Origin of the sequence: Mycobacterium fragae (assembly GCF_002102185.1) — a bacterium.
Taxonomy (GTDB): Bacteria; Actinomycetota; Actinomycetes; order Mycobacteriales; family Mycobacteriaceae; genus Mycobacterium; species Mycobacterium fragae.
In genome coordinates, this window is record NZ_LQOW01000016.1 from 165,753 (window position 1) to 220,859 (window position 55,107).

General features: G+C 67.0%; 62 protein-coding genes and 1 pseudogene (2 of these 63 running past the window's edge). 17 read left to right on the forward strand and 46 right to left on the reverse strand.

Features of this window, described 5'->3' with window-relative positions; translation table 11 throughout:
• The 8 genes in view from AWC06_RS08795 to AWC06_RS23950 are tightly spaced (at most 31 nt apart) and all read left to right on the forward strand, a layout consistent with a single transcriptional unit that may run on beyond the window.
• Positions 1-1,160 carry the 3' portion of a hypothetical protein gene (locus AWC06_RS08795; RefSeq protein WP_085196432.1) on the forward strand. It extends 169 nt beyond the left edge of the window, so the window shows 1,160 of its 1,329 coding nt (coding positions 170-1,329); the start codon falls outside the window, past its left edge; it ends in the stop codon at positions 1,158-1,160.
• 22 nt (positions 1,161-1,182) lie between these two features.
• Positions 1,183-1,728 (forward strand): hemerythrin domain-containing protein, encoded by a 546-nt coding sequence (locus tag AWC06_RS08800; protein ID WP_085196434.1) that lies wholly within the window; start codon positions 1,183-1,185, stop codon positions 1,726-1,728.
• A gap of 24 nt (positions 1,729-1,752) precedes the next feature.
• The gene (locus tag AWC06_RS08805) at positions 1,753-2,814 is read left to right on the forward strand and encodes an NADH-quinone oxidoreductase subunit B family protein (RefSeq protein WP_085196436.1); all 1,062 of its coding nucleotides are present in this window, start codon (positions 1,753-1,755) and stop codon (positions 2,812-2,814) included.
• A gap of 26 nt (positions 2,815-2,840) precedes the next feature.
• The gene (locus tag AWC06_RS08810; protein WP_085196438.1) at positions 2,841-4,637 is read left to right on the forward strand and encodes a nickel-dependent hydrogenase large subunit; all 1,797 of its coding nucleotides are present in this window, start codon (positions 2,841-2,843) and stop codon (positions 4,635-4,637) included.
• Positions 4,634-5,191 carry a hypothetical protein gene (locus AWC06_RS08815; protein ID WP_085196439.1) on the forward strand — a complete coding sequence of 186 codons (558 nt, stop codon included), beginning with the start codon at positions 4,634-4,636 and terminating at the stop codon, positions 5,189-5,191. Before AWC06_RS08810 ends, AWC06_RS08815 begins: the two co-directional genes overlap by 4 nt.
• Positions 5,188-5,790, forward strand: coding sequence for a DUF5947 family protein (locus AWC06_RS08820; protein WP_085196441.1), 603 nt, complete (start codon positions 5,188-5,190; stop codon positions 5,788-5,790). Before AWC06_RS08815 ends, AWC06_RS08820 begins: the two co-directional genes overlap by 4 nt.
• Before the next feature lie 27 nt (positions 5,791-5,817).
• Positions 5,818-6,024, forward strand: coding sequence for a hypothetical protein (locus AWC06_RS08825; RefSeq protein ID WP_085196443.1), 207 nt, complete (start codon positions 5,818-5,820; stop codon positions 6,022-6,024).
• A 31-nt stretch (positions 6,025-6,055) separates the two neighbouring features.
• Positions 6,056-6,163: a DUF6893 family small protein gene (locus AWC06_RS23950; RefSeq protein ID WP_425320176.1), complete on the forward strand. Its 108-nt coding sequence runs from the start codon at positions 6,056-6,058 to the stop codon at positions 6,161-6,163.
• A gap of 34 nt (positions 6,164-6,197) precedes the next feature.
• On the opposite strand, the gene AWC06_RS08830 is transcribed toward AWC06_RS23950, so the two are convergent.
• From AWC06_RS08830 to AWC06_RS08875, 10 genes are all read right to left on the reverse strand, one after another.
• Positions 6,198-8,312 (reverse strand): catalase, encoded by a 2,115-nt coding sequence (locus AWC06_RS08830; protein ID WP_085196445.1) that lies wholly within the window; start codon positions 8,310-8,312, stop codon positions 6,198-6,200.
• A gap of 65 nt (positions 8,313-8,377) precedes the next feature.
• Positions 8,378-10,198, reverse strand: coding sequence for a complex I subunit 5 family protein (locus AWC06_RS08835; RefSeq protein WP_139819974.1), 1,821 nt, complete (start codon positions 10,196-10,198; stop codon positions 8,378-8,380).
• 7 nt (positions 10,199-10,205) lie between these two features.
• Entirely contained in the window at positions 10,206-10,556 is a 351-nt protein-coding gene (locus tag AWC06_RS08840) for a sodium:proton antiporter (RefSeq protein ID WP_085196447.1), read from the reverse strand.
• Entirely contained in the window at positions 10,553-11,296 is a 744-nt protein-coding gene (locus AWC06_RS08845; RefSeq protein ID WP_169715325.1) for an MnhB domain-containing protein, read from the reverse strand. Before AWC06_RS08845 ends, AWC06_RS08840 begins: the two co-directional genes overlap by 4 nt.
• A complete protein-coding gene (locus tag AWC06_RS08850; protein WP_085196449.1) occupies positions 11,293-11,556 on the reverse strand; it encodes a DUF4040 domain-containing protein in 264 nt (87 codons plus the stop codon). The genes AWC06_RS08845 and AWC06_RS08850 overlap by 4 nt, the downstream gene beginning before the upstream one ends.
• A complete protein-coding gene (locus AWC06_RS08855; RefSeq protein WP_085196451.1) occupies positions 11,553-11,846 on the reverse strand; it encodes a monovalent cation/H(+) antiporter subunit G in 294 nt (97 codons plus the stop codon). The genes AWC06_RS08850 and AWC06_RS08855 overlap by 4 nt, the downstream gene beginning before the upstream one ends.
• The gene (locus AWC06_RS08860) at positions 11,843-12,097 is read right to left on the reverse strand and encodes a monovalent cation/H+ antiporter complex subunit F (protein WP_085196453.1); all 255 of its coding nucleotides are present in this window, start codon (positions 12,095-12,097) and stop codon (positions 11,843-11,845) included. Before AWC06_RS08860 ends, AWC06_RS08855 begins: the two co-directional genes overlap by 4 nt.
• Positions 12,094-12,618 carry a hypothetical protein gene (locus AWC06_RS08865; protein ID WP_085196454.1) on the reverse strand — a complete coding sequence of 175 codons (525 nt, stop codon included), beginning with the start codon at positions 12,616-12,618 and terminating at the stop codon, positions 12,094-12,096. The genes AWC06_RS08860 and AWC06_RS08865 overlap by 4 nt, the downstream gene beginning before the upstream one ends.
• Positions 12,602-13,015 carry a ChaB family protein gene (locus AWC06_RS08870; protein WP_085196456.1) on the reverse strand — a complete coding sequence of 138 codons (414 nt, stop codon included), beginning with the start codon at positions 13,013-13,015 and terminating at the stop codon, positions 12,602-12,604. The genes AWC06_RS08865 and AWC06_RS08870 overlap by 17 nt, the downstream gene beginning before the upstream one ends.
• 26 nt (positions 13,016-13,041) lie before the next feature.
• Complete coding sequence (locus tag AWC06_RS08875; protein WP_139819984.1) at positions 13,042-13,548, reverse strand: DUF1360 domain-containing protein; 507 nt, start codon at positions 13,546-13,548, stop codon at positions 13,042-13,044.
• Between the two features lie 160 nt (positions 13,549-13,708).
• Here AWC06_RS08875 and AWC06_RS08880 point away from each other — a divergent pair, with 160 nt between their 5' ends.
• A complete protein-coding gene (locus AWC06_RS08880) occupies positions 13,709-14,422 on the forward strand; it encodes an HAD family hydrolase (protein ID WP_085196460.1) in 714 nt (237 codons plus the stop codon).
• A 14-nt stretch (positions 14,423-14,436) separates the two neighbouring features.
• Here the strand turns inward: AWC06_RS08880 and AWC06_RS08885 are convergent, their stop codons facing one another.
• On the reverse strand, positions 14,437-15,120 hold the full coding sequence (locus AWC06_RS08885) for a class I SAM-dependent methyltransferase (RefSeq protein ID WP_085196462.1): 684 nt from the start codon (positions 15,118-15,120) through the stop codon (positions 14,437-14,439).
• A gap of 46 nt (positions 15,121-15,166) precedes the next feature.
• Between AWC06_RS08885 and AWC06_RS08890 the strand changes: the two genes are divergently transcribed.
• Positions 15,167-15,592 carry a MarR family winged helix-turn-helix transcriptional regulator gene (locus tag AWC06_RS08890; RefSeq protein ID WP_085196464.1) on the forward strand — a complete coding sequence of 142 codons (426 nt, stop codon included), beginning with the start codon at positions 15,167-15,169 and terminating at the stop codon, positions 15,590-15,592.
• On the opposite strand, the gene AWC06_RS08895 is transcribed toward AWC06_RS08890, so the two are convergent.
• Genes AWC06_RS08895 through rpsB form a run of 3 tightly spaced genes read right to left on the reverse strand, consistent with a single transcriptional unit; the run spans position 15,583 to position 18,683 of the window.
• A complete protein-coding gene (locus AWC06_RS08895; RefSeq protein WP_085196465.1) occupies positions 15,583-17,001 on the reverse strand; it encodes an amidase in 1,419 nt (472 codons plus the stop codon). The genes AWC06_RS08890 and AWC06_RS08895 overlap by 10 nt on opposite strands.
• A gap of 10 nt (positions 17,002-17,011) precedes the next feature.
• A complete protein-coding gene (gene tsf / locus AWC06_RS08900; protein WP_085196467.1) occupies positions 17,012-17,842 on the reverse strand; it encodes a translation elongation factor Ts in 831 nt (276 codons plus the stop codon).
• 13 nt (positions 17,843-17,855) lie between these two features.
• Positions 17,856-18,683: a 30S ribosomal protein S2 gene (rpsB, locus tag AWC06_RS08905; protein ID WP_085196469.1), complete on the reverse strand. Its 828-nt coding sequence runs from the start codon at positions 18,681-18,683 to the stop codon at positions 17,856-17,858.
• A gap of 236 nt (positions 18,684-18,919) precedes the next feature.
• Between rpsB and AWC06_RS08910 the strand changes: the two are divergent.
• Positions 18,920-19,402 (forward strand): annotated as a pseudogene (locus AWC06_RS08910) (M23 family metallopeptidase); the annotation flags it as partial.
• A 14-nt stretch (positions 19,403-19,416) separates the two neighbouring features.
• Here AWC06_RS08910 and AWC06_RS08915 read toward each other — a convergent pair.
• The 6 genes from AWC06_RS08915 to AWC06_RS08940 are packed head-to-tail and all read right to left on the reverse strand — an operon-like array spanning position 19,417 to position 25,423.
• Positions 19,417-20,316 carry a tyrosine recombinase XerC gene (locus AWC06_RS08915; protein WP_085196472.1) on the reverse strand — a complete coding sequence of 300 codons (900 nt, stop codon included), beginning with the start codon at positions 20,314-20,316 and terminating at the stop codon, positions 19,417-19,419.
• A gap of 32 nt (positions 20,317-20,348) precedes the next feature.
• On the reverse strand, positions 20,349-21,509 hold the full coding sequence (locus AWC06_RS08920) for an alpha-hydroxy-acid oxidizing protein (RefSeq protein WP_085196474.1): 1,161 nt from the start codon (positions 21,507-21,509) through the stop codon (positions 20,349-20,351).
• 23 nt (positions 21,510-21,532) lie between these two features.
• On the reverse strand, positions 21,533-22,387 hold the full coding sequence (locus AWC06_RS08925) for a siderophore-interacting protein (RefSeq protein ID WP_085196476.1): 855 nt from the start codon (positions 22,385-22,387) through the stop codon (positions 21,533-21,535).
• A gap of 8 nt (positions 22,388-22,395) precedes the next feature.
• Positions 22,396-23,547 (reverse strand): DNA-processing protein DprA, encoded by a 1,152-nt coding sequence (dprA, locus tag AWC06_RS08930; RefSeq protein WP_085196478.1) that lies wholly within the window; start codon positions 23,545-23,547, stop codon positions 22,396-22,398.
• Positions 23,544-25,055: a YifB family Mg chelatase-like AAA ATPase gene (locus AWC06_RS08935; RefSeq protein ID WP_085196480.1), complete on the reverse strand. Its 1,512-nt coding sequence runs from the start codon at positions 25,053-25,055 to the stop codon at positions 23,544-23,546. Before AWC06_RS08935 ends, dprA begins: the two co-directional genes overlap by 4 nt.
• Positions 25,055-25,423, reverse strand: coding sequence for a YraN family protein (locus tag AWC06_RS08940; protein ID WP_085196482.1), 369 nt, complete (start codon positions 25,421-25,423; stop codon positions 25,055-25,057). Before AWC06_RS08940 ends, AWC06_RS08935 begins: the two co-directional genes overlap by 1 nt.
• A 218-nt stretch (positions 25,424-25,641) precedes the next feature.
• Here AWC06_RS08940 and AWC06_RS08945 point away from each other — a divergent pair, with 218 nt between their 5' ends.
• The gene (locus tag AWC06_RS08945; protein WP_085196484.1) at positions 25,642-26,397 is read left to right on the forward strand and encodes a GAF and ANTAR domain-containing protein; all 756 of its coding nucleotides are present in this window, start codon (positions 25,642-25,644) and stop codon (positions 26,395-26,397) included.
• 7 nt (positions 26,398-26,404) lie between these two features.
• Here the strand turns inward: AWC06_RS08945 and AWC06_RS08950 are convergent, their stop codons facing one another.
• From AWC06_RS08950 to rplS, 4 genes are read right to left on the reverse strand one after another with little or no spacing between them, the layout of a single operon-like run.
• On the reverse strand, positions 26,405-26,710 hold the full coding sequence (locus AWC06_RS08950) for a DUF2469 domain-containing protein (RefSeq protein ID WP_085196486.1): 306 nt from the start codon (positions 26,708-26,710) through the stop codon (positions 26,405-26,407).
• A gap of 15 nt (positions 26,711-26,725) precedes the next feature.
• Positions 26,726-27,481 carry a ribonuclease HII gene (locus AWC06_RS08955; RefSeq protein ID WP_085196488.1) on the reverse strand — a complete coding sequence of 252 codons (756 nt, stop codon included), beginning with the start codon at positions 27,479-27,481 and terminating at the stop codon, positions 26,726-26,728.
• A gap of 2 nt (positions 27,482-27,483) precedes the next feature.
• Entirely contained in the window at positions 27,484-28,344 is an 861-nt protein-coding gene (lepB, locus tag AWC06_RS08960; RefSeq protein WP_139819976.1) for a signal peptidase I, read from the reverse strand.
• 37 nt (positions 28,345-28,381) lie between these two features.
• Positions 28,382-28,723 carry a 50S ribosomal protein L19 gene (gene rplS / locus AWC06_RS08965; RefSeq protein WP_085196492.1) on the reverse strand — a complete coding sequence of 114 codons (342 nt, stop codon included), beginning with the start codon at positions 28,721-28,723 and terminating at the stop codon, positions 28,382-28,384.
• A gap of 233 nt (positions 28,724-28,956) precedes the next feature.
• Between rplS and AWC06_RS08970 the strand changes: the two genes are divergently transcribed.
• A complete protein-coding gene (locus tag AWC06_RS08970; RefSeq protein WP_085196493.1) occupies positions 28,957-29,844 on the forward strand; it encodes a serine hydrolase in 888 nt (295 codons plus the stop codon).
• Between the two features lie 7 nt (positions 29,845-29,851).
• On the opposite strand, the gene trmD is transcribed toward AWC06_RS08970, so the two are convergent.
• The 5 genes from trmD to AWC06_RS08995 form a co-directional block, all read right to left on the reverse strand.
• Positions 29,852-30,550: a tRNA (guanosine(37)-N1)-methyltransferase TrmD gene (trmD, locus tag AWC06_RS08975; RefSeq protein WP_085196495.1), complete on the reverse strand. Its 699-nt coding sequence runs from the start codon at positions 30,548-30,550 to the stop codon at positions 29,852-29,854.
• Between the two features lie 10 nt (positions 30,551-30,560).
• Positions 30,561-31,082 carry a ribosome maturation factor RimM gene (gene rimM, locus AWC06_RS08980; RefSeq protein WP_085196497.1) on the reverse strand — a complete coding sequence of 174 codons (522 nt, stop codon included), beginning with the start codon at positions 31,080-31,082 and terminating at the stop codon, positions 30,561-30,563.
• Between the two features lie 12 nt (positions 31,083-31,094).
• On the reverse strand, positions 31,095-31,337 hold the full coding sequence (locus AWC06_RS08985; protein ID WP_003881089.1) for an RNA-binding protein: 243 nt from the start codon (positions 31,335-31,337) through the stop codon (positions 31,095-31,097).
• 8 nt (positions 31,338-31,345) lie between these two features.
• Positions 31,346-31,861, reverse strand: a complete 516-nt coding sequence (gene rpsP / locus AWC06_RS08990; protein ID WP_085196499.1) for a 30S ribosomal protein S16 — start codon at positions 31,859-31,861, stop codon at positions 31,346-31,348.
• Positions 31,862-32,007: 146 nt separating this feature from the next.
• The gene (locus AWC06_RS08995) at positions 32,008-32,427 is read right to left on the reverse strand and encodes a nuclear transport factor 2 family protein (RefSeq protein WP_085196501.1); all 420 of its coding nucleotides are present in this window, start codon (positions 32,425-32,427) and stop codon (positions 32,008-32,010) included.
• A gap of 57 nt (positions 32,428-32,484) precedes the next feature.
• On the opposite strand from AWC06_RS08995, the gene AWC06_RS09000 reads away from it, so the two are divergent.
• Both AWC06_RS09000 and AWC06_RS09005 read left to right on the forward strand, forming a co-directional pair.
• The gene (locus AWC06_RS09000; protein ID WP_085196503.1) at positions 32,485-33,357 is read left to right on the forward strand and encodes a D-alanyl-D-alanine carboxypeptidase family protein; all 873 of its coding nucleotides are present in this window, start codon (positions 32,485-32,487) and stop codon (positions 33,355-33,357) included.
• Positions 33,358-33,557: 200 nt separating this feature from the next.
• Positions 33,558-33,953 carry an STAS domain-containing protein gene (locus tag AWC06_RS09005; protein WP_085196505.1) on the forward strand — a complete coding sequence of 132 codons (396 nt, stop codon included), beginning with the start codon at positions 33,558-33,560 and terminating at the stop codon, positions 33,951-33,953.
• Between the two features lie 9 nt (positions 33,954-33,962).
• On the opposite strand, the gene AWC06_RS09010 is transcribed toward AWC06_RS09005, so the two are convergent.
• The 4 genes from AWC06_RS09010 to ffh are packed head-to-tail and all read right to left on the reverse strand — an operon-like array spanning position 33,963 to position 39,083.
• Positions 33,963-34,565 carry a TetR/AcrR family transcriptional regulator gene (locus AWC06_RS09010; protein WP_085196507.1) on the reverse strand — a complete coding sequence of 201 codons (603 nt, stop codon included), beginning with the start codon at positions 34,563-34,565 and terminating at the stop codon, positions 33,963-33,965.
• Position 34,566: 1 nt separating this feature from the next.
• Positions 34,567-36,393: an N-acyl-D-amino-acid deacylase family protein gene (locus tag AWC06_RS09015; protein ID WP_139819977.1), complete on the reverse strand. Its 1,827-nt coding sequence runs from the start codon at positions 36,391-36,393 to the stop codon at positions 34,567-34,569.
• A gap of 46 nt (positions 36,394-36,439) precedes the next feature.
• The gene (locus tag AWC06_RS09020; protein WP_085196511.1) at positions 36,440-37,507 is read right to left on the reverse strand and encodes a metal-dependent hydrolase family protein; all 1,068 of its coding nucleotides are present in this window, start codon (positions 37,505-37,507) and stop codon (positions 36,440-36,442) included.
• A gap of 7 nt (positions 37,508-37,514) precedes the next feature.
• Positions 37,515-39,083: a signal recognition particle protein gene (ffh, locus tag AWC06_RS09025; RefSeq protein WP_085196513.1), complete on the reverse strand. Its 1,569-nt coding sequence runs from the start codon at positions 39,081-39,083 to the stop codon at positions 37,515-37,517.
• A 98-nt stretch (positions 39,084-39,181) separates the two neighbouring features.
• On the opposite strand from ffh, the gene AWC06_RS09030 reads away from it, so the two are divergent.
• Positions 39,182-39,988 carry an alpha/beta hydrolase gene (locus AWC06_RS09030; protein ID WP_085196514.1) on the forward strand — a complete coding sequence of 269 codons (807 nt, stop codon included), beginning with the start codon at positions 39,182-39,184 and terminating at the stop codon, positions 39,986-39,988.
• Here AWC06_RS09030 and AWC06_RS09035 read toward each other — a convergent pair.
• From AWC06_RS09035 to sepIVA, 12 genes are all read right to left on the reverse strand, one after another.
• Positions 39,956-42,403, reverse strand: a complete 2,448-nt coding sequence (locus AWC06_RS09035; protein WP_085196516.1) for a [protein-PII] uridylyltransferase — start codon at positions 42,401-42,403, stop codon at positions 39,956-39,958. The genes AWC06_RS09030 and AWC06_RS09035 overlap by 33 nt on opposite strands.
• A 35-nt stretch (positions 42,404-42,438) precedes the next feature.
• Positions 42,439-42,759: a P-II family nitrogen regulator gene (locus AWC06_RS09040; protein WP_227371042.1), complete on the reverse strand. Its 321-nt coding sequence runs from the start codon at positions 42,757-42,759 to the stop codon at positions 42,439-42,441.
• The gene (locus tag AWC06_RS09045) at positions 42,647-44,155 is read right to left on the reverse strand and encodes an ammonium transporter (RefSeq protein WP_211281933.1); all 1,509 of its coding nucleotides are present in this window, start codon (positions 44,153-44,155) and stop codon (positions 42,647-42,649) included. The genes AWC06_RS09040 and AWC06_RS09045 overlap by 113 nt, the downstream gene beginning before the upstream one ends.
• A 224-nt stretch (positions 44,156-44,379) precedes the next feature.
• Positions 44,380-45,627, reverse strand: a complete 1,248-nt coding sequence (gene ftsY / locus AWC06_RS09050; RefSeq protein ID WP_085196519.1) for a signal recognition particle-docking protein FtsY — start codon at positions 45,625-45,627, stop codon at positions 44,380-44,382.
• 20 nt (positions 45,628-45,647) lie between these two features.
• Complete coding sequence (gene smc, locus AWC06_RS09055; protein ID WP_085196521.1) at positions 45,648-49,250, reverse strand: chromosome segregation protein SMC; 3,603 nt, start codon at positions 49,248-49,250, stop codon at positions 45,648-45,650.
• A 49-nt stretch (positions 49,251-49,299) separates the two neighbouring features.
• Complete coding sequence (locus AWC06_RS09060) at positions 49,300-49,581, reverse strand: acylphosphatase (protein ID WP_085196523.1); 282 nt, start codon at positions 49,579-49,581, stop codon at positions 49,300-49,302.
• Positions 49,568-49,984, reverse strand: a complete 417-nt coding sequence (locus tag AWC06_RS09065; protein ID WP_085196525.1) for an OsmC family protein — start codon at positions 49,982-49,984, stop codon at positions 49,568-49,570. Before AWC06_RS09065 ends, AWC06_RS09060 begins: the two co-directional genes overlap by 14 nt.
• A gap of 44 nt (positions 49,985-50,028) precedes the next feature.
• Positions 50,029-50,268 (reverse strand): TM2 domain-containing protein, encoded by a 240-nt coding sequence (locus AWC06_RS09070; protein ID WP_372458073.1) that lies wholly within the window; start codon positions 50,266-50,268, stop codon positions 50,029-50,031.
• 186 nt (positions 50,269-50,454) lie between these two features.
• Positions 50,455-51,357, reverse strand: a complete 903-nt coding sequence (mutM, locus tag AWC06_RS09075; protein ID WP_085196529.1) for a DNA-formamidopyrimidine glycosylase — start codon at positions 51,355-51,357, stop codon at positions 50,455-50,457.
• 5 nt (positions 51,358-51,362) lie between these two features.
• Positions 51,363-52,097: a ribonuclease III gene (gene rnc / locus AWC06_RS09080; RefSeq protein ID WP_085196531.1), complete on the reverse strand. Its 735-nt coding sequence runs from the start codon at positions 52,095-52,097 to the stop codon at positions 51,363-51,365.
• A complete protein-coding gene (locus AWC06_RS09085) occupies positions 52,043-52,627 on the reverse strand; it encodes a YceD family protein (protein WP_085196533.1) in 585 nt (194 codons plus the stop codon). Before AWC06_RS09085 ends, rnc begins: the two co-directional genes overlap by 55 nt.
• Before the next feature lie 87 nt (positions 52,628-52,714).
• Complete coding sequence (gene sepIVA, locus AWC06_RS09090) at positions 52,715-53,452, reverse strand: cell division protein SepIVA (protein WP_085196535.1); 738 nt, start codon at positions 53,450-53,452, stop codon at positions 52,715-52,717.
• Between the two features lie 208 nt (positions 53,453-53,660).
• Here sepIVA and AWC06_RS09095 point away from each other — a divergent pair, with 208 nt between their 5' ends.
• Positions 53,661-54,830 (forward strand): permease, encoded by a 1,170-nt coding sequence (locus AWC06_RS09095; RefSeq protein ID WP_227371039.1) that lies wholly within the window; start codon positions 53,661-53,663, stop codon positions 54,828-54,830.
• 90 nt (positions 54,831-54,920) lie between these two features.
• Here the strand turns inward: AWC06_RS09095 and coaD are convergent, their stop codons facing one another.
• On the reverse strand, positions 54,921-55,107 hold the 3' portion of the coding sequence (coaD, locus tag AWC06_RS09100; protein ID WP_085196537.1) for a pantetheine-phosphate adenylyltransferase. Its footprint extends 296 nt past the window's final position; only the last 187 of its 483 coding nucleotides appear in the window; the start codon falls outside the window, past its right edge — the gene reads right to left on this strand; the stop codon is at positions 54,921-54,923.

Sequence of the window (55,107 nt, forward strand, 5' to 3'; positions counted from 1 at the left end):
CCCGTGCCGACACCAGCGTCACCGGCTCCGCCGACGGCTGGTATCAGCAGACCGAGTGCCTGCTGGAGGCCGCCGACACGGCCGTCGTCCATGTTCGGCTGCGTTTTCTGCATGTCCGGCATCGGTCGGTGCAGCAGGCCCGCGGGGACGGCAGCTTCCAACCGGTCGATGCACTGACCGCCGACGGACGACGACACCTCACGTTCGACGATGCGGTGCCACGCGAGTACGACGTCATCGCCCCAGTCGCCAAGCTGGGGACCTCCCCACTGGTCGTCGAGGTCCAAGTGCCCGGCGGTTCGGAGATCGAGACGCTGGCCGCGGGCGCGGGGCGCATAGTCTGCAGCTGGCAGCCGGTGACAGCGACGCTTCGGTTGTCGCTCGTCGCCGTCGATGCGCCATTCCGGCTGGGCAAACTTCGACTAGTCACCGAGAACAGCGACAGCGCCACGCCCGCCGGAGCAACCCGGCAGCAGGCACTCGCGGTCTCGATGATCGGCACTCACACGCTGATCGGCGTCACCGGCGGCGCGTTCCTGTCGCTGCTCGATCGCCCGGAGTGGGCCGCCGCCGCGGCGAAGGGCTGCCGGAACATTCACACCTTCCCGGTGCTCGCAGCCGAGCCGGGCCGCCAGGACGTGATGCTGTCATCGCCGATCCTGCTCTACGACTACCCGGCGGTGAGCCCGGAAAGCCCCGGGGATCTTTTCGACGCCGCCGAGATCGACGAGATCCTTTCGCTGCGCACCGAAGCCCTCACCGACGAGGAGAAGCAGGAGGCTCGCGACACCGACCCCCGCGCGGCCGCCATCATCGACCGCGTCGACGCGATGCCCCGCGAAGTCATGGAACGCCTGCACGGTGCGGTGCGCTCACTGCGACCGCATCGCGAGTCGCCACCAAACTCGGTGTCCGTCAACGGAGTCACGGTCACCAAGGGAAGCCGTGTGCGGCTGCGTCCACGCCGGCGTGGCACCGACGCTCACGACATCTTCCTGGCCGACCGCACGGCGCTGGTCGAGGACGTGCTCGTCGACATGGAAGACCAGTACCGGATCGCCGTCACCGTTGAGGACGATCCGGGCGCCGAGCTGCATCAGTGGTATCAGCGTTTCTACTACTTCTCCCCCGACGAAATCTCGCCGCTGGAGAGGCAATAACCGGGGGCGACAAGGAGGACACATGGATGCGCTCGAGATGCTCAACAACGACCACCGCATGGTCGAGCAGCTGTTCCGCGACTACCAGACGGCGAAAAACGATGAACAACGCCGCGGCGTCGTAGACGTCGCGATCCGGGAGTTGTCCAAACACGCCGCGCTGGAAGAGCTGATGGTGTACCCCTTGGCCAAGGAGGCGGTTCCCGATGGCGAACAGGAAATCGGCCACCACCTAGATGAGCACATGGCCGTCAAGAAGACGCTCGTCGCCCTGGACGAGGCCGGCGAGGACCAGGAAGAAACCGACCGGCTGATGGCGACTCTGCAAAAGGAGATCGACGAGCACGTCCAAGACGAGGAACAAGGGCTCTGGCCGAAACTGCGCAAGGCCGTCGACCAAGAGGCACTCGACGATCTGGGCCAAGTACTGGATGAGGCCAAGAAGGTCGCACCCACGCGCCCGCACCCCAAGGCACCCACCGAACCGCCGAAGCTCGCGCTGGCAGCACCGGCGGCCGCGCTCTACGACCGGGTGCGCGACAAGTTCCAGAAGCGACCCCAGACCTAACCGACCACAAGAAAGGGCGGACCGATGACGCTGCCAAAAGAGGCGACCCAACCCAAGCCCCACGGTTTCGACGAAATACACATTTTGTGGATCTCGGAGGGGATGAGCTGCGACGGGGACACGGTTTCGGTCACCGCTGCGGCGCAGCCGCCGATCGAGGACGTGGTGACCGGGCTGATACCCGGGCTGCCAAAAGTGAACCTGCACAACAAGGTGCTGTCGCCGACGATGGGCGGCGAGGAGTTCCTCGGGCCGTTCCGAGCGGCCGCCCGCGGCGAACTGGAGCCCTTCATTCTGGTCATCGAAGGCTCGATTCCCAACGAGAACATCAACGGCGACGGCTATTGGACCTCGTTCGGCAACGACCTGGAAACCGGTGAGCCGCTGACCCTGAACTGGTGGCTGGACAACCTGGCACCCAAGGCATGGGCGGTCGTCGCGGTCGGAACGTGCGCCACCTACGGCGGCATCCACGCGATGGCGGGCAACCCCACCGGCAGCATGGGATTGGCCGACTATTTGGGCTGGGACTTCAAATCCCGTGGCGCACTGCCGATTGTCAACATCCCGGGTTGCCCGGTCCAGCCGGACAACTTCATGGAGACATTGACGTGGGTGCTCTACCACGCCGCCGGCTCGGCGCCCCCGCCGCCGCTGGACAACATGCTGCGCCCGCAGTGGATCTTCGGCAAGACCGTGCACGAGGGGTGTGACCGGGCCGCCTACTACGAGCAGGGCGATTTTGCGCACGACTACAACTCGCCGAAATGCCAAGTGCACGTGGGTTGCTGGGGACCGGTGGTCAACTGCAATGTGCCGAAACGAGGCTGGATGGGCGGTATCGGCGGTTGCCCCAACGTCGGCGGCATTTGCATCGCCTGCACCATGCCCGGTTTCCCGGACAAGTTCATGCCGTTCATGGACGCGCCGCCGGGCGGCAGCCTGTCCTCGATGATGATCAAGCCCTACGGCGCGTTCATCCGCCGCATGCGGGCCATCACCAACAGCGGCGCCAACCGGGAACCCAAGTGGCGCCATAACAAAGACGCACTCACCAGCGGCTACAACCCGCGCTGGCGTCCGTGATCAGGGCCTAGAGGAGGGAAGCAGAGATGACGATAACCGAGCCGGCACAAACGGGCCAGACGGGTTCATCGCAGACCATCGAGATGGCGTGGGATCCGATCACGCGGATCGTCGGCAACCTCGGCATCTACACAAAGATCAACTTCGGCACCAAGACCGTGGAGGAATGTCACAGCACCTCGTCGCTGTTCCGCGGCTATTCGGTGTTCATGAAAGGCAAGGACCCTCGCGATGCCGGCTTCATCACCAGCCGCATCTGCGGCATCTGCGGGGACAACCACACCACGTGTTCGATTTACTGCCAGAACATGGCCTATGGCATCGACAATCCGCCGCTGGCCGAGACGATCATCAACCTGGGTGAGGCGGCCGAATACATTTTCGACCACACCATCTTCCAGGACAACCTGGTGTTCGTCGACTTCTGCGAGGCGATCGTGAAGGAGACCAACCCGGGTGTGCTGGCCAAGGCCGAGCAGACCGAGGCGCGTAATGCCCAAATCCACGGTTACCGGACGATCGCCGATATCATGCGCGCCTTCAACCCCTTTGAGGGTGAGATCTATCGCGAGGCGTTGCGGGTGAGTAGGACAACTCGCGAGATGTTCTGCATCATGGAAGGCCGCCACGTGCACCCCTCGACCTTGTATCCCGGTGGTGTGGGCACCATGCCCTCGCCGACCACGTTCACCGACTATCTGACCCGGTTGATGGGCGTGCTGGACTTCGTGAAGAAGGCCGTTGCCCTTAATGACGACGTCTTCGACTTCTTCTACGACGCGCTTCCCGGCTACGAGGAGGTCGGACGTCGCCGAGTGCTGTTGGGCTGCTGGGGCGCATGGCAGGACGCTTTCACGGTCGACTACAAATACGAGCACATGACCGACTGGGGCCGGGCAATGTTCGTGACGCCGGGCGTGGTCGTCGACGGCAAGCTGGTGACCACCGACTTGGTCGACATCAACCTCGGCATCCGGATCCTGTTGGGCAGCTCCTATTACCACGACTGGGTCAACGAGGAGCCGTTCGTCACTCACGACCCGTTGGGCAATCCGGTCGACATCCGTCATCCCTGGAACCAGACCACGCTGCCCGAGCCGCAAAAGCGGGATTTCAACGACAAATACAGCTGGGTGATGAGCCCACGCTGGTTCGACAAGAACAGCGGCGAGCACTTGGCGTTGGACACCGGCGGCGGGGCCTTCGCCCGTCTGTACGCCACCGCCTTGGCCGGTCTGGTCGACACGCCCTACGTCAAGTCGACCGGGCACAGCGTGCAGATCTCGTTGCCGAAGAGCCGCACTCTGCCGGAGACCACCCTCGAGTGGCAGATTCCGCAGTGGTCCAACGCGTTGGAGCGCGACCGTGCCCGGGTGTACTTCGTGGCCTACGCGTCGGCGATGGCCTTCTTCTTCGCCGAGCGCGCGATGGAAATGGTCCGTTCCGGAGAAACGAAGGTGTTCAACAACTTCGAGGTGCCGCATGAGAAGTCGATCGGATGCGGGTTCCACGAGGCGGTCCGCGGCGTGCTGTCGCACCACATGGTGATCGACAAAGGCAAGATCGCCAACTACCACCCGTACCCACCGACTCCGTGGAACGGCAGCCCGCGCGACTCCTTCGGCACGCCAGGGCCGTACGAGGATGCGGTGAAGGACACGCCGATCTTCGAGGACAACGGCCCGGACAACTTCCGGGGTGTCGATATCATGCGGGCGGTGCGCAGCTTCGACCCATGCTTGCCCTGCGGGGTGCACATGTACGTCGGCGGTGGACGAACCATCAAGAAGACGCACTCGCCGACGGGGTATCTGGGATCATGACCGAACCAGGGTCACCACAGCGCCTGTCCGACAAGGACATTGGTGACGCCCTGACCCGGCTCAACGATCTGCTCGAGGAGGTGGAGCAGATCCCCGGCCCCGTCGGCGAGATCGCTGTCGACGCGGTGTCTGCGCTTGCCCGGGTCTACGGTGAGGCGCTGGCCCGAGCGATAGGCCACGTGGCAGGCAACCGGGCCGCCCGCGAAGCGTTCTTGAACGACGAACTGCTGGGGCACTTGCTGGTGCTGCATGAGCTGCACCCCGAGTCGGTCGATCGCCGGGTGTCGCGCGCGATCACCAAGCTGTCGGGTCCGCTTGACGACCAGGGCGCGCGACTCGAATTGGCTGCCATCGAGGATGGGGTCGCCACCCTGCGGCTGGCGGCGCACGGCTGCGGATCGGCCGGAATTGCCGACGTGGTGCGCGAGGCGGTGCTCGCCGCCGCACCGGAGTTATCCGAGGTGCGAGTCGTTTCGGGCGCCGCGCATGACACCGCGTTCGTGCCGCTGGAGAAGCTGATGTCCCGCCCGGTGACCGACGGGGCCCGCACATGACCACGCTTTCGGCGTTGCGTCGCACCATCCGCCGGCCGGGTAGTCGGCCCGACGAGGAATTGCACTGCCAATTGTGCAGCGCCCCAGTGCCGGAACTACACCGGCACATGCTCGACGAACACAACGGGGAACTGCTGTGCGCCTGCCGGGCCTGCACCGTGCTGTTTCAGCGGGAAGCGGCCGGCCGTGGTCACTACCGGCTGGTTCCGGACCGACGACGTCGTTTGCCGCCGCTGCCGCTCGGCGGTCTCGGCGTCCCGGTCGGGTTGGCGTTTTTCACCATTGACGCCGACGGAGCCGTCACCGCGCACTATCCCAGCCCGATGGGGGCAACGACGTCGGAGGTGGACGCCGAGAACTGGCAAGCGGTGCTGCGGGACTGCCCGCAACTTTCGGAGCTGGCCCCCATGGTCGAGGCGCTGTTGGTGAACACCACCCGCGACGCGCGAGAGCACTGGGTGGTGCCGATCGATGACTGTTACCGCCTGGTCGCGGTGATCCGCCGCGAATGGCGCGGCTTGTCCGGCGGCAGCACGGTTTGGCCTGCGGTCGACGCCTTTTTCGCTGAACTCAACGAAAGCCCCTACACAGCAAGGTAAAGCAAATACATCGAAAGGAAGATTCACATGGCCGAGATCAAGGTCGGCAAGGCCAAGATCAAACCCGATTCGACGTCCCACTCGTGGCGAGTCCAGCAGGGCAACCAGGGTCCGTACACCAAGAACGTCGGCCATCACAAGGACGGCAAGGCCGACGCCCGACGCTCGACGGGCGTTAAGCCCAAGACGCATGACGCAATCCTGCCGATCATGCCGAACCTCCCGCCGGGATGAGAGGCCCGATGTGGACACAGAGGAGAACCCCGTGATCGCTCTTTATGTGGTTATCGCCATCCTGGCCCTGGTCGGCCTGGCCTTCGTCTGGCGTGAGATGCCAGCGATCATCCGCTATATCAAGATCGAAAGAATGTAGCCGCGCGCTGCAGCCCGCGTATTGGAGAGCCCGATCAAGCCGGAACCGAGTCGGTCTCGCGGTCCCAGGCCCGGTGCTTGGCCAGTTCAGAGGCGAACGATTCGAAGAACGCGTCGGGCATGCTGTCCTCGGCGGCCGTGGTCGTCACCACGCCGTGCGAGGTGACGACGTCGGCTGCATCGGCGATCTGCTCGGGGATGCCGGCCTTGCGCAGTAGCTTGATACCGGCGCCGAACGCGCCGACGGCCTTCAGGTGCTTGTAGGCCTCGGTGACGAAGTGCACGGCATACCCGTCGTCGGACAACGTCTCCACCGCGTCCGGCCCGCACGGCACGACGACCGCGTCGTACAGCACCGAGGCCATCGTGGTGAACGCGCGGTCGACGGCGACCTCGCCGCCGGAGCCGCCGGCGAGTGTCCCGCCCGCGGTGGGTGCCAGCACCTCCGGTATGGCACCGCGCTCGCGCATCGCTTCGACGAACCGTTCGACGCCGCGCGCATCGACACCGTCGGCGGCCAACACAGCGATCTTGCGGCTTGCGATGCTGTCGGTCGCGGTGTTGAGCTGGGACAGCGCCGGCGAGGCAGGCATCTTGTCGTCAACCGGCTCCTCGGCCGGCTCCGGCAGACCCAGTTCGCCGGCCACTCGGACCGCCAAGTCGTGATCGACCAGATTGAGCTGATCCACGACCCGCGACCGGATTTCGGGTACCTCTACCTTGCCCAGCTCGAACGCATACGCGGCGACGATGTGTTTGGCCTCGACCGCCGTCATGCTCTTCCAGAACATCCGGGCCTGGCTGTAGTGGTCCTGGAAGCTCTTGGCCCGCTGCCGGATCTTGTGGCCGTCCACCTTCTCGGTGTAGTGCCGGAAAACGCCCTCGTCGGCCAGCGCGGGACAGCCGCCGCCGAGTGAGTTCTTGAAGTAGCTGGATTTGCCCTGGGGAATGGCGATTTGGCCGTAGCCGTCGTGCTGGTTGTTGCGGACATCGGCGAGCGGCCGGTTGACCGGCAACTGCGCGAAGTTGGGGCCGCCCAAGCGGATCAGCTGGGTGTCCAGATAGGAGAAGTTGCGGAACTGCAGCAGCGGGTCGTTGGTGAAGTCGATGCCGGGCACCACGTTGGCGGTGTGGAAGGCGACCTGCTCGGTTTCGGCGAAGAAGTTGTCCGGGTTGCGGTTGAGCACCATTTTGCCCACCGGACGGACCGGAACCTGTTCCTCGGGAATGATTTTAGTCGCGTCGAGCAGATCGAAGTCAAAGTTGAACTCGTCGCTTTCCGGCACGAGCTGCACTCCGAGTTCATATTCCGGATACTGGCCGGCCTCGATCGCCTCCCACAGGTCGCGCCGGTTGAAGTCGGGGTCCTTGCCGGCGACTTTCTGGCATTCGTCCCAGATCAGTGAGTGCACACCCAGTTTCGGCTTCCAGTGGAACTTCACAAATGTGCCCTCGCCCTTGGCGTTGACGAAGCGGAAGGTGTGCACGCCGAAGCCCTGCATCATCCGGTAGCTGCGTGGCAACGACCGATCCGACATCAGCCACATGATCGTGTGCAGCGTCTCCGGTTGCAGCGACACGAAGTCCCACAGGGTGTCGTGCGCGGACTGGGCCTGCGGAATCTCGTTGTGGGGCTCGGGTTTGACCGCGTGCACGAAGTCCGGGAACTTGATGCCGTCCTGGATGAAGAACACCGGGAAGTTGTTGCCGACCAGATCGTAGTTGCCCTCATCGGTATAGAACTTGGTCGCGAAGCCACGGACGTCGCGCACCGTGTCGGCAGAACCGCGCGAGCCGGCTACCGTCGAGAACCGCACGAACACGGGGGTCTGCCTGCCGGGGGTGGTCAGAAACTTGGCGACGGTGTATTCGGCGAGCGAGTCGTCGTAGGGCTCAAAGTAGCCGTAAGCGCCGGCGCCCCGGGCGTGTACCACTCGTTCCGGGATGCGCTCATGATCGAAATGGGTGATCTTCTCCCGGGCGTGGAAGTCTTCGAGCAGGGTGGGCCCACGTTCTCCGGCGGTCAGCGCGTCATCGGTGTGATCGACCCGCACACCCTGCTGAGTCGTCAGATACCCGCTGGCGCGGTCGACCCGGTAACCATCAAGCTGCTCCTGCTTGGGGTTGCTGTCCTGCTTCTTGCCAAACATCACGTCCTCCGGCGATAGGAATCCTGGACATGGTTACCCGACGCGGGAATCGGCAAACCGGTCGCTCAGGGCAGCTGTAGCCCCACCGCCGCCGCCAGCACGGTGAGCGCGCCGAACATCCAGGCGACGTAGTCGCCGATGTGTCCGGAATGCGCGCCGCGCAGCGCGGCGATCGCCGGTCGCATCACCATCGCGGTCACGCGCCGCACTGGTGAGCCGCCGGCGGGTTGGCGCAGCGCGACAACGGCCACGCAGGCAGCGGCCAGCACGCCGATGATCGCCAAACCCACCCCGGCCGTCGACCAGCCCGGCATCGGGTGGGTGAGAGTGCTCGGCGCGGCATGCCCGATCACCGTTGCGATGTAGCCGGTGGTGTCGGAGAATCGCCGTCCGGCGATGTCGGCGGCGTCCGTCGCATGCGGTAGCACTCCGACCGCGAGGCAACCGAGCAGCAGCACCACGATCGGGACATACATGCTCGCCGGGATTCGCCGCAAGACCGCATCCGGCTCCTCTTCGCCTTTTGTGGCGCCGTTCGCCGGCTCGGCGGGCTCCCCGCCGGTGCCCCATCGGGTGAAGCAGCGCACGCCGGCGCGCAACACCGCGCCCCCGGTCGCCGCCGAAATCGCCACGAACAGTGCGGAACCCCATCCGGAGCCGACCGCGTCGTCGCACAGCGACTTTCCCAGCGCGGTGCCAAACGGCGGCAACCCGGCCAGCGCCAGCGCCGCCACCAGATACAGCACCGCAAGCAGGTGCTGGCCGCGTCCGCGTCCGGACAACTCCAACTCGTCGACGGTCTGATGGCGGTCAAGCAGAACTCCCACGATCAAGAACAGCGCGGACTTCGCCCCAGCGTGACCGACGATGTAGACGGCGGCTCCGCTGATCGCGTCGGCCCGCAACGTCGCGCCGGCCACCAAGAACAGGCCCATGTGACCGATCGTCGAATAGGCCAGCAGCCGCTTGAGGTGACGCTGCAGCACGCACATCACCGCACCGACCACCGCCGTCAGCACTCCGACAACGACGAACGTGTGCGAAACCGCCGATCGTGGCAGCGCGTTGGCGAAGGTCACCCAATACACCCGCCACATCGCGTACAGCCCGAGTTCGACCATGACTCCGGAGAACAGCACGCAGACTCCGGCCGGTGCGACGGCGTGCGCGTCGGCCAACCAGAAGTGCAGCGGGACAATCGCAGCCTTCACCAGGAAGCCGGCCAGGATCAAAACGAACGCGGTGACGGTGACGGACCGCGGCGCAACGCGGGCCAGCGCCATCCCGGCCTGGGCCATGCCGAGCTGACCGACGTGTGCGTAGAGGATCCCGATGCCGACCAGAGTTATGCAGGCGGAAAGCGATTGGATGATGCCGAAATTGAGCGCACCTTGAATCGCCGACTTGTCTTCGATCTTGATGCCCGTCAACGCGTAGGCCACCGCGCCCATGAGTTCGAAGAACACGAAGAGGTTGAACAGGTCTGTCGCCAGCACCAGACCATTCATCGCCGCCAGAAACAGCAGCAGCAGAGCGTCGAAACGCGGACCCGCCTCGTCGAGTCCCCGGCGACTGTAGAGGGCCGCGCAGGCCACCAGTACGCTGATCAGGGTCGCCAATCCAGCCGACAGCGGGTCGGCGCCCAACGCGATTCCCACCGTCGCGCGCCGCAGCATCGACCAGCCACCGATCCAGGTGAGCAGCAAGTGATCTCGAGCGGCCGCAGTCGCAAACCCCGCCACGCCGGCCGCGGCCACCGACACGGTAACCGTCAACCAGCCGGCTGTGGTGCGGGAGATCCGGTGGCCCAGTGCCAGCAGCAGGCAGCCCGCCACGATGGGCACCGCGACCAGCAGCGGCAGTAACTGGGCCGCGGTGTTCTGCACGGCTGGGTCAGCCCCTCAGCGCCGACAGTTCGTCGGGATCCAAAGTGCCGTGACGCTTGTGGATCTGGATGGCCAGCGCCAGCAGTAGCGCGGTGACGGTGGCCTGGATGACGATGTCGGTCAGGGTCAACGCCTGCACGACGGGGTCAACGACGTTCAGCGGGGAGGGCGGGTTCGAGCCCGCGAAGATCGGCGGCGCGCCACCACGTTGATATCCGATGGCCAACAGCAACAGATAGGTACCCGATTGGGCCACCGACAGGCATACCACCGCGTGAATCAGGTTGCGGCTGCGAACAATTCCCAGCGAACCGATCAGCACCAACCAGCCCGCCACGCAGTAGGGGTAGATGTTCACGTGTTGTCACCTCGCTTGGCCACGGTGATTTCCTGTGCCAGGAACTGCGCCAGCAATACCGTCATTCCGCAGGCGACCTCCACGCCGACGGCGACATTCAGTAGGACCACCGAGCCGGACGAGAACAGATTCCCCAGCGTGCCGGTGGGCAGGAAATTGGTGAAAAAGGCACCCGCGAAGATCAAGCCGCCCAATCCGATCCCCACAAAAGCCGCAGCACCCAGCGCCTCACCGATGTCGAAAACGTTGACGGGCCGCAACCGGTCCAGCGCACGGAAGCTGCCGGTGATGTACAACAAGTGCAAACCGGCGGCCAGCACCACCCCGCCCTGAAATCCCCCGCCCGGAGTGAGATGCCCGTGGACGACGGTGTCGACACCCAGCGCGATCGTCACCGGCAACATCAGATACCCGACCAGCCGTGTCGCGTCCAGCGCTGTGGCGCGTCCCGGCGCATGGTATTCGCGCTCTTCGATGGCCGGGCGAAGCAGGGCCATCACGCCGGTCACCGAACCCAGCAAGATCGTCTCCTCTACCATGGTGTCCAGGGCGCGCTGATCGAAGTTCACCGACGCGACGACGTTGGCGGCAGCCCGCGAAAGCGCCGCGGGCACAGCCAGATCCCGATACAGGTGGCGGGCTTGTCCGAAGGCCGGCAGTTGCGCGATGGCCAGCCAGATCAGGACCGCCAGCCCGGCCCCCCCGGCGAGGAAAAACACCGTCCGCACACCACGATTCATCGGCCGTCCTCCTGCTCGGCCTCTACACTGTGACGGCGCACCGCGCGGATGGTGAGCATGACCATCAGCGGTACGACGACACCGCCGATCACCAGTTGCGACAAGGCGACATCGGGGGCTTGCAGCACCACGAACAACACGGTGAGGGCGAGCCCGAAGATCGCCAGCGAGATGGCCTGCTTCTCCGGGCGACCGGTCAGCGCGACGACCGTTCCGGCCACACCCACCAGCGTCACCGCGACCAGCACCACCGCTGTCACGACGGCGAATCCTCGTCGACCAGGCCGCTATGCTGTGCTGTCAGCCGGGCTGTCGCCGCCGATATCACCGGCGAGCTCACCACGATGAACACGATCGTCACAGCGATCATCGCAGACGCCTCCGTCCAGCCGCGCGAGATCATCAGCCCCAGCCCGGTCAACGGCGCACCGAGCGACGTGGTGGCTGTCAGCAGATGCAGGCGGTCGAACACCCGCGGCAATGCCGCCGCGGTCAACGCGGAGAACACCATCACCGCAACGCCGAGATAGACCACACACCAAGCGATCACGTCTTCTCCACCAGCAGCCGGGTAAACACCAATGTCCCGGGAAGTGTCACCAACGCCAACACCAGCGGCACGATCAGATTCGAATCATGCTGCCATGCAATTGAAAGCACCATCAGCGCCGTCGTCGCGGCGGCGCTGGCGAACTCCAACCCCACCAGCCGCGCACGTGGGTGACCGCGAAAGGCCATCCAGGCTCCGGGCGCGAACGCTCCCACCAACAACAGCAGCGCCGCCAGCTCCCCGGCGTTCATCGCTGCACCATCGTCGCCAGCCGACCGGGGTGGGGCCGCACCCGATGCATCAACACCGTTGCGTCGTCCGGATCACTGTCCAGCACAACGGTTCCCGGTGTGGTGGCGAACGCCAACACCGCAGCGGCATGCCGCGCCGCCGCCGTCGCAGCAGGCTCGGCCGGCAACGCCACAGCGCTGATCACCCCGCGCCGGCGCCGCACGCGGACAGTCGGAAGCGCTCGCAGCGCATAGGCCCACGCTTGGCAGGCTTGCAGCGGCACCTCGCGCAGCACCATCGGTACCCACCGCAGCCAGCCGAGCTGGAACCGCCACGAGCCGCGGTTGGCGCGCCGTGCCGCACGCGCGGCCACCGCGCAGGGCAGCGTGCACGCCAGGGCCACCGCTAGTTCAGCCGAGGTGATGGAGGAGACGGTCGCGAGCCAGACCGACGCGGTGAGCACCCACCACGCAACGATTTCGCTCAGTGCGCCAAGTGAACTGAGCGCCGAATCCTTCGGCTGGTCACCGCCCCCGGACACGGCGGTTGTGCTTCTTGATCGCGTCGACCAACTGCGACTTGTTCATCGTGGACCGGCCGTGCACGTCGAGCCGGCGCGCAACGTCGAGCAGATGTTTCTTGCTGGCGTTCGCGTCGACGCCCTCCGCCGACGGGATCGGGTTGTGCAAGCCGCCGCGCTCGGCGCGTTTGTCCGACGGGCCCTTCTGTTTCTTGGGCTCCCAGTGGTCGCCGACCTTCTCGAAGCTGTGCTTGAGCGCCGCGTAGCCGACCCGGTGAGCCCTCTGCTCGCTGCCGTATTGCTCGGCGGCGGCGTCATGAGCTTTGGCAAACGTGCGCTGCGCCTTGGCGTTAGAGCGCCGCACAGTGCTGGGCAACTCGCTCTTCTTGGGCTTGCCGCCCTTTGTTGTCTTCGGCATGGGTAGACCTCCGGATCCTCGTGTCGTCAGCGCTCTGCTGACTGCTGCGCCATTGCGTATGCGAGCTGCAGAAAGTCAGCGCCGGCCAAGGCGGTGAAGCAGCCGGCGATCAGTCGGGTCACCCTGGGCGCGAATATCAGTCCGATGACGAATGCGGTGGCCACCCACATGTCCAGGCAGAACGGGCAGGTCAGCAATTCGCCGATGCTGTGCCGCAACTGGCTGGAGTGCCGGGTTTCCTCCTGGACTTCGGCGGGACCGCCGGTGCCGGCGTAGTGAGCGAACGGCGCCCGCAGCGGGCTGGTGACCGCGTCCTTGGTCAGCGAACGCGAGAGCTTGTGGGTGCCGCATGCCACGGTGATCAGGTCCTCGGTCCGCCACCGCTCAGGCAGCTTGCGCCCGCTGACAGCGGCCACCAGTGTCGTAAACGCCACCAAAAGGCCGTAAATGGCGAGGACAGCCACATAGCCCCCCAATGGGCGCGGATCATCGCCGCGGTAGGCCTCCGCCTCCTCGTGCGCCCGTTTGGCCATATTTGTCACGTCGCCCACTGCCACTCCTCGAGGTCGGGTCCCGCACGGCGGTTACCCCATGTCGACGCCTGGCAATCGCTCGCGGACAAACCGACGCGTTGCCGGGCTGCCAATTGGGTACTCAACGGCGGCTCACCGCACACAGAAGGGATTGTTCGTGATGGTGCAACCCACCCAGGTCGAATCCCCCGGGGGTCTCGATACCACCGGCAAACCTGCCGTCCTGTTCGATGTCGACGGCACTTTGGTCGATTCGAACTTTCACCACGTGGTGGCGTGGCATCGCGCGTTTCTCGACGTGGGCAAGGAGGTCCCGTGCTGGCGGATCCACGGGCTGATCGGCAGGTCAGGCTCGGAACTGGTCCGCATACTGCTCGGCGACGAGCTGGCCGCCAACCACGGGGCACGCGTCGAGGAGCTGCACACTCGCTACTTCGTCGACAGCGGTCCCACCCTGCGCCCGCTTCCCGGCGCGCGCGAATTGCTGGAAGCGATCGTCGGGCAAGGCTGGCGAGTCGTCCTGGCCACGTCGGCGGGAGAAGAGGAGCTAAGCCTGTTGCGACGTGCGCTCGATGCCGAGGACTTGCTCTCCGAGGTCACCTCGTCAGCCGACGCCGAGCAGGGAAAACCCGACCCCGATATCGTTACCAGCGCGCTGGATGGCATTCGCGCCGACCCGGCGCAGGCGATCTTTCTCGGCGACACCGTGTGGGATGTGCAGGCCGGGCGACGGGCCGGCGTGCCGACCGCGGCGGTGCTCAGCGGCGGGATCGCACGCGAAGCGTTGGAACACGCCGGCGCCGCGGCCATCTACGCCGGCCCGCTCGAAGTGCGCGCCCACCTGGACGAGTTCACGCAATTGCTTCGGTTGTGAGCCGGGTGAGCCGTTCAGCCCAGGTGCGCCGATAACAGCCAGGCCGGCACCGACTTGCGCCCGTTGCCCTCGTCACGCAGGTCCACGACGGGAAACTCCTCGGAAGTGCCGTCGGGGAAGTTGGCATGAATTCTGGCCGGCCGGATCTCGTCGATGACCCAGTATTTGGACACCACCTCGCGTAGCTCGTCCTCGGTGACTGGGTTGGCCGGGCTCTCCGGCATCCCTGCGCGGTCGAAGACCAGCACGAAGTACGACGCGCCGGGTGCTGCGGCGCGAACGATCGAGCGCTGGTATCCGTCACGCAGCTCGACAGGCATGGAGTGAAACAATGTGCTGTCCACGATGGTGTCGAACCGGCCGTCATAGCCGGTGAAGTCACTGATGTCGGCCACCTCGAACGTGGCGTTGGTCAAACCGCGCCTGGCCGCCTCGGCTTTGGCCAACTCGATCGCGGTGGGCGAGGCGTCCAACCCAACCGTGTTGTGCCCCAACGCCGCGAGGTGCAGTGCCAGTGCCGCCTCGCCACAGCCGGCGTCGAGCACGTCGCCGTGGATTTTGCCGTGATCGATCAGCGCCGCGATCTCGGGTTGCGGCTCGCCGAGACTCCACGGCGGCCGTTGGCCCACCCCGAACTGGGGAGCCTCGCCGCGGTAGGCCGGATCGAAATTGAAGTCGAATTTCTGCGTTTCGGTCATGCCCCCGTGTATATCAACCGTCCTGATATATGTCAAGATGGTTGACATGGTTAGGATCGAGGATGCACCGCTGGGATACCTGCTGTACCGGGTGGGTGCCGCACTGCGACCGGAGGTGGCTGCCGCGTTACGGCCCCTGGAGCTGAGTTTGCCCGAATTCGTTTGCATGCGAATCCTTTCCATGTATCCGGGCAAGTCCAGCGCCGAATTGGCGCGGCAAGCGAGCGTCACGCCGCAGGCGATGAACACCGTGCTGCACCGGCTGGAAGACATCGGCGTGGTGAGCAGGCCGGCATCGGTGCCCTCTGGGCGCGCGCTGCCGGCCACACTGACCGGATCAGGCCGGGCGCTGCTGAAACGCGCAGAGGTTGCGGTGCGCGAAGCCGACGCCCGTATCCTCGCGAAGCTGACGGCGCCCGAACAGCGCGAGTTCAAACGGATGTTGGAAGCGCTGGGTAGCGATCAGGTTTGATCGATGCGGGGCCAGGGCCGGGCCTCTTCGAGCTCGTATGCGAGCTCCAGCAGCCGGACTTCCTGACCGAAGTCGGTGGACAGCATCATGCCCACCGGCAGTCCGTCGGAGGATTCGGCCAGTGGCAACGAAATTGCGGGCTCGCCGGTGACGTTCTGCACCGGCGTGAAGGCGACCCAACTTTGCAGCCGGCCCATGATCTGCTCATAGTCGGCAGTCGGGTCGAGGTAACCGATCCGCGGCGTCTCATCGGCCACCGTTGGGGTCAGCACCGCGTCATAAGTTCGGGCGAAGCGCGCCGTGTGCCGCCGGGTGGCGCGCAAGCGCATGATCGCCTGCGGGAGGCGGTGCATATTGCGGCGGGCGTGTCGGTCCAGTCCCCGCGTCAGGTTGTCCAGCCGGGTTCGGTCGAAGGTGCGGCCGATCGCGCGACGGCTGCGGATAATCTGACCCGCTGCCAACAGCCCCCAATACAACACGAAGTCGGTGACGAAGCTGCCGGGCACTGGTGGAGTTTCGACGTGGTCGACATGGTGGCCGAGCTCCTCGAGCAGGCCGGCGGTTTTCAGCGTGAGCTCACGCAGTTCGGCACCGCATTCACGTTCAAGCGATCGGGTGATGACGGCGATCTTCAGCCGCCGCTTGCCCGGATGCTTCACGTCGCCGATCGGTGGCAGCTTCGGATGACGCCAAATGCGTTCGGCCTCACGGTAGAAGGCCGCGGTGTCGCGCACCGACCGGGTCACCACCCCGTTGGTGACGAGGCGGACCGGCATCCTCCGCATGTTCTTGTCCAGCGGCAGCCGGCCGCGCGAGGGCTTCAAACCGACAAGCCCGTTGCAGCAAGCGGGAATTCGGATCGATCCGCCGCCGTCGTTGGCGTGCGCGATCGGCACGACGCCGGCCGCGACGAACGCCCCGGACCCCGACGACGATGCACCGGCGGTGCAGTCGGTGTTCCATGGGTTACGTACCGGACCCAGCCGGGGATGTTCCGCGGAGGCGCTGAATCCGTATTCGGACATCTGCGTTTTGCCCAGCAGCGCGAATCCGGTGGCCAAATACAGTTCGCTGAACTCACCGTCGAGGGGGGCCGGCCGCGGCGCCCACGCGTCGGTGCCGAACATCGTGGGCAGTCCGGCGATGTCGACGTTGTCCTTGATGAAAGTCGGTACGCCGGAAAAGAAGGCAGTGCCAGGCGGCACTGGTGTCCCAGCCGCTTCGGCGCGCGCCCGGTCGAACGCCTGAAGCGCCAAGCCGTTCAGGGCCGGGTTGACGGCCTCCGTACGCGCGATGGCGGCCTCGACCACCTCGGCCCTGCCTACCTGACCCGACTTGATCGCCTCGACCAGGCCGACCGTGTCGAAATTCCCGAGGGCGTCGTCGCCGAACGCATGCACGTGTCGCATCCGGCTGATGCTACTGCTGACCGACCTCGAAGCGGACGAATCGGGTCACGGTGACGCCGGCCTCGTCGAGCAGCGCCTTGACCGTCTTCTTGTTGTCGGACACCGATGGCTGCTCGAGTAGCACTGCGTCCTTGAAGAAGCCGTTCAACCGGCCCTCGACGATCTTCGGCAGCGCCTGCTCGGGCTTGCCCTCGTTTTTGGCGGTCTCCTCGGCGATCCGGCGTTCGTTGGCCACCACATCGGCGGGAACGTCGTCGCGGGTCAGATAGCGGGCCTTGAGCGCGGCGATCTGCAGCGCGACCGCGTGCGCGGCAGCGGTGCTGGTGTCCGGGTTGTCACCCGGACCGTACTCGACCAACACGCCAACGGCCGGCGGCAGGTCGGCGGCCCGCTTGTGCAGGTAGGTCTCCACGGTGCCGTCGAAGTGGGCCACGCGGCGCAACTCCAGCTTTTCGCCGATCTTGGCGGAGAGCTCGGCGATCGCCTGCTCGACAGTCCGGTCGCCGATCTTGGCCGCTTTCAGTGCGTCGACGTCGCTGGCTTTGGCGGCCGCGGCGGCGCTCACGATCTCGTCGGCCAGCTTCTGGAACTCCGCGTTCTTGGCGACGAAGTCGGTCTCGGAGTTCAGCTCGATCAGCGCGCCGTCCTCGGCGGCGACCAGTCCCTCGGCCGTGGCTCGCTCGGCGCGCTTGCCGACGTCCTTGGCACCTTTGATCCGCAGCGCCTCGACGGCCTTGTCGAAGTCGCCGTCAGTTTCGGCCAGCGCATTTTTGCAGTCGAGCATGCCGGCGCCGGTCAGCTCACGCAGCCGCTTGACGTCGGCAGCGGTGTAGTTCGCCAATCCTCAGCCCTCCCTAGGAAGCATCAGTCGTCGTCGTGTCGGTGGTGGTCTCGGTGCCGGCGGCGGGGGTGGCCGAAGCCAGCAGTTCCTGCTCCCACTCGGCCAGCGGCTCGGCCGCCTCGGCCTCGGGCTTGCCGTCGCCGCGGCCCAGGCCCGCGCGGGCCTGCAGACCCTCGGCCACCGCCGAGGCGATCACCTTGGTCAGCAGGGCCGCCGAGCGGATCGCGTCGTCGTTGCCCGGGATCGGGTAGTCGACCAGGTCGGGGTCGCAGTTGGTGTCCAGGATCGCGATCACCGGGATGCCCAGTTTGCGGGCCTCGCCGACGGCGATGTGCTCCTTGTTGGTGTCCACGACCCAGACCGCCGAGGGCACCTTGTTCATGTCCCGGATGCCGCCCAGGCTGCGCTCCAGCTTGTTCTTCTCCCGGGTCAGGCCCAGGATCTCCTTTTTGGTGCGGCCCTCGAAGCCACCGGTCTGCTCCATCGCCTCGAGCTCCTTGAGGCGCTGCAGCCGCTTGTGCACGGTGGAGAAGTTGGTCAGCATGCCGCCCAGCCAGCGTTGGTTGACATACGGCATGCCGACGCGGGTGGCCTCGGCGGCGATGGACTCCTGCGCCTGCTTCTTGGTGCCGACGAACAAAACCGTGCCACCGTGGGCGACGGTCTCCTTGACGAACTCGTACGCCTTGTCGATGAACGTCAGCGTCTGCTGCAGGTCGATGATGTAGATGCCGTTGCGGTCGGTGAAGATGAACCGCTTCATCTTGGGATTCCAGCGACGGGTCTGATGCCCGAAGTGGGTGCCGCTGTCAAGCAGCTGCTTCATGGTCACTACGGCCATGGATATGCCTTGCCTTCATGTGTCGGTTGTTGCCCGGCGACGGGTGAAGCCGGGCCCTGGTGTCTGCGGGATGCCGGACCCGTTTGTGGACGGGACCGCGCGGCACCCGTTCGGCGGCAGACACGCGAAGTCAGCCCGCTGATGCGAACTGCGCGGACGAGTTTACACGCAGGTAGACGGTGCTTTGTCCACAGCCTGGCTGGTGGGTGCCTCGGCAGCACAGTGAACTGGGTCCGATGCGATCTCTGGCGATCCTATTTGTATCGGCATTGCTGTGCGCTGCGCCGGTGGTGGCAGACGACGTGCGGCTGGACTGGCCGCTGCGACCACCCCCAGCGGTGGTGCGTGCGTTCGACGCCCCGTCACCGGATTGGAACCGCGGCCACCGCGGCGTGGACCTGGCCGGTGTGCCGGGCCAGCCGGTGTACGCGGCGGGCACCGCGACCGTGATATTCGCCGGATCATTGGCCGGACGACCGGTGGTGTCACTGGCCCACCCGGGTGGGTTGCACACCAGCTACGAGCCGGTACGAGCCGCGGTGCGGGTCGGTCAGCGTGTTGGCGCCGGTTCGGTGATCGGCGAGTTGGTGGCCGGCCACCCGGGATGCGGAGCCGCGGCGTGCCTGCATTGGGGTGCGATGTGGGGTCCGGCGTCGCGCGCGGACTATGTGGACCCACTCGGGTTGCTGGCCTCGACCCCCATCCGGCTCAAGCCGCTGCGCGGCTAGAGCGGTCAGGCCCGCGGGTGGGCCTGGTCGTGCACCTTCCGCAACCGGGCGATGGTGACGTGGGTGTAGAGCTGGGTGGTGGCGAGGCTGGAGTGGCCCAGCAATTCCTGGACAACGCGCAGGTCGGCCCCGCCCTCGAGCAGGTGGGTGGCGGCGCTGTGGCGCAATCCGTGCGGTCCCAGGTCGGGTGCGCCGTCGACCGCGGCCACGGTCTGATGCACGACGGTGCGGGCCTGCCGCACGTCGAGGCGGCGGCCTCGGGCGCCCAGTAGCAGCGCCGGACCGGACTCCGCGGTCGCGAGGGAGGGACGTCCGTCAGCCAGCCATGCGGCCAACGCATCGGCGGCCGGCTCCCCGAACGGCGCGGTGCGCTGCTTGTCGCCCTTCCCGAGCACCCGCAGCACCCGGTGTCGGGTGTCGACGTCGTCGATGTCCAGCCCGCACAACTCGCTGACCCGAATGCCGGTGGCGTAGAGCAGTTCAACGACCAACCGGTCTCGCAGGGCCAACGGATCACCTTGCTGCGCACCGGATTTCGCAGCATCCATCGCGTCCCGCGCCTGATCCTGGCGCAGCACGGCCGGCAGGGTGCGGTGCGCCTTGGGCAGCTGCAACAGCGCGGCCGGGTCGCGGTCAAGCAGCCCTCGCCGGGCCGCCCAGGCGGTGAAGGTCTTGACCGCCGAGGTGCGACGCGCCAGCGTGGTGCGTGCCGAGCCCGCTGCGGCCTGTGCGCCGAGCCACGACCGCAGCAGCGGCAGGCTCAGGCCGTCCAGACCGTCCACCCCCCGGTCGGCGAGGAAAGCGAACAACGACCGCAGATCGCCCAGGTATGCGCGCCGGGTATGCGCCGAACGACCGCGTTGCAGCGCCAAGTAGTCGTCGAACTCGTCGAGGATCGCCTGCACGGCCCCACGGTCGCAGACGCCGGCGGCCTGGCTCAGCCGACGCGCCGCAATGTGTCGGGAGTGAGATCGGCCAGTGATGGATAGCCGTCGACGGCCATGATCAGGTCGGCTTCGGCCAGCAGCGCGCGCAGCACGTGCACGACGCCGTCGACGCCGCCCAGGGCCAGACCGTAGGCGTAGGGGCGGCCGATGCCGATCGCGGTCGCGCCCAGTGCGAGCGCCTTGATGATGTCGGCGCCGCTGCGGACGCCCGAGTCGAACAGCACCGGCAGCCCGTCGGCGGCTTCGATCACCTCAGGCAGGCAGTCCAGCGCGGGCAGGCCGCCGTTGGCCTGCCGGCCGCCGTGGTTGGAGCAGTAGATGCCGTCGACACCGCCGTCCCTGGCCCGACGCGCGTCATCAGCCGAGCAGATGCCCTTCACGATCAGCGGCAGCGTGGTCAGTGAACGCAGCCATGGCAGGTCGTTCCACGTCAGCGGGCTACCGAAGATTTGGGCCCAGCGCAGCACGACGGCCTGCGGGTTCTCTTCGGGTGGTTGCGCCAGGCCGGCCCGGAACACCGGGTCGCTGGTGTAGTTGCTCAGACAATGCCCGCGCAGCTGCGGGAAGTTGGCGGTGCTCAGGTCGCGCGGACGCCAGCCGGGCACCCAGGTGTCGAGGGTGACGATGATGCCCCGGTAGCCGGCCGCCTCCGCGCGGTGGACCAGGCTGGCGGCCAAGTCCCGGTCTTTCGGGGTGTACAGCTGAAAGAACCCGGGGGTATCGCCGAATTCGGCGGCGACGTCTTCCAGCGGGTCGGTTGTCAACGTCGACACCACCATCGGGACTCCGGTGCGCGCGGCGGCGCGGGCGGTGGCCACGTCGCCGTGGCCGTCCTGCGCGCAGATGCCGATGACACCGATCGGCGCCATGAACAGCGGCGAGGGCAGCCTCAGCCCGAACACTTCCACGGATAGGTCACGCTCGGCGGCCCCGACGAACATGCGCGGGATCAGCCCCCATCCTTCGAAGGCCGCGCAGTTGGCCCGCTGGGTGCGCTCGTCACCGGCGCCGCCCGCCACATATGACCACACCGATGGCGGCATCGCCGCGGCGGCCTTGGCCTCCAACTCCGCGTAGGCCATCGGTAACGAGGGCGCGACGCCGGACAGGCCCTGCAGGTAGATCTCGAACTGGTAATCCCCGAATGCCATGCATTGAGAATGACAGCTCGCGATCAGCCGGCCGCCTCAGCTTCCTCTTTACGCGCCAGCTCCTTCTTCCATTCGCGAAACGACTCCTCGGTGCGACCGCGCCGCCAGTAACCGGAGATCGACGCCCACTTCGCTTCGACTTCGCGGTCCTTGCGGATGTAGGGCCGAAGGTTGTGCATGACCGCCTGCGCTTCACCGTGGATGAAGGCATGCACCTGCCCGGGCAGCCAGAGCGTGGTGGTGACCGCTTCGATCAGCGGCGCGTGGTCGCCGGCTCGATCCTCGGGGACGAGATCGGCGCGGCCGCCGCGGTAGATCCAATTGACCTGCACGCCCTCCGGCGCCGTTACCGGGATCTCGTCCTCGGGGTCGGCGATTTCGATGAATGCCTTACCGATTGCGTTGGCGGGCAACGCTTCCAGGGCCACGCTGATCGCAGGCAGCGCGGTCTCGTCGCCGGCGAACAGATGCCAGTCGGCCGCCGGGTCGGGCGCGTAGGCACCGCTCGGCCCCATCAAATACGCGGGCTGGCCGGGCTTCGCGTCGACGGCCCACAGTCCGGCCGCGCCGTGCTCGCCGTGTACCACGATGTCGATCGCGATCTCACGCGCGTCCGGGTCAGCACGTCGCACAGTCATCGTGCGGATCACCGGCTGACGTTCGGCGGGCAGATCGGCGAAGCTGTCCAGCGTCAGTGGTTGCGGCAGGCTCGCCACGTCGACGTCATCGGCAACGAGGACCAGCTTGACGTAGGAGTCGGTGAACTCGCTTGGCGTGAAGGTGTCGAAGCCGCTGCCGCCGAGCACCACCCGGACCATGTTGCGGGAGAGTTCCTCGGAGCGGACAACCTGGAAAGTATGCACTGGTCGACCGGCCACGCCGTCGACTATACGAGCCGCGCTTTAGACGTCTTTCGCTGCCGGACGATGCGCCACCGGCCATCGTGCCGCTCGGCCAGCCCGGCCACTTCCAGCATCGCCAACGGGCCCAGCACCCGCGCCGGCGCCAGCCCGGCAGCGACGGCGATCTCGTCGACCGTGGCGGCTCCGCGGCCCGGCAACGCCTCGTATACCAGCCGCTCGGCATCGCTGAGGCCGTCGAGCGCGGTCGCGGATCGTGGCTGCTCGGCCGCGAGCTCACCAATGCGGCCGACGATCTCGACGATGTCCGCGGCTCGGGTGATCACCTCGGCGCCGTCGCGCAACAGAACATGGCACCCCGCCGACGCCGACGACGTCACCGGGCCCGGCACCGCACCGACCACCCTGCCCAGGGCGCGCGCCCACGCGGCGGTGTTGGCCGCGCCGCTGCGCCAGCCGGCCTCCACCACCACCGCCGCGCCGGCGAGCGCCGCCACCAGCCGGTTGCGGGTCAAGAACCGGTGCCGTGCCGGGCGCACGCCCGGCGGGTATTCGGTGACCAGCAGCCCGTGGCTGCCGATGCGATGCAGCAGCGCGGAATGCCCTGCCGGATAGGGAATGTCGATACCGCCGGCAAGTACTCCGACGGTGATGCCGTCAGCGGCCAGTGCCGCCCGATGCGCGGCACCGTCGACCCCGTAGGCCGCGCCGGACACCACCGTCACATCGCGCTCGGCCAGCCCGGTCGCCAGGTCCCCGGCGACATGCTCGCCGTATGTCGTCGACGCACGGGTTCCGACGAGTGCCGCCGCCCGGTGCGCGACGTCGTCGAGCCGTTCGGGACCCACGGCCCACAGCACCATCGGCGGCCTGCACTGCGGTTTGCCCGCCGTTGCCGCACTGCCGAATGCCGTGAACGCCAGCACCGGCCACTCGTCGTCCTCGGCCGTGACCAATCGCCCACCACGCCGGGAAAGCAACTCGAGATCCTCGGCGGCACGGTCGATTTCGCGTCTGGCTTCAGTGTGGCGGGCCAACGTGTCGTCGACCTCGCCGCGGCGGACGCGTTCCGCGGCGTCCACCGGCCCGATGCGTTCTACCAGCGCGGCCAGTTCGGCGCACGGCGGTTCGACCACCCGGGACAGATAGGCCCATGCCCGCAGCGTCGGATCGCTCATCGCGCCGCCCCGGCTTGGCGGAAGCTGAGCGCGGCGGCCACCTCGTCGAGCCCCGGTGATGTTCGACCGGCCAGATCGGCCAAAGTCCAGGCAACTCGCAAAGTTCTGTCGACGCCGCGGATGGACAGCAGTCCACGGTCCAGCTCCGCGCGCAGCGGCTCCATCGCCGCGGCGCCGAGCCGAAACTTGCGCCGCAGCAGCGGCCCGTTGACCTCGGCGTTGGTCCGGAAGCCGTGTGCTCGCCACCGTTCCGCCGCCGCCGCGCGGGCGGCGGCCACCCTGGCCCGCACCTGTGCCGTCGACTCGGCCTCGGTGGCCGAGAAGGCGTCCTTGCGAACAGAATGCATTTCGACGCGGAGGTCGACGCGGTCCAGCAGCGGACCAGACAGCCGGCCGAGGTATCGGCGCTTGGCCGCCGCCGCGCAGATGCAATCGCGCGGATCCGCCGGTGCGCACGGACAAGGGTTGGCGGCCAACACAAGTTGGAACCGGGCCGGGTAGCAGGCCACGCCGTCGCGGCGGGCCAGACGAATCTCCCCGTCTTCCAACGGTGTTCGCAACGCCTCCAATGCGCTGACGCCGATCTCGGCGCACTCGTCGAGGAAGAGCACCCCGCGGTGCGCCCGGCTGACGGCACCCGGGCGAGCCAGCCCCGACCCGCCGCCGACGAGTGCGGCGACGCTGGAGCTGTGATGCGGCGCCACGAACGGCGGCCTGGTGATCAACGGCGTGGCGTCCGACAGCAGCCCGGCCACCGAGTGAATAGCGGTGACTTCCAGCGACTCACTGTCGGACAGCGGCGGCAGCAGACCCGGAAGCCGTTGGGCCAGCATCGTTTTGCCGACGCCGGGCGGGCCGGTCAACATGAGGTGATGCGCGCCGGCGGCGGCCACCTCGACGGCGAAGCGGGCCTGAGCCTGCCCGACCACGTCGGCCAGATCCGCCGTCGGCTCCGGCGCGGGGACGGCCCCGTCGATCCGTTCGGCCAGCCGCGCTGACCCGCTGAGCCACGCCTGCAACTGGCCCAGCGTCTGCAGTCCGCAGACCTCGATGCCGTCGACCAGGCTGGCTTCGGCCAGATTCTCCGTCGGGACCACGACGGTCTGCCAGCCGTCGCTTTTGGCCGCCAGCACCGCGGGCAGCACGCCGCGCACCGGGCGGACCCGACCGTCCAGCGCCAACTCCCCCAGCAGCACCGCTGTTTCCAGCCGCCGCCAGGGCGACTTTCGCTGCGCCGACAGCACGGCCGCGGCTAGCGCCACGTCGTATACCGAGCCCATTTTCGGCAGCGTGGCCGGTGAGAGCGCCAACGTGAGCCGGGCCATCGGCCAGCGGTTGCCACAGTTTGTGATCGCCGCCCGCACCCGATCCCGGGACTCCTGTAATGCGGCATCGGGCAGGCCAACCAGGTGCACACCCGGCAGGCCGGACGTGATGTCGGCTTCGATCTCGACGATCTCGCCGTCCAACCCGCGCACCGCGACCGAGAACGCCCGTCCGAGGGCCATCAGCCGATTCCTTGCAAATGGGTGATTTCCGGGATGCGACGCCGGCCGATCCGCACGCCGATCACATCGATGCGGGTCGTCGTCCAACCACGGTCCTGGCCGGCCAGCCACAACGTGGCCAGCCGACGCAGCCTGCGCGCCTTCTGCGGGGTCACCGCCTGCGCCAGGCCGCCGAAGCCGTCACCGGTGCGGGTCTTCACTTCCACGAAAACCACGGCCCGGGCGCCCGGGTCGGCGGCGACTATGTCGAGCTCGCCGTACCGGCAGCGCCAGTTACGGTCGAGGATCTGTAAGCCCAGGCCGACGAGATGTCCTACCGCCAGCTGCTCGCCAAGGGCTCCGAGTTCGGCCCGCGTCAACGTCGTCATGCGGCTACCCTGCGCGAGCGCGCCGACATGGCGCCCGCTACACGGGCCGGCACCGCAGGGTCAGCCAGTGGTTATCCCCAGTCGGGTGGCCATCCACAGGCATATGCTGAGACCCACCCACGCCGAAGCAGGTATAACTGAGTCTTGCGTACCCGTCGCTCCCGCCTTCGGCCAGCGGGACCAGATCGTCGGCGGGGCAGCATCCGAAAAGAGATAACGTGGCAAACGAGGTCGACAAACGCCCTGATGGAGCACCTGCGGCGGCGGACCCTTCGACGGTCTTTGCCGCGCTTGCCGAAATCATTTACCAGGGCACCGAGTCCAGCGAGGTGTACGCGGCCATCTGCGTCGCCGCCACGCTGACCGTTTCCGGCTGTGACCACGCGAGCCTGCTGGTGCGGCGTAACGGTCGCTACGTCACGGTTGGCGCCAGCGACCGCATCGCGCAGCGAATCGACGACCTCGAGCGTTCGGTCGGCGACGGCCCGTGCGTCGACGCGATCGAGGAGGAAACGCCGCAGATCGAAACGGATCTGACCACGCCGTGCCAGTGGCCCAAGCTGGCCGCCCGGCTGATCGAGGAGACGCCGGTCCGCGGGGCGATGGGGTTTCGCATCCTGGTTGATCGCCGCAAGTCCGGTGCGCTGAATCTGTTCAGCGATAGGCCCAACGTCTTCAACACCGAGTCAGCGGGTCAGGCCATCGTGCTGGCGTCGTTCGCCAGCGTGGCCATCAACGCGGTGGCCCAGGGCGAGGACGTCGCGACGCTGCGGCGCGGATTGCTCAGTAACCGCGAGATCGGCAAGGCGGTCGGGATGTTGATGCTGCTGCACGGCGTCTCCGAGCGGGAGGCGTTCGACGTGCTGCGGCGGTATTCCCAGGATCTGAACATCAAACTCGCCGACGTCGCGCGGACGGTTGTCGAACATCGCGGCACGCCCATGTTCAACGACCTGTCACGCGGGGGCCGTTAGCAGCTCGCTATTCGGGCAGGCGCAGCTCGGGCTTCTCGACCTCTTCGATGTTGACGTCCTTGAACGTGACCACCCGGACCTGCTTGACGAACCGGGCCGGCCGGTACATGTCCCACACCCAGGCGTCGGACAGCCGCAGCTCGAAGTACACCTCGCCCTCGGCGTTGCGGGGCACCATCTCCACGCTGTTTGCCAGGTAGAACCGCCGCTCGGTTTCCACGACGTAGCTGAACTGGCCCACGATGTCCTTGTATTCGCGGTACAGCGAGAGCTCCATCTCGGTTTCGTACTTTTCGAGATCCTCAGCACTCATCTGCCACTCACCTGCTCAGCCGTCCTTCTCCTCGCTCGTCTGCCCGGCATCCATTTTTCCCCACCCGTTCCCGCCGGGCCGATCCGGCTTGAACTCGGCCACCACCCGACTACCCGATCCGGTTGCCACCCGCCGGACGTTGATGAACGAATACCGGTGCTCGGAGCAGGGGCCGCGCTCGGCCAGCGCCGCCGAATGGCCCTGGGTGCAGTAGCCCTTGTGCTCGGCAAAACCGTAGCCGGGATGCTCGGCATCCATCGCCACCATCAACCGGTCCCGGCTGACCTTGGCCAGCACACTGGCGGCGGCGATACAAGCGGCCGCCGCATCACCGCCGACGACGGGTAGCGACGGCATCGGCAATCCGGGCACCCGAAAGCCGTCGGACAGCACGTAGCCCGGGCGCACCGGCAGTCCGGCCACCGCGCGACGCATCCCTTCGATATTCGCCACGTGCACGCCACGTCGGTCCACCTCGGTCGGCGGAATGAACACCACGTGGTAGGCCAGGGCATAACGACGGATCAGGGGGTACAGCTTTTCCCGGGCCTTCTCGGTGAGTTTTTTCGAATCGTCAAGCAGCGCCAGGCTTTCCAGCCGGCCAGGCCCCAGCACACACGCCGCGACCACCAGCGGGCCGGCGCAGGCCCCGCGGCCGACCTCGTCCACTCCGGCGACCGGCCCGAGACCGCTGCGGTACAGCGCGGACTCGAGGGTCCGCAAGCCTGAAGATTTGCGGATCACCGTCCGTGGCGGCCAAGTGGTGGCCATGACTACCGATTCTGCTGCGGATTCACCGAATGCACACCACTCCATCGCGACGGCGGCCAGACGATGAACCTGGCCTTGCCGATGACGTTGCGCACCGGGACGGTGCCCGCCATGGGATCACCGGTGCACAGCAGGCCCTTCATCGCATCGGCCGGGACACTGGTGCAGTGGGCGCGGGAGTCCGCCGAATGGGTGCGGTTGTCCCCCATCACCCATAACCGCCCCTGCGGGACGGTGACCGGGCCGAATTCGTTGCCCAAGCACGGGTACGCCGCGGGATCGGCGTTCATCGTCGCGGGGTTCAGATACGGCTCCTTCACCTTGACCTCGTCAACGGTCAACCCGGTGTTATTGCGACACTGCACTTTCTGCCCACCCACAGCGACGACGCGCTTGACCAGGTCGTTCTCGTCGGGAGGTACGAAGCCGACAAACGAGAGCGCATTCTGCAGCCAGCGCACCGCCGTGTCGTGCGAGCGGATCGACTTGTAGCCGACGTTCCACGATGGCGGTCCCTTGAACACGATCACGTCACCGGGACGCGGCGGGCCGAAACGGTAGCTGACCTTGTCCACCATGATGCGGTCGCCGACACAGCCCGCACAGCCGTGCAGGGTGGGTTCCATCGACTCCGACGGGATCAAGTAGGGCCGCGCCACGAACGTCAACATGACGTAGTAGAGCACCAGCGCGATCAATGCCAGGATCGCCGTTTCCCGGAACGCCGCCCGTTTGTTTCCGGTGGGCTCGCCCTCGGTGTCCGGTTTCGGGGTGGCGGTCCCTGGTTCCGGGGCGACGATGTCTGCCTCCGGCGGGGCGGAATCCGGTTGGCCCTCGGGTGACGAGTCGGTGGTTTCGGTCACGGCTTCAGCGTAGTCAGCACGGTCTGCCGCACCACGCTCAGCGCTTCTCTTTGATCTTGGCCTTCTTGCCGCGAAGCTCGCGCAGGTAGTACAGCTTGGCCCGGCGGACATCGCCGCGGGTCACGACCTCGATGTGGTCGATGTTCGGCGAATGCACGGGGAACGTCCGTTCCACGCCGACGCCGTAGCTCTCCTTGCGCACCGTGAAGGTCTCGCGGACGCCTCCGCCTTGCCGGCGGATCACCACGCCCTTGAACACCTGGATGCGCTCTTTGGCGCCCTCGATGACCTTGACGTGCACGTTGACCGTGTCCCCGGGGCTGAAGGCCGGGAGGTCGTCGCGCAGCGACGCCTTGTCGACGAAGTCCAGCGTGTTCATTTCGGGACACTTCCTTGCGGTCGCGGCTTTGGGCGGTGAACCTAGCCGGTGGATTCGGGCATCTGGGCCATCTCGCAGCAGGTGGGAGCAGCACGGCCGGCCATCAGCCGCTGGAGACAACTGGTCAATTGTGCCAGATCAGGTCGGGGCAGTGAAATCACGGGAAATCGCCGTCGCCGCTACCGGGCCCACACGTGGGCAAATGGTAGATATGACGCAGGCCTAGGAGGGGAATGCGCGAGCTGTCGCCGAAGGTGTGCATCGCCACGGCGGCGGCGTTGACGGTGTTCTTAGGCGGCTGCGAAGCCAAAGTGTTCGGCGCATCCGCTGCCGCGCCGGTACAGGCAATCGTGCTGCGCCAGCCGCCACTGGGAATCCCCGGAGCCGCGGTCGATGGATTGCCGGCGCGCATCAAGCAGGCCACCGACGACGCCGCCGCCAACGGCGCGGCCCTCTCGATTGCGGTGCTCGACCGTGTCAAGAAGCGGATGCTTTCCAACGGCAACGATCAGCTGGTCGCGATCGCATCGGTCGCCAAGCTTTTCATCGCCGACGACGCGCTATCGCAGGGCTCGGACGGGAATCGGCAACTGTCGTCGGAGGAGCGGCGGGCGCTCGATGCCATGCTGCGGTCTTCCGACGACGACGCCGCGGACACATTCTGGAATGAACTCGGCGGCGAGTCGATCATCACGGGCGTCGCGGGCCGCTATGGACTGGCCTCGACGACGCCGCCCAGCGATGGGCGCTGGTGGAACACCATGAGCTCGGCCTCCGACCTCGTGCATTACTACGACATGCTGCTCAGCGGGGCCGGCGGCCTGCCTGCGGAGCGGGCCGAGGTCATCCTCGACGACCTCGCTGAATCAACCGAAACGGGGGTCGACGGCTACCCGCAGCGGTTCGGCATCCCGGACGGGCTGTATGCCGAGCGGGTTGCCGTCAAGCAGGGGTGGATGTGCTGTGTCGGCAGCGCCTGGATGCACCTGTCGACCGGGGTCATCGGGCAGGACGGACGCTATGTCATGGTCATCGAGTCGCTGCAAACCTCCGATGACGCCACCGCACGGGAAACGATCACTCGGGCGGTCAAGACGATGTTTCCCGGCGGCAAGGTTTGAGCCCGCTCTAGCGCCGATCTCGAGGCAGCAGGTCGGGCCGGCGTTCACGGGTGCGCTGCTCGGAGGCCTCCCGTCGCCAGGCCTCGATCCGCGCGTGGTCGCCGGACAGCAGAACCTCGGGGACGTCTAGTCCACGCCAGCTCGGTGGCCGGGTATAGCTCGGGCCCTCCAGCAGGTGTCCTCTTTCCGGGGAATGTGAATCATCTTGGTGCGACTGCGGATTACCGATGACCTCGGGCAGTAGCCGGACTACCGCCTCGATCATCACCAGCGCAGCCGATTCACCTCCGGGCAGCACATAGTCGCCGATCGACACTTCCTCCACTCGTATCCGGCGAGCGGCATCGTCGATGACCCGCTGATCGATACCTTCATAGCGGCCGCAGGCGAACACCAGGTGCTCCTCGCTGCTCCAGCGCTGCGCAGTCGCCTGCGTGAACAACGTGCCCGCGGGGGTAGGAACAATGAGAAGCGCAGCCTCCGAACAGATCTCGTCGAGCGCCTCGCCCCAGACCGGCGCTGTCATCACCATGCCGGGCCCGCCGCCGTATGGCGCATCGTCCACCGAGCGGTGCACATCGTGTGCCCAGTTCCGCAGATCGTGCACCTTCAGATCGACCACGCCGGACTGTATCGCCTTGCCCGGCAACGATTGTCGCAGCGGATCCAGGTATGACGGGAAGATCGTCACCACATCGATTTTCATACCGAGGCCCTCACGTACCCAGTTCCAGCAGGCCCTCGGGCGGGTCGATCTCGACGGTGCCGGCGTCCAACGAGACCGACGTGACGATCGCGCTCACGAACGGTACCAGCAGCTCGCCGGCCTGCCCGCGGTTGACCGCCAGCAGTTCACCTGCGGCGGTGTGCAGAACCTCGGCAACGGTGCCGAGCTCCCGGCCGTCGGTCGTGTGCACCCTGAGGCCTTCCAGCTGGTGGTCGTAGTACGTGTCCGGCTCGTCGATGGCCGGCAGCTCCTCGGAGTCGATGACGAACAGGCTGCCCCGCAAGGCGTCGGCGGCGTCACGATCGGCGACTCCGGCCAACCGCACCAGTAGCCGCCCGCCGTGGGCTCGGGCCGCCTCGACGATGTAGTCCCGCTGCCGATCATCGGATCCCTTGGCCCGCAACACCGCACCCGGTGCGAACCGGATCTCCGGGTCGTCGGTGCGAACCTCCACCACGACCTCGCCCGTGACGCCGTGAGCTTTCACCACACGCCCGACGACCAGGTCCATCAGCGGGCTTCGCTACTGGTCGGTGTCTACCACGTCGACGCGGATACCTCGGCCGCCGATTCCGGCGACCAATGTGCGCAACGCGGTCGCGGTGCGTCCCCCGCGACCGATCACCTTGCCGAGATCGTCGGGGTGCACGTGCACCTCGACCGTTCTTCCGCGCCTGCTCGTCACCATATCGACGCGAACATCGTCGGGGTTGTCGACGATTCCGCGGACCAGATGCTCGACGGCGTCGACCACGACAGAACTCATGACTGCGATCAGCTCTCAGCCGGCTCGGTCTGCTCACCGCCGTCAGCTCGCTCGGCTTCCGGCTTCTCGGCCTCGGCCTTATCGGCTTTGTCGGCCTTCTCAGCTTTGTCGGCCTTCTCGGCGGCCTTCTTGGCCGGAGCTTTCTTCTTCTTCGGCGTCGCGGCCTCGGTGGCGGGAGCACCTTCGGCGGCGGCCAGCGCGGCGTTGAACAGCTCCAGTTTGCTTGGCTTGGGCTCGGCGACCTTCAACCGGCCTTCGGCCCCGGGCAGCCCTTTGAACTTCTGCCAGTCACCGGTGATCTTGAGCAGCTTGAGGACGGGTTCCGTGGGCTGTGCCCCGACGGAAAGCCAGTACTGGGCCCGCTCGGAGTCGATCTCGATGAGGCTCGGCTCCTCCTTGGGGTGATACCGGCCGATGATCTCGATGGCCCGGCCGTCGCGGCGGGTCCGTGCGTCGGCGACAGCTATCCGGTACTGCGGATTTCGGATTTTTCCAAGCCGAGTGAGCTTGATCTTCACAGCCATGGCTAAGCGACTTCTCCTACGGTGTCACGCTGCAATTCAGCGACCCGGGCGGGATGCCAGGATCCGGTTTTGCCTCGCGTGTGCAGCCGCCCATTGTGCCAGAACGCCGATGCCCGGCAAAAATCCGCGAATTCCCCCGGCGCCGGTCAGGGCCGCCGGTCGAAGCACTTGGTCTCGACGCGGCGGCTCATCCGCCAGCCGTCCGGGGTGCGGACGAACTCGTCGTCGTACCACAGTCCCAGCAGCGTCGTGGACGGGGCTTCGCCCCCGAACACCATGGGGTTGAAGCAGAACGTCCGAGCGGTCGCGAAGTCGCCGTCGATCCGAATGGTCGGCAGCCCCAGCATGTGGGCGTAGTTGGCAAAAATCGGCAGCATCTCGGCCAGCCATGCCTTGACCTCCGGGTAATGTCCGACGATTCCGTCGAATGCGCTGTAGTCGATGTGGGCGTCCGGCGTGAATACCGCATCCAGGTCATCGAATCGGCGTGAGTCGATCGCGGCGGAGTAGTCCGCGAGCAGTTGCTGGATCTCCAACCGGTCGGAGATTTCGGCCTGGCTCAACATGCGTCGATTCAACACCGTCGACCCGCTACCCGGCATCGCGGGCTAAGCTCACCGCCCATGCGGAGGCTTCTTGCCGCGGTCGCGGCTTTTCTCGCGTTGATCTGCGCAGCAACGGTGACTGCAGCCGCCGAGCCGGGCGTTCAGCCGGTCGGCTCGGTGCCCATCCCCGACGGGCCGGCACAGACCTGGCTGCTCGCCGATCTCGATTCCGGTCAGGTGCTGGCCGCGCGCGACGAGAACGTGCGCCACCCGCCGGCCAGCACCATCAAGGTGCTGCTGGCGCTGGTCGTCCTCGACGAGGTGAACCTGAACTCCACCGTGGTCGCCGATCAGGCGGATACCCAGGTCGAATGCAACTGTGTCGGCGTCAAAGCCGGGCGCACCTACACGGCGCGCCAACTGCTGGACGGCCTGCTGCTGGCATCGGGCAACGACGCCGCCAACACGCTGGCCCACATGCTGGGCGGGCCGGACACCACCGTGTCCAAGATGGACGCAAAGGCCGCGGCGCTCGGGGCGGTCAACACCCACGCGTCCACCCCCTCGGGGCTGGACGGCCCAGGCGGCTCCGGTTGGTCGACGGCACACGACTTGGCCGTCATATTCCGGGCAGCGATGGCCAATCCGGTGTTCGCCCAGATCACCGCCGAGCCGTCGGCGATGTTCCCCGGCGACAACGGCGATCACCCGATCGCCAACCAGGATGAGCTGCTCCAGCGCTATCCCGGGGCGATCGGCGGCAAGACGGGGTTCACCAACGCCGCCCGCAAGACGTTCGTCGGCGCCGCCGCGCGCAACGGCCGTCGATTGGTGGTCGCCATGATGTACGGGCTGGTGCACGAGGGCGGGCCGACCTACTGGGATCAGGCCGCCAGCCTGCTCGACTGGGGTTTTGCTCTCAACAGGCAGGCGGCCATCGGCAGCTTGTAGGGCGGCCAGGGCGTCTGGCCGGGTTGTGGGCTAATCTCGGCTAATGCCATGGCATCCTATTACGCAGTAGTCCAACATGAGCTTCTGCGGCATTGTGTCGACACGAGTCGACGCTTTCAGGTTGAGCCGACAGCCATTGCCAACCATGCCTGCCTCGCCCAGCAGGTCGTGCAGGTGCCCGTACGGAACGAGGATTGATGATGGCCGAAAACCAAGGCGCTGCACCGGGTTCGTCTCCTCAGCCTGACAAGGACGACTTCCGGGCCGACGAGAGCTGGGTCGATCGGCTTGTCGTCGTGTCCGTCAGCGGCAGCGTGGACATGCTCAGCGCGCCGTGGCTGGCCGATGCCATCGATTCCGCGCTTGCGAAAAACCCCGACGGCCTGATCGTCGACCTTTCGAAGGTCGACTTCCTCGGCTCGGCGGGTATCAGCGTCCTGATCAAGACCAACGACAACATCGGCGACTCCACCCGGTTCTGCGTGGTAGCAGACGGGCCGACCACACACCGCCCGCTGACGTTGCTCGGCATCAACGACACGATGTCGCTTTGTCGCAGGCTCGACGACGCGCTGAGCAAACTCGCCGACGCGTGACGACGGTCATTAAGGCGTATTAGCGAGGCTCATTCTGCTCAGCAGCGACATCAGGACCTCGATTCGGCGGTTCTCGATGTCGAGTTGCGGCATTACCGGCCTAAAAATCGCCGCCCCGTCGAAGGTTCTGGTCACCAACGCGACCAGAACCGGAATAGTCTCCTCGGGGAAGTTCTCTGCGCCCGGCAACGCGCGCGCAGCGTCGTAGATCTTCTCGTTGTACTGCTCGAGAACGTTTTGCAGTGTGGCGTTGAGCTTTTCGTCGGTGCGCGCAGCGATCAACAGTTCATAGAGCACCGCGTTGGTGGCGTTGCCGGTGAGCTCGTGCAGGATCCTCAGCGCTGCCTCCAAAGCCGGTGCGTCGGAAGGTATTTCAGCGACTTGTTTGGTGAACGCCGCCAGCTGACGGCGCCCCACCTCCTGGGCGGTGGCCGCCATGAAATCGCCCATGGTGTCGAAGTGGCGGAACAAGGCGCCGACGGATACCCCGGCGCGTTTGGTGATCACAGCCGCAGAGGCCCGGGCGTATCCGACCTCGATGATGGTGGCGATGCTGGCGTCGAGCAGCCGCGCGACGGTCTCTTCTCGGCGCTGCTGCTGAGTCCTGGCCATGTCAGACCTGCGCGCTCAACTTAGCCGCTCGACGCGTCCCGGCCCGCAGATAACGGCCCGACTTGACGGTTTGGCCATAGCCGTCGCGGAACCGGCCGTTGCGGAACACGACCGCGCCGCCCACGCCGGTCGCGACCACCGCCGCGTCGTTGCGGTTGACCATGCGGCTCAGGCCGCCGTAGAACGGCACCTTCTCCTCGTGGTAGCCGTCCACGGAGTCGTCGAGGCCGGCCGGATCGATCACCACGAAGTCCGCCCGGTCGCCCTGCCGCAACGTGCCGGCGTCCAGGCCGAACCACTCGGCCACCTCGCCGGTCAGGCGATGCACCGCGTGCTGCAGTGTGAGGAACGGTTTTTCGTCGCGTTGGGCCTCCAACGTGCGCTTGAGCAGTCGCAGCGCGAAGTTGTAGAAGGCCATGTTGCGCAGGTGCGCGCCGGCGTCGGAGAAGCCCATGTGGATGGTGGGCTCGGCGGCCAGCTTGTCGAGCTGCTTGGGCCGGTGGTTGGCGACGGTGGTCGTCCAGCGGACGTTACGCTCGCCGTTTTCGACAAGCACATCGAGGAACGCGTCGAGCGGGTGCACTCCCCGCTCGTCGGCGATCGCGCCGAAGCTCTTGCCGACCAACGTCTTGTCCGGGCATTCGACGATCACTGCGTCGTGAAAGTCGCGGTGCCACAACGTTGGCCCCAGCTTGATACGATCGAACTCCCGGCGGAAGTTCCGGCGGTATTTTTCATCGGCCAGTAATTTGTTGCGCCCCAGCTGATCACGCAGATGCAGTGCCGCGGTGCCGGCACCGAACTCTTCGAAGACCGGCAGATCGATTCCATCGGAGTACAACTCGAATGGCACTGGCAAATGCTGGAAACGCACACTGGAACCCAGAAGAGCGTTGAGCAATCGGGTGCCCGGCCCGAAGACATAAACCCCGAACGGCGCCGCCTTGGTGTCGGCAGACACCAGCAGGCTCATCCGAACGCCCTTGCGCCGTCCGAACATCCGGCTGCTGGCCAAGAAGAACAGCACGGTCGTCACGGCGCGCGCGACATCGGGTGCGCTTTGCAGGATTCGGCCGCGCTTGCGCAACACGTTGATCAGCTTGCGGCGCTCGCGCCAAGTCGCGAACGTCGACGGCAGCGCGCGGGACCGGAACCGGTCGCCGTCGAGCTTGTCGATGGCCGCGTCCATCCCCGACATGCCCAGCATCCCGGCGTCCAGCGCCTCTTCGAGCAGGGAAGCCATCCGGTCGAGTTCGGCCTCGGTGGGCCGCACCCGCTCGTCGGTGGCGCGATCGAGTCCGAGGACCGCGGTCCGCAGATCTGAATGACCAAGCAGTGAACCGACATTCGGGCCGAGCGGCAGGGCATCGATCGCCTCGATGTATTCCGCGGCCGTCGACCACGTCTTGTTCTTTTCCAGCGCGCCCAAGACGAACTTGCGTGGCACTGCCTCCACCCGGCTGAACAGATCAGCGGCATCATCGGAGTCCGCGTAGACCGTCGAGAGCGAGCAGTTGCCCAGCATCACCGTGGTGACGCCGTGGCGCACCGATTCGCGCAATCCGGGATCCAGCAGGACCTCGGCGTCGTAGTGGGTGTGCACGTCGATGAACCCGGGAACGATCCATTTGCCCGCCGCGTCGATCACTTCGGGGCAGCCGGTCTCGTCCAGCGGGCCCGAGGAAACCGCTGAGACGATGCCGTCGCGGATGCCCAAAGTGCGGGTCTGCGGCGCGATGCCGGTGCCGTCGAACCACAGACCGTCGCGAATGATCACGTCGTACGTCACTGTCTTCCTCCAGGCCGTTGGATGAAGCGACGGTATCATAGATAGTGAGTACTTACAATCTTTCCTGCGGCGCGGCGTGTCGCGATCAGAACACCTGTCCGCGCAGGATCACCAGGTCGGGCCGGTTCAGCACCTCCGGCCCCTGGCGTGGGTCGGCGCTGTAGCACAACAGGTCGGCGGACGCCCCGTCGTCCATCCCCGGGCGGCCCAGCCAGCGACGGGCCTCCCAGCAGGCCGCGCCCAGTGCCTCGGTTGGGCTCATCCCGATGTTCTTGAGCGCCTCGACTTCGTCGGCGATCCGCCCGTGGACGACCATGGTCCCGGCGTCGGTGCCGGCATAGATCGGGATCCCGGCCTCGCGGGCCGCGGCCATCCGCGGGTAACACTTGGCGTGCAGGTCGCGCATGTGGGCGCCGTAGGCCGGGTAGCGCTTTGCCGAATCGGCTATGCCCGGAAAGTTCTCGATGTTGATCAGCGTGGGCACCAGCGCGGTTCCGTGCTCGAGCATCAGGTCGATGATGTCGTCGGTGAGCCCGGTGCCGTGTTCGATGCAATCGATCCCGGCGTTGATCAGCCCGGGTAACGCGTCCTCCCCGAAGACATGGGCGGTGACCCGCGCGCCGTGGTTGTGCGCCGCCTCGATCGCCGTTTTGAGCACGTCGTCGGACCACAGCGGCGCGAGATCGCCCACGTCGCGGTCGATCCAATCGCCGACCAGCTTCACCCAGCCGTCACCGCGGTGCGCCTGCTCGACTACGAGATCGGGTAGCTGCGACTCGTCCTCGATGTCAATGGCCAAGCCCTGCGAATAACGCTTGGGTTTGGCCAGGTGCCGCCCGGCGCGGATGATGCGCGGCAGATCGGCGCGGTCGTCGAGGGCGCGGGTGTCGGTCGGCGAGCCGCAGTCGCGCAGCAGCAGCGCGCCGACGTCGCGTTCGGTCTCTGCTTGGGCAGCGGCTTCGTCGAGTTCCATCGTGCCGTGCGGTCCCAGCCCGACATGGCAATGCGCATCTACCAGACCGGGCAGAATCCAGCCGCCGTCGAAAACCGTGTCCGCGCCGGTGACGGGTTCCAGGCTGATTCGCCCGTCCACGATCCACAGTTCGACGGCGGTCTCGTCGGGCAACCCCAGCCCTCGAACGTGCAGGCGCACGGTCCGGCTACTTTTTGCCGGGGAAGTTCAGCTTGGACAGGTCGAAGTCGGCCAGCCCGGGCGGCAGCTCGTCCAGACCTTCCGGCATGTTCGACAGATCGGGGAATCCTCCGGGTAGCCCAGTCATTCCCGGCATTCCCGCGCCAAGCGGTCCCCGCACCTTCGGTGGGGTGGGACCACGCTTCTTACCCTTTTTGCCCTTACCGCCCTTGGCTTTTGCCGATTTGCGCGTCGCCGACTTTCGGCCCAGGCCCGGGATGCCCATGCTGCCCACCATCGACGACATCATCTTGCGGGCCTCGAAGAAGCGGTCAACCAGCTGGTTGACCTCCGAGACCGTCACCCCGGAGCCGTTGGCGATGCGTAGCCGCCTCGATGCGTTGATGATCTTCGGGTCGGCCCGCTCTTGCGGCGTCATTCCGCGGATGATGGCCTGCAGCCGGTCGAGTTGTTTGTCGTCGACCGCCGCCAGTGCATCCTTCATCTGGCCCGCCCCTGGCAGCATGCCCAGCAGATTGCCGATCGGGCCCATCTTGCGGATCGCCAGCATCTGCTCGAGGAAGTCCTCCAGCGTCAGCTCACCGGAGCCGATCTTGGCGGCAGCGGCCTCGGCCTGTTGCGCGTCGAAGACCTGCTCGGCCTGCTCGATCAGACTCAGCACGTCACCCATGCCCAGGATGCGGCTAGCCATCCGGTCGGGGTGGAAGACGTCGAAGTCCTCGAGCTTCTCGCCGGCTGACGCGAAAAGTATTGGCACACCGGTCACTTCGCGGACCGACAGCGCGGCACCGCCACGGGCGTCACCGTCCAGCTTGGTCAGCACCACACCGGTGAAGCCGACGCCGGCGCCGAACGCCTCGGCCGTGGCGACGGCGTCCTGGCCGATCATCGCGTCCAGGACGAACAGCACCTCATCGGGGTTGATGGCGTCGCGGATGGCAGCGGCCTGGGCCATCATCTCGTCGTCGATGCCCAACCGCCCGGCGGTGTCGACGATCACGACGTCGAAGTGTTTGGCCCTGGCCTCGGCGAGCCCCGCCGAGGCAACGGCGACGGCGTCGCCGGGGCCGCTTTCGGGCGAAGCTCCCGGATGAGGCGCGAACACGGACACCCCGGCTCGCTCGCCGACGACCTGCAACTGGGTCACCGCCGCGGGCCGCTGCAGGTCGCAGGCCACCAGCAGCGGTGTGTGCCCCTGACCGCGCAGCCACATCGCCAATTTGCCGGCCAGCGTGGTCTTACCGGAGCCCTGCAGGCCGGCCAGCATCACCACGGTCGGCGGAGTTTTCGCGAACGCCAGTTGGCGGGTCTGCCCGCCGAGGATGCCGATGAGTTCCTCGTTGACGATCTTGACGACCTGCTGCGCCGGGTTGAGGGCGCCGGACACCTCGGCGCCCTTGGCGCGCTCTTTGATCCGGCCGACGAATGCGCGCACCACCGGCAACGAGACGTCGGCTTCCAGCAGTGCCAGCCGTATCTCGCGGGTGGTGGCATCGATGTCGGCGTCAGTCAGCCGGCCCTTGCCGCGCAGCCCCTGAAGGGCACCGGTCAGCCGGTCGGACAGCGATTCAAACACGCCCGCCAGCCTAGCGGGGGCCCGAGCGTCGAGTTGTCGGGCCACATGCCGGGTGATTGGCACAACAAGTCGACATTGGGCGGGCGACAATAGACGCCGTGCTCGAGGTGATCGAAAAGGGCTCCGGCAGTGATGCGCATCCGGTGCCGCTGCTCTTCGTTCACGGCGGTTGGCATGCCGCGTGGTGCTGGGAGCACTTCCTGGACTTCTTCGCCGACGCCGGCTACCGCGCGGTGGCGATGAGCCTGCGCGGGCACGGCGCCAGCCTCTGCAACAAGCCGCTGCAGTCGGTTTCCATCGCCGACTACATCGACGACGTCCGTTCGGTCGCCGACGAGCTGGGCGGTGCGCCGGTGCTGATCGGCCATTCCCTGGGTGGCTACGTGATCCAGCGCTACCTGGAGGACCGAGCCGCGCCGGCGGCGGTGCTGGTGGGCTCCCTGCCACCACATGGCGTGCTCGGGGCAGCGCTGCGCGTCTGGCGCCGCCGCCCGTGGATGACCGTGCAGTCGTGGAACGACCCGACGTTGGTCAAGTTCCTGCGCACCCCGGCGCGCGCACGCGGATACCTCTTCTGCGCCGACACGCCCCAGACCATCGTCGAATCCTGTTTTGAACGCGTCGGGCCCGAGAGCATCCGCGCCGCGATGACCGATCCGATGTTCCGCCGGGTCGACACCCGGCGGGTGAACACCCCGATCCTGGTCCTCGGCGCCGCGCACGACGGCTTCGTCAGCGTGCGCGCGGTGCGCGCCACGGCGCGGGCCTACCGGACCGAACCGGAGTTCTTCGACATGGGGCACAACATGATGCTCGAACCGGGCTGGGCCGACGTCGCCGCACGCATCGACGCGTGGCTGCAAACCCGCGACCTAAACCGGCGCGACGTCTCCCGGCACGTCTAACACCGCCAACAGGTGTCGCTCCACCACAGCTCGCGCGTCCGCATGATCCGGCAGGCTGACGCAGAACACGTCGTCCACCATCGAACCCAGCGTCGTCACCTTCGCCCAAAGGATGTCGGCCCCGGCGCGTTCCAGCGCCCCGGTGAGCAAGGCGAGCAAGCCCGTGCGGTCGGTTGCCCGGATTTCGATCATCAGCCGGCCCGGCGTGCCGTTGAACCAGATGATGCGGGGCGGGGCGGTCGAACCGTGCACCGGAATCCCCGTGGGCGTATCTCCGATCGGGGCGCTCTGGGGGTCGGTTTCGCGCCGGCCAAGCGCGGCCAACACGTCGACATCGCCGTCGAGCGCGCGGATGAACTGCTCGCGCAGCAGCTCGGCGCCGACGGGAGAACCGAAGTGTGGCGACACCACAAATTCGTCGATCGCGGCGCCTTCATGGATGTTCATCGACGCCGAATGCACGCGAAGCGAGTTCAGCGCAAGCACGCCGGCGGCCTTCGACAGCAGACCGCGCTGGTCCGGGGCGATCATCACCACGTGGTAGGTGCGCCGGCTGGCGCCAGGCCGCAGCTCCACATAAACCTCGCCGTCGGCGGCCAGCGAAAGGTAAGTGGGATCAAGCGGATCGGCCTGAGGCAGCTGCTCACCGGCCATGGCCAAGCGGCACCGCCGCACCAGGTCGCCGACCAGCGATGCCTTCCAGTCACTCCACACTCCGGGGCCGGTAGCCAGCGCATCGGCTTCGGTCAGCGCATGCAACACGTCGAGCAACACCGGATCTCCGCCCAACGCCTCGCAGACGCTGGCGATGGTCTGCGGGTCGTTCAGGTCGTGGCGCGTCGCGATCTTCGACAACAGCAGATGGTGCTCAACGAGCTTCGAAAGCATCTCGACATCGGAGGGCCACATGCCCAGCCTGGTGCCGACCTGGGTGGCCAGTTGTGCCCCCAGCACGCTGTGGTCGGTATCGCGTCCTTTGCCGATGTCGTGTAGCAGCGCCGAAAGGATCAGCAGGTCCGGCCGTGCCACCCGGGTCGTGAAAATCCTTGCCCGAGCAGCGGTCTCGGCGAGATGACGATCCACCGTCCAGATGTGGATGACGTCGCGGGGCGGAAGATCGCGAACCGCACCCCATTCCGGGAAAAGCCTGCCCCACAAGCCATTACGGTCGAGAGCTTCGATTGTCGCGACCGTCGCCGGGCCGGCCGTCAGCAGGACCAGCAGGTTGTCGAACGCTTCGCGCGGCCATGGGGTCCGCAGCTCCGGCGCGATGTCGGCCAGTCGGCTCAGCGTGGACTCGGCAATGGGCAGCCCGGTGACGGCCGATGCCGCAGCCACCCGCAACACCAAGGCGGGGTCACTTTGCGGTCGGGCATCGCGGGCCAGCACGATCTCCCCGGCGTACTCGACCACACCCTCGTCCAGTGGCCGGCGTGGGCGCCGCCGCATGGCCGACATCCCGCGCCGCGGCATTGCGTTGGCGGCGGTCCGCAGCCCGGCGTCGACCCGGTAGCTGATCGTGCGGCCGGCGTCCGACAGTGTGCGCGCAAGGTCGTATCTGTCGCCGACATGCATTGCGGCGCTGATCTCGTCGGCGTATTGGGCCAACAACAGATCATGCCCGCGGCCGGAGACCCGATGCAGTTCGGTGCGCACGTTCAGCAGCGTCAGATGGGCTGCAGTCAGCGAACCCATCGGGTGATCGGGCCGACGCACGGTGAGACGGTCGGCCAGCTGGGCGATGGCCAGCGCATCGAGCAGCTGGACATCACGCAGTCCACCGCGGCCCAATTTCAGGTCGGGTTCGGCGCGATGCGCGATTTCGCCGCTGCGGCGCCAGCGGGCGTGCGTCGATTCGACGAGTTCGCCGAACAGGGACCGGATTCCGGTGCGCCACTGCTGCCGCACGCCCTCGACCAGACGGGCCGAGAGCTGCTCATCGCCGGCGATGTGGCGCGCATCCAGCATGGCCAGCCCCGCGGACACGTCCGCACCCGCCACCCGCAGCGTCTCGGCGACCGTGCGCACGCTGTGGTCAAGACGAATGTTGGCGTCCCACAGCGGATACCACAGCTGATCCGCGACTTTCTGGACCGTCTCGGGGGGCAAGCCGTCATGCAGCAACAGCAGGTCCAGGTCGGAGTACGGCAGCAGCTCGCGACGGCCCAGCGAACCGGTCGCGACGATCGCGAAACCGCTGTCGGCAGTGATGCCGATCTGCGCTGCCTTGGACGTCAACCAGAATTCATGCAGCTCCCCCCACACTTCGCGTAGCGCGGCCGAATCCAGTTGATCCGTGGGGCTGGAGAGCAGTTGTTCCCGGGCGGCAGCCAAATCGCTTGCTGCGCCGTCATTTCCGTCGGCCGTAGCCTCCAGTCGAAGCGGGCCCAGTGGATCGACTCCCCGTTGTGTCATTCCCGTCCAGTCGGATCAGGTTTTCCCGACGCATCTCATATCGCGTCGGCTCCGCGTTCACCCGTGCGGACGCGCACCACTGTCTCCACCGGGCTCACCCACACTTTGCCGTCGCCGATCTTGCCGGTGCGTGCGGCCCGCACGATGCTGTCCACGACCTTGTCCGCGTCGAAGTCGTCGACCAAGACCTCGATCCGCATTTTCGGCACGAAATCGACCGAGTATTCAGCGCCCCGGTAGACCTCAGTGTGACCCTTCTGCCGCCCGTACCCCTGAACTTCGCTGACTGTCATCCCCAGCAGTCCCAACTGCTCCAGACTGGCTTTGATGTCTTCCAGCGTGAACGGCTTGACGATCGCGGTAATCAGCTTCATTTTCTCTCTCCTCCAAGCTGTGACGAGCAACCGAAGCACCAGCGACCGCGAAATCGTAGCCGCTCTCAGCATGCTGAGCCTCATCGATCCCTGAGGCTTCGTCCTCGGCGCTGAGGCGCAGCCCAATGGTGTATTTCAGGATCAGAGCCACGATGGCAGTGCCGACGGCCGAAAAGGCGAGAACACTGAATGCGCCGATGCTTTGCCTTTCCAGTTGAGCGAAGCCGCCGCCATAGAACAGGCCCGGTGACACGCCCGTGACACCGGCAATGGCCACGGTCTGCGGTGCGGCGAGCAGACCCACCAGCAGTGTGCCTACGAGCCCTCCGACCAGGTGGACCCCGACCACGTCGAGCGAATCGTCAAAGCCGAATCGGTATTTCAAACCGACCGCCAGCGCGCACAGCGCACCCGCCGCCACGCCCACCACCAATGCGCCCACGACATTGACCGACGAGCATGACGGTGTGATGGCGACCAGTCCAGCAACGATGCCCGAGGCTGCTCCCAACGACGTTGCGCGCCCGTCGCGGATACGCTCCGTGAGCAGCCAGCCGAGCATGGCCGCGCCGGTCGCGGTCGTGGTGGTGATAAATGTCGACCCGGCGGCACCGTTGGCGCTGGTGGCCGAACCGGCGTTGAACCCGTACCAGCCGAACCACAGCAGCCCGGCGCCCAGCATCACGAACGGCAGATTGTGCGGGCGCATCGGCAATCCCGGCCAACCCTGGCGTTTCCCAAGGATGATCGCCAGGACCAGGCCCGCGGTGCCGGCATTGATGTGGACGGCGGTCCCGCCGGCGAAGTCGATGGCATGCAGCTTGTTGAGGATCCAGCCGCCGTGAGCGGACGCGAACTTATCGGCCGCGAATACCCAGTGGGCGATCGGGAAGTAGACGACCGTGGCCCACAAGCCGGCGAACAGCGTCCAAGCGCCGAACTTCATACGATCGGCTACCGCCCCGGAGATCAGCGCAACCGTGATGATCGCGAACATCAGCTGGAACGCCACGAATACGGTCTGGGGCATGGTTCCAGCCAAAGGAATCTGCACCGCCGGGGTTGAGCTGGCGGGATCAGCCGCGACGGCATTGACACCGATGAGGCCCTTCAGACCCCAGTATTCGGTCGGGTTGCCGGCGACGTTCCCGACGTCGTCGCCGAAAGCCAGCGAGTAGCCGTAGAGCACCCACAGCACCGTGACCACGCCCATGGCGCTGACGCTCATCATGATCATGTTCAGCACGCCTCTGGCGCGGACCATCCCGCCGTAGAAGAACGCCAGGCCCGGCGTCATCAACAGCACCAGCGCGGAGCTAGCCAGCATCCAGGCGGTGTCGCCAGTGTCGGGGACGCCCATGATGGGGAAATGGTCCACTGCCCCTAACCTCCTTCAGCAAGGCCGCGGCAAGGTGCGACCACTGTCCCGGTGGTCAAGACAATGCGCAGTGGTTGTTTCAAAAGGCGACGCTGGCAGGTTTCGTCGGTGTTACAACATGCTCACATGGCGATCGCCAGCGCGGCGGAGCCGGGCGCTGGGGGCACCCCCAGCCGCGGAGCGGCGAGGGGGACGGGTCGCCATCATGATCACAGCGGTCGCCGCTAGCCGAGCAGGGCGTCGACGAAAGCGCCTGGCTCGAACGGCGCAAGGTCGTCGGGTCCCTCCCCGAGCCCGACGAGCTTCACCGGCACCCCGAGTTCCTGCTGCACCCGGAAAACGATGCCGCCCTTGGCGGTTCCGTCCAGCTTGGTCAGTACCGCTCCGCTGATGTCGACGACGTCGGCGAATACCCGTGCCTGCGCCAGCCCGTTCTGCCCGATGGTGGCGTCGAGCACCAGCAGCACCTCGTCGACCGCCGCGCGCCGCGTCACCACCCGTTTGACCTTGCCGAGTTCGTCCATCAGCCCGGTTTTGGTGTGCAACCGGCCGGCCGTGTCGATGACCACGACGTCGGCGCCCGCGGCGATGCCCTTGTCGACGGCGTCGAAGGCCACCGAGGCGGGGTCGGCGCCCTCGGCTCCGCGCACGACCTCGGCCCCCACCCGAGCGGCCCAGGCTTCCAGCTGGTCGGCGGCGGCGGCGCGGAACGTGTCGGCCGCGCCCAGCACCACCCTTCGGCCGTCGGCGACCAGCACCCGCGCCAGCTTGCCGACGGTGGTGGTTTTCCCGGTTCCGTTGACGCCGACGACCAGCAGCACCGACGGATGGTCGTCGTGCGGCAGCGCGCGCACCGACCGGTCCAGATCGGGCTGCAGCTCGCTGACCAGAACCTCCCGCAGTACCGCGCGGGCGTCGGCCTCGGTGCGGACGTCCTTGCTGGCCAGCTGGCTGCGCAGCTGGGCCACAACCGAGGTGGTCACCACCGGCCCCAGGTCGGCGATCAGCAGAGTGTCCTCGATCTGCTCCCACGAGTCCTCGTCGAGATCACCGCCGCCGAGTAGCCCAAGCATGCTGCGGCCCAACGCATTTTGCGATCGGGCGAGCCGGCCGCGCAGTCGTTCCAGTCGTCCTTCCGGCGGTGCGATCGCCTCCACATCAAGCGCAGGTGGCGGGGCGCTATCCGGTTCCGGTAGTTCGATATCGGTGATGGTGCGCTTGGGGGCATCGCGGGGAATCGTCGCGTCGTCCCCGACCGCAGGCAGTCCTGAGGTGTCGATCCGCTCTGCGGACTCCGTGCGGCTGAACGTGATTCCCGACGACGCGGTGTAGCCGCCGGAGCGATCGAGCGCGGCGGGCTGCTCCGAGAGCCTGATCCGGCGCCGGCGGTAGCGGACCAGGCCCACGATCACGACGGCAACGACGATCAGTGCGGCGACGACGGCGATCGCGATCCAGAGTGTGTCCGGCACTATTCCAAGCTATCCGGGAGTCAGTGAGAAGCCGAGACCAGCTGGTCGACCTGTTGGCCGCGCATCCGCTGGGAAATCACCGCGGTGATGCCATCGTCTTGCATCGTCACCCCGTAGAGCGCGTCGGCGACTTCCATCGTCGGCTTCTGGTGCGTGATGATGATGATCTGCGACTGGGCTCGCAGCTGCTCGAACAGCACCAGAAGCCGGTGCAGGTTCATGTCGTCGAGCGCCGCCTCCACCTCGTCCATGATGTAGAACGGCGACGGGCGGGCCCGGAAAATCGCCACCAGCATCGCCACTGCCGTCAACGCCTTCTCCCCGCCGGACAGCAACGACAGCCGTTTGATCTTCTTGCCGGGCGGGCGGGCCTCGACCTCGATGCCGGTGGTGAGCATGTCGTCGGGGTTGGTCAACCGCAACCGGCCTTCTCCGCCCGGGAACAGCGCGGCGAACACCCCGCGGAATTCGCGTTCCACATCTTCGTAGGCGTCGCTGAACACCTGCAGGATGCGGGCGTCGACGTCGGCGACGACGTCGAGCAGGTCCTTGCGCGCGGCCTTGACGTCCTCGAGCTGAGTGGACAAAAAGTTGTAGCGCTCCTCCAGCGCCGCGAACTCCTCCAGCGCCAGCGGGTTGACGCGGCCGAGCTCGGCCAGGTCCCGTTCGGCGCGTTTGGCCCGGCGCTCCTGGGTGGCCCGGTCGTAGGGCATCGGCGCCGGTGCGGTGACCTGCTCGCCGCGCTCGCGGGCCTGCTCGTACTCGGCCAGCTCGAGCTCGGTCGGCGGCAGCGGCACATCCGGGCCGTATTCGGCAACCAGGTCGTCGGGCGCCATCCCGAACTGCTCGAGCACCATCTCCTCGAGCTGCTCGATGCGCAGCGCCGCCTGGGCCTTGGCCACCTCGTCGCGGTGTAGCGACTCGGTGAGGGTGGCGATCCGGGCGCCCAGGGCGTTGACCTCGTCACGGACCGCGGCCATCGCGACCGACCGTTGCCGGCGTTCGGCGGCGAGCACGTCGCGGTTGCGCGACGCGGCGGCGACCACCTGATCGAGCCGCCCGGCCAGCCGCCGTCCGGCGTCGGCCACCGCGGCGGCCACGGCGGCCGCGTGCTCACGCGCGGCGCGAGCCTGCTGGGCGCGCAGCCGTGCCTCCCGTTCGGCCGCGGCGGCGCGGCGCAGCGAATCCGCCCGCCCGCGAACGGCATTGGCGCGTTCCTCGGCGGTGCGCACCGCGAGCCTGGCTTCCACCTCGACGCCGCGAGCGGTCTCGGCTGCGGCCGCAATGCGCTGCCGGTCGACCGATTCGGGCGCCACGTGCTGCGTCTGCTCGGCGTTGCGCAACCGGGTCTCGAGTTCACCGAGTTCGTCGAGTGTCTGCGCGCGTCCGGCCTCCAGTTCCTCGCGCTGGCGCAGCAGTCGGCGCCAGTCCTCTTCGGCGGTCCGGGCGTCCTGGCCGAGCCGTCCGAGCTGCTCATAGATCGCCGAGATCGCGGCATCGGACTCGTTGAGCGCCGCCAATGCCTGCTCGGTGGCGTCCTGCCGCGCGGCCTGCTCGCTCAGCGCGCCGGACAGCGCCGCGGACAGCTGGCTGGCCTGCGCCTCGGCGCCGGCCAGCTCGGCGCGTGCCTTCTCGATTTCGGAAGTGATCTCCAGCGTCGACGGTTTGCGGTCCGACCCGCCGCTGACCCAGCCGGCGCCCACCAGATCGCCGTCGAGAGTCACCGCGCGCAACTGCGGGCGGGCCGCCACCAGATCCATCGCCTCGCGCAGGTCGGTGACCACCGCGACGCCGGAAAGCATCGCGGTCATCGCACCGCGCAGCCGCGACGGCGTCTCGATGAGGTCGAGCGCCCATTGGGCACCATCGGGTAGCGGGTACCTCGCCGATGCTGAGTCTTCAATGGCCGGCCAGTCCCCGAGCACAATGGCCGCGCGGCCACCGTCGGCCTGCTTCAAAGCCGTCACCGCAGAAGCAGCGGCACTGAAGCTGTCGGCGGCCAGCGCATCGGCGGCCGCGCCGAGCACCGCAGCCAGCGCGGCCTCGTAACCCGAACGCACCTTGACCAGCGTGGCGATCGACCCGAAAAGCCCGGCGCCGCCGCGGTTTCGGGTGAGCCAGGAGGCGCCGTCCTTCCGCTCGAGCCCAACCGAGAGCGCGTCGATCCGGGCGCGCAGCGAGGCCACTTGGCGTTCGGCGCCACGCTCGGCCGACTGCAGTTCGGCGACCCGCTCGTCGGCCAACCGCAATGCGACCACCATCCGCTCGTGGTGCTCGTCGAGGCCGACCTCGCCTTGATCCAGCTCACCGACCCGACCTTGCACTGTCTCGAACTCCGCTTGAGCCTGCTGGGCGCGGGCCGCGGCTTCCTCGATGCGCTCCGAGAGCTTGGCCACGCTCTCGTCGATCGATTCGACCCGCGCCCTCATCGTTTCCACCTGGCCGGCCAACCGGGCCAGGCCCTCGCGACGGTCGGCCTCGGCGCGCACCGCCGCCAGGTGAGCCTGCTCGGCTTCGGCGGCGCTGCGCTCACGCTCGGCCAGCTCGGTACGCGCCGAGTCCAGCCGAGCGCGGGCGGCGGCCAGCTCGGTGAGCAGCTCGCGCTCGGCGGCCTCCACCTGCTGGGCCTCCGCCTCCAACGCCTCGGGGTCGACACCGCCGCCGGTGGTCGGCTCGACGTCGAGGTGCTGTGCGCGCTCACTGGCGATGCGCACGGTCGCACTGACCCGTTCGGCCAAGGCGGACAAGCGAAACCAGGTCTGCTGGGCCGACTCGGCTCGTTGTGACAGCGCCGCCAGTGCTTCTTCGTGGGCGGCCAGCTCGTCGGAGGCCACCGACATCCGGGCGGCGGCCTCGTCGTGTTCACGGCGCAACGCCGCCTCGGCCTGGTCCACGTCGTTGAGCTCGGCCTGCCGGGTGACGACGTCGTCGGCGGCCAGCCGCAGCCGGGAGTCGCGCAGGTCGGCCTGGATGGTCGCCGCGCGACGGGCCACCTCGGCCTGCCTGCCCAGTGGTTTGAGTTGGCGGCGCAGTTCGGTGGTCAGATCGGTGAGCCGGGCCAGGTTCGCCGACATCGCGTCCAGCTTGCGGACGGCCTTCTCCTTGCGCTTGCGATGCTTGAGCACGCCGGCGGCTTCCTCGATGAACGCCCGTCGCTCCTCCGGCCGTGACTCCAGGATCTCGTTGAGCTTGCCCTGCCCGACAATCACGTGCATCTCACGACCGATGCCGGAGTCGCTCAACAGCTCTTGCACATCCATCAAACGGCAAGAGCTGCCGTTGATTTCGTATTCACTTGCGCCGTCACGGAACATCCGCCGCGTGATCGACACCTCTGAGTACTCGATCGGCAACGCGTTGTCCGAGTTGTCGATGGTGACCGTGACCTCGGCGCGGCCCAGCGGCGGCCGTGACGAGGTGCCCGCGAAAATGACGTCTTCCATCTTGCCGCCGCGCAGCGTCTTGGCGCCCTGCTCCCCCATCACCCAAGCCAGCGCGTCGACCACGTTGGATTTGCCCGAGCCGTTCGGACCGACCACCGCGGTGATGCCCGGCTCGAAGCGCAGCGTCGTCAGCGAGGCGAAGGACTTGAAGCCCTTCAGCGTCACGCTCTTGAGGTACACGACGTGCCAGACTACCGGCGGCCGGCGATGTGAAGAGGCGGCACGCGGGTCAGCGCGCGCTGAACCCTTCGAAGTCCTCCGGTTCCAGTGACCAGTCGGCGATGACGTTGTCGACGCGACCGGGGGTGGCGTCGCTCTGCAGCAGGCGCAGCAGCTCCTCGCAGTCCTCACGCGGCCCCTGCGCGACGACGAGCACCCGTCCGTCGATGCGGTTGGCGACGTAGCCGGTCAGACCCAATTCCAGCGCCCGGGAGCGGGTCCACCAGCGGAATCCGACTCCCTGCACACGCCCGCGTACCCAGGCGGTCAGCCGAACATCAGGCTCGGCCACGGTCGGCGATCTCGAAGGTGACGGTGGTGCCGGATTTCAGCGTGCGCCCGACGGTGCACACCTGGTCGACGGCCCGGTTGACGACGACCAGCAGCCGCTGAACCTGCTCGTCCGTCAAACCCGACAGGTCGACCTCGAGGGTCTCCTGCAGCAGCGGATACCGCTCCTGGTCGCGGTCGGCCGCACCGGACACCCGGATCACCGCCCGGTAATCATCGCCAAGCCTGTGGGCCAGTGGCTGGTCGCTGGCCATTCCGCTGCACGCCGCGAGCGCGATCTTGAGCAGCTCGCCCGGGGTGAAGACGCCGTCGACGTCCTCCGAGCCGACGAGCACCTGCGCACCGCGCGAGCTGTGGCCGGTGTAGCGGCGCACTCCGGTACGTTCCACCCACAGTTGCGTCATGGGTTCTTTTTACCGGGCGGCTCTCCCCACCGGTCGATCGCCACTCACTCGCGCAGGATGCGGCCTTCTGCGTCGGGCACCTTGCCGGTGAGCATCATGATTCCGTCGATCAGCGGCCAGATCCCGCCGATCCCGCACGTCAGCCAAGTCGCCGCGATCTGGGCGACTCCGATTCCGGTGTAGCCGAGATAAAAACGGCCGACGCCGAAGCTGCCGAGGAAAATCTCCAGCAGTCCCGCGGTGAGCTTGCTTTTGTCCGACAGCGGACGCCCATAGGCGTCCACGCCATAACCGTATGGTGCATATGGTGCGCCCGGCGGACCGTATGGCATCTGCGGATACGGTGCGGGCGCAGCGGGGTATCCCCCGGGAGGCGGCGGATACGATCCTTGGGGTGGTCCGGACGGATTCTGGAAGCCCTCCGGCTGTTGCGGCATTGTCACGCAGATGATGATGGCCTAAATCGCCGGCTAATCCGGGCTAACCGCAACATCCGTGGAATGTCTTCGCGCGGTACTGCGTGGACGTGGCTGGCATTTGGGGCAGTAGAACGACGAGCGGTTCATGAACTTCTCCCGGCGGATCCCTGCTCCGCACCGCCGGCAGTGTTTGCCTTCGCGGCCGTAGGCGTCCAGCGATCGCTCGAAGTAGCCGGATTGGCCGTTGACGTTGACATACAGCGAATCGAACGAGGTGCCGCCGTGCGCCAATGCGTCGCGCATCACGTCGGCCGCGGCCTCGAGCACCGCGGTGAGCCGAGGACGCGTCAGCGTGGCTGCGATGCGCGCGCCGTTGACCTGGGCCCGCCACAACGCTTCGTCGGCGTAGATGTTGCCGATGCCCGACACCACGGTCTGGTCGAGCAGCTGGCGCTTGATCTCGGAATGCTTGCGCCGCAACAGGTTTACCGCCGCAGCGATGTCGAAGCGGGGGTCGAGCGGGTCACGTGCCAGGTGTGCGACCGGTGCGGGAACCACGCTGCCGTCGACGGTCACCAGCTCGGCGAGCAGCCACCCCCCGAACGTCCGCTGGTCGGCAAAACTCACCGTGGTGCCGTCGTCGAGCAATGCGGAGATCCGGACATGGTCGGCGCGGGGCACGCGGCCGAGCAGCATCTGCCCGCTCATCCCGAGGTGAACGACCAGCGCGTGCTCGTCGCAGCCCGGCCCGTCCAGCGTCAGCCATAGGTATTTGCCGCGCCGGTCGCTGCCGGTGATCCGGGCGTCGAGCAGCCGCGCCGTCAGATCGGCGGGGCCGGCCTCGTGGCGCCGCACCGAGCGGGGATGATGCACCCGCACCGCGGTGATGGTCCTGCCCACCACATGGGCCTGCAAACCGCGCCGCACCACCTCGACTTCCGGTAGCTCGGGCATCTACATCACGCGATGTCGAGCGCGTGCAGCGCTTTCCACGCTGCTGACGCAGCGCTTTGTTCGGCTTCCTTTTTGGACCGTCCCACGCCCGAGCCGTATTCGGTGTCCATCACTACGACGACGGCGGTGAACTCTTTGTCGTGGTCGGGCCCGGTGGAGGTGACATGGTAGGACGGCACGCCCAGGCCGCGGGCCGCGGTCAACTCCTGCAGGCTGGTCTTCCAGTCCAGCAGGCCGCCGCCCTCCAGCAATCCACCGAACAACCGTAGGACCACGTCGCGCGCGGCGTCCATGCCGTGATGCAGGTAGATCGCGCCCAGAAGTGATTCCAAACCGTCGGCCAGGATGCTGGATTTACCGGCCCCGCCCGAGTTGAGCTCGCCGCGTCCCAGCAACATATACGCGCCGAGCCCCTCGTCGGTCAGATTGCGCGCGACTTCCGCCAGCGCCTGGGTGTTCACCACGCTGGACCGCAGTTTGGCCAGGTCCCCCTCCGATCGGTCGGGATGCCGGTGAAACAGCTCGTCGGTGACGATCAGACCCAAAACGGCGTCGCCGAGAAATTCCAAACGCTCGTTGGTGGGCAGGCCGCCGTGCTCATAGGCGTAGCTGCGATGGGTCAGCGCCAGGGTCAGCAAGTCGTCGGGCAGGTCGACGCCGAGCGCGTCGAGCAGGCTCTGCCGCGTCACCGCTGCGCCGCATCGTCGTCGGGTCGCAGCATTCCGGCCAGCTTGGCCCATCGCGGGTCGATCCGGTCATGGTGATGACCGGGCTCGGCGGTTGCCAGCGGGACACCGCAGTCCGGACACAGCCCGGGGCAATCCGCTCGGCACACCGGCGATAGCGGCAGTTCCAGCCCGACGGCGTCGATAATCGGCTGTTCGAGGTCGACGACGTCGTCGACGACCCGCCCGACCTCGCCCTCCTCGGTGGTCGCCTCGGTGACGCTGTCCGGGTAGGCGAACAGCTCGGTCAGGGTGACCTCCACTTGGCCGCTGAACGTCGCCAGGCACCGTGCACACTCGCCGGATGTGGGGGCGGCCAGTGTCCCGGTGACCAACACGCCCTCGGACACCGACTCGACCCGCAAATCGAGGTCCATCGGCGCGCCCGGTCGAATGCCGATCAGGTCCAAACCGATGCGCGACGGGCTGGCAACGGTGTCCTGCACCGAAAACGCTGCTCCCGGTCGTCGCCCCAGCCGCGCGATATTCAAGGCCAGCGGCGAGCTCGGATGCCGCCGCGCCGTCGAACTGTGCTGCATGGCCATGCCCGTAATCCTACGGGCGCGGCAACCAGCGGCGATCGCAAGCGCGGCGAAGCCGGGCGCGGCGGGTCGCCGCCAAACAACCCCGTACTACCGCTGTGCGTAGTCGTGCATGCCTGCCGCGGTCCGCAATTGGTGGCGGCCTCGGTTGACCGAACGCAGGGTGCCGTTGAGGAACTCTTCGAACTCGGCCAGCTTCGCGTCGACGTAGATGTCGCATTCACCGCGCAACCGGTCGGCTTCGGCGTGCGCCGCGTCGATGAGACGGGTCGACTCGGCGTTGGCCGCCTGGACGACCTCGGTCTGGGACACCAGGCGCTGCTGTTCCTTGATGCCCTCTTGCACGGCTTTCTCGTAGGAGATGTTGCCGTTTTCGACCAGCCGGTCGCATTCCGCCTTGGCGCGGCTGGTGGTGGCCTCGTACTCGCGTTTGGCCGCCGCGGCGATGCGAACCGCTTCCTCACGCGCCTCGGCAACCATCTGCTCGCTGTGCTGGCGCGCCTCGCCCACCATGCGGTCGGCCTGCGCCTTGGCCTCGGACAGGAGCCGGTCCGCCTCCGAGCGGGCGTGGTTGAGCAACGAGTCCGATTCGGTGGTCGCCGAGGACACCATGGAATCGGCATGGGTTTTGGCGTCATGCAGCAGCGCGTCGCGGGCGTCGAGCACGTCCTGCGCGTCGTCCAGCTCGCCGGGGATCGCATCCTTGATGTCGTCGATCAGCTCGAGCACGTCGCCGCGAGGCACCACGCAGCCCGCGGTCATCGGCACGCCACGGGCTTCCTCGACAATGGCGCCCAGCTCGTCGAGCGCTTCAAAAACTCGGTACACGGCAACATCCTCCCGGCATCGTTTGTTGTTACCAGTGTGCCTGTTGTTACCTCTGTGACTGGGTTGTCCTGCCCGGTGTGTCGGGATTGGCAATCTCGGGCCGCGCCACCCACCTGCACACTTGCCGTCATTATGTCGGGTCGGGCAGATTTGCGGCAATCATGGATGGCGCACCGCGAAGGCGGCATCGCGCCGTAGTGGAGGTCTGGTGGTACACGAAGCGATTGCGGCGGTCGGGCATGCGTTGGTCCTGGCGGGCTCGATGACCTGGGAGATCCTGTGGGCCTTGATCGTCGGTTTCGCCCTGTCGGCAGTGGTCCAGGCGGTGGTGCGGCGCTCGACGATCGTGGCCCTGATGGGCGACGACCGGCCGCGCACGCTGGCAGTCGCCGCGGGGCTGGGTGCCGCGTCGTCGTCGTGCTCGTACGCCGCGGTGGCATTGGCCCGGTCACTGTTCCGCAAGGGCGCCGACTTCACCGCCGCAATGGCCTTCGAGATCGGCTCCACCAACCTGGTGGTGGAGTTGGGGATCATCCTGGCTCTGCTGATGGGCTGGCAGTTCACCGCCGCGGAGTTCGTCGGTGGCCCGCTGATGATCGTGGCGCTGGCATTGCTGTTCCGGCTGTTCGTACGCTCGCGGCTCATCGATGCCGCCCGTCGGCAAGCCGAGCGAGGCATCGCCGGGTCGATGGAAGGCCATGCGGCAATGGACATGTCGATCCAGGGCGAGGGCTCGTTTTGGCGGCGGCTGTTCTCGCGGCCAGGTCTGACCTCGGTCTCACACGTTTTCGTGATGGAATGGACGGCGATACTTCGTGATCTCGTCCTGGGGCTGTTGATTGCCGGCGCTATCGCTGCCTGGGTACCCGAAACCTTTTGGCATCATTTCTTTTTCGCTGACCACCCAGTGCTCTCAGCGCTGTGGGGACCGATCGTGGGACCCGTCGTCGCGATCGCCTCGTTCGTCTGCTCGATCGGCAACGTGCCACTGGCCGCGGTGCTGTGGAATGGCGGCATCAGCTTCGGCGGTGTCGTCGCATTCATTTTCGCCGACCTGCTGATCCTGCCCATCCTGAACATCTACCGGAAGTATTACGGCACGCGGATGATGCTGACGCTGCTGGGCACGTTCTACGCCGCGATGATCGCAGCCGGGTACCTCGTGGAATTTATCTTCGGCACAGCCAATCTCATTCCGTCGCAACGCAACGCGACGGTGATGCACTCCGCCATCTCTTGGAACTACACCACCTGGCTGAACATCGTTTTCCTCGCCGCCGCGGCGGTGCTCGTCGCACGGTTCGTCGCCACAGGCGGCATCCCGATGCTGCGCATGATGGGCGGCTCCCCGGACGCCGAGCACGAACACTGCGGCTGACAACGCTCGATCACCGAGATTGCCGCTGTGGTCGTACTTTTCACCGAATCACGACCATAGCTGCAATCTCGATGACATCGGATGCCGCTGTTATGCGCGCCCGCGAAGCCTTTCGCGGAATCGGCGGTTCACCGGCTCGGGCAATAGCTCGGACACGTCGCCGCCGAGCATCGCGACCTCCTTGGCCAACGACGACGACACGAAGGAATATCGCGGCGCGGTCGCGACGAAGAAGGTGTCCACGCCGGCGATGTGCTTGTTCATCTGTGCCATCTGG

Bases quoted from the DNA above. Each gene is read 5' to 3' on its own strand.
- AWC06_RS08800 (WP_085196434.1), top strand. From the start codon at position 1,183: ATGGATGCGCTCGAGATGCTCAACAACGACCACCGCATGGTCGAGCAG.
- AWC06_RS08805 (WP_085196436.1), top strand. From the start codon at position 1,753: ATGACGCTGCCAAAAGAGGCGACCCAACCCAAGCCCCACGGTTTCGAC.
- AWC06_RS08810 (WP_085196438.1), top strand. From the start codon at position 2,841: ATGACGATAACCGAGCCGGCACAAACGGGCCAGACGGGTTCATCGCAG.
- AWC06_RS08815 (WP_085196439.1), top strand. From the start codon at position 4,634: ATGACCGAACCAGGGTCACCACAGCGCCTGTCCGACAAGGACATTGGT.
- AWC06_RS08820 (WP_085196441.1), top strand. From the start codon at position 5,188: ATGACCACGCTTTCGGCGTTGCGTCGCACCATCCGCCGGCCGGGTAGT.
- AWC06_RS08825 (WP_085196443.1), top strand. From the start codon at position 5,818: ATGGCCGAGATCAAGGTCGGCAAGGCCAAGATCAAACCCGATTCGACG.
- AWC06_RS08830 (WP_085196445.1), bottom strand. From the start codon at position 8,312: ATGTTTGGCAAGAAGCAGGACAGCAACCCCAAGCAGGAGCAGCTTGAT.
- AWC06_RS08845 (WP_169715325.1), bottom strand. From the start codon at position 11,296: ATGAATCGTGGTGTGCGGACGGTGTTTTTCCTCGCCGGGGGGGCCGGG.
- AWC06_RS08860 (WP_085196453.1), bottom strand. From the start codon at position 12,097: ATGAACGCCGGGGAGCTGGCGGCGCTGCTGTTGTTGGTGGGAGCGTTC.
- AWC06_RS08870 (WP_085196456.1), bottom strand. From the start codon at position 13,015: ATGCCGAAGACAACAAAGGGCGGCAAGCCCAAGAAGAGCGAGTTGCCC.
- AWC06_RS08875 (WP_139819984.1), bottom strand. From the start codon at position 13,548: ATGGCCAAACGGGCGCACGAGGAGGCGGAGGCCTACCGCGGCGATGAT.
- AWC06_RS08880 (WP_085196460.1), top strand. From the start codon at position 13,709: ATGGTGCAACCCACCCAGGTCGAATCCCCCGGGGGTCTCGATACCACC.
- AWC06_RS08885 (WP_085196462.1), bottom strand. From the start codon at position 15,120: ATGACCGAAACGCAGAAATTCGACTTCAATTTCGATCCGGCCTACCGC.
- AWC06_RS08890 (WP_085196464.1), top strand. From the start codon at position 15,167: ATGGTTAGGATCGAGGATGCACCGCTGGGATACCTGCTGTACCGGGTG.
- AWC06_RS08895 (WP_085196465.1), bottom strand. From the start codon at position 17,001: ATGCGACACGTGCATGCGTTCGGCGACGACGCCCTCGGGAATTTCGAC.
- rpsB (WP_085196469.1), bottom strand. From the start codon at position 18,683: ATGGCCGTAGTGACCATGAAGCAGCTGCTTGACAGCGGCACCCACTTC.
- AWC06_RS08920 (WP_085196474.1), bottom strand. From the start codon at position 21,509: ATGGCATTCGGGGATTACCAGTTCGAGATCTACCTGCAGGGCCTGTCC.
- dprA (WP_085196478.1), bottom strand. From the start codon at position 23,547: ATGAGCGATCCGACGCTGCGGGCATGGGCCTATCTGTCCCGGGTGGTC.
- AWC06_RS08935 (WP_085196480.1), bottom strand. From the start codon at position 25,055: ATGGCCCTCGGACGGGCGTTCTCGGTCGCGGTGCGCGGGTTGGACGGC.
- AWC06_RS08940 (WP_085196482.1), bottom strand. From the start codon at position 25,423: ATGACGACGTTGACGCGGGCCGAACTCGGAGCCCTTGGCGAGCAGCTG.
- AWC06_RS08950 (WP_085196486.1), bottom strand. From the start codon at position 26,710: ATGAGTGCTGAGGATCTCGAAAAGTACGAAACCGAGATGGAGCTCTCG.
- AWC06_RS08955 (WP_085196488.1), bottom strand. From the start codon at position 27,481: ATGGCCACCACTTGGCCGCCACGGACGGTGATCCGCAAATCTTCAGGC.
- rplS (WP_085196492.1), bottom strand. From the start codon at position 28,723: ATGAACACGCTGGACTTCGTCGACAAGGCGTCGCTGCGCGACGACCTC.
- AWC06_RS08970 (WP_085196493.1), top strand. From the start codon at position 28,957: ATGCGCGAGCTGTCGCCGAAGGTGTGCATCGCCACGGCGGCGGCGTTG.
- trmD (WP_085196495.1), bottom strand. From the start codon at position 30,550: ATGAAAATCGATGTGGTGACGATCTTCCCGTCATACCTGGATCCGCTG.
- rimM (WP_085196497.1), bottom strand. From the start codon at position 31,082: ATGGACCTGGTCGTCGGGCGTGTGGTGAAAGCTCACGGCGTCACGGGC.
- AWC06_RS08985 (WP_003881089.1), bottom strand. From the start codon at position 31,337: ATGAGTTCTGTCGTGGTCGACGCCGTCGAGCATCTGGTCCGCGGAATC.
- rpsP (WP_085196499.1), bottom strand. From the start codon at position 31,861: ATGGCTGTGAAGATCAAGCTCACTCGGCTTGGAAAAATCCGAAATCCG.
- AWC06_RS08995 (WP_085196501.1), bottom strand. From the start codon at position 32,427: ATGTTGAGCCAGGCCGAAATCTCCGACCGGTTGGAGATCCAGCAACTG.
- AWC06_RS09000 (WP_085196503.1), top strand. From the start codon at position 32,485: ATGCGGAGGCTTCTTGCCGCGGTCGCGGCTTTTCTCGCGTTGATCTGC.
- AWC06_RS09005 (WP_085196505.1), top strand. From the start codon at position 33,558: ATGGCCGAAAACCAAGGCGCTGCACCGGGTTCGTCTCCTCAGCCTGAC.
- AWC06_RS09010 (WP_085196507.1), bottom strand. From the start codon at position 34,565: ATGGCCAGGACTCAGCAGCAGCGCCGAGAAGAGACCGTCGCGCGGCTG.
- AWC06_RS09015 (WP_139819977.1), bottom strand. From the start codon at position 36,393: ATGATACCGTCGCTTCATCCAACGGCCTGGAGGAAGACAGTGACGTAC.
- AWC06_RS09035 (WP_085196516.1), bottom strand. From the start codon at position 42,403: ATGACACAACGGGGAGTCGATCCACTGGGCCCGCTTCGACTGGAGGCT.
- AWC06_RS09065 (WP_085196525.1), bottom strand. From the start codon at position 49,984: ATGACGCAACTGTGGGTGGAACGTACCGGAGTGCGCCGCTACACCGGC.
- mutM (WP_085196529.1), bottom strand. From the start codon at position 51,357: ATGCCCGAGCTACCGGAAGTCGAGGTGGTGCGGCGCGGTTTGCAGGCC.
- rnc (WP_085196531.1), bottom strand. From the start codon at position 52,097: ATGGGCCAAGCTGGCCGGAATGCTGCGACCCGACGACGATGCGGCGCA.
- AWC06_RS09085 (WP_085196533.1), bottom strand. From the start codon at position 52,627: ATGGCCATGCAGCACAGTTCGACGGCGCGGCGGCATCCGAGCTCGCCG.